This window comes from Acetobacter sp. DmW_043, assembly GCF_002153485.1.
Lineage (GTDB): Bacteria > Pseudomonadota > Alphaproteobacteria > Acetobacterales > Acetobacteraceae > Acetobacter > Acetobacter thailandicus.
Genome location: NZ_JOMN01000004.1, coordinates 1 through 57,671 on the forward strand (window position 1 = coordinate 1; position 57,671 = coordinate 57,671).

Annotated in this window: 44 protein-coding genes (1 of these 44 running past the window's edge); 20 read left to right on the forward strand and 24 right to left on the reverse strand. The window is 52.2% G+C overall.

Annotation, left to right across the window (positions count from 1 at the left end):
• Both HK11_RS01035 and HK11_RS01040 read left to right on the forward strand, forming a co-directional pair.
• On the forward strand, window positions 1-513 hold a 513-nt coding region (locus tag HK11_RS01035), incomplete at its 5' end, for an amidohydrolase family protein (protein ID WP_143216336.1).
• Between the two features lie 12 nt (window positions 514-525).
• Window positions 526-1,845, forward strand: coding sequence for an Hsp70 family protein (locus HK11_RS01040; protein WP_086553495.1), 1,320 nt, complete (start codon window positions 526-528; stop codon window positions 1,843-1,845).
• On the opposite strand, the gene HK11_RS01045 is transcribed toward HK11_RS01040, so the two are convergent.
• From HK11_RS01045 to HK11_RS01055, 3 genes are read right to left on the reverse strand one after another with little or no spacing between them, the layout of a single operon-like run.
• Window positions 1,823-2,287: a hypothetical protein gene (locus HK11_RS01045; RefSeq protein WP_086553496.1), complete on the reverse strand. Its 465-nt coding sequence runs from the start codon at window positions 2,285-2,287 to the stop codon at window positions 1,823-1,825. The genes HK11_RS01040 and HK11_RS01045 overlap by 23 nt on opposite strands.
• A 12-nt stretch (window positions 2,288-2,299) precedes the next feature.
• Entirely contained in the window at window positions 2,300-3,433 is a 1,134-nt protein-coding gene (locus HK11_RS01050) for a DegT/DnrJ/EryC1/StrS aminotransferase family protein (RefSeq protein WP_086553497.1), read from the reverse strand.
• Window positions 3,434-3,435: 2 nt separating this feature from the next.
• The gene (locus HK11_RS01055) at window positions 3,436-5,448 is read right to left on the reverse strand and encodes a nucleoside-diphosphate sugar epimerase/dehydratase (protein WP_086553498.1); all 2,013 of its coding nucleotides are present in this window, start codon (window positions 5,446-5,448) and stop codon (window positions 3,436-3,438) included.
• Between the two features lie 65 nt (window positions 5,449-5,513).
• Between HK11_RS01055 and HK11_RS01060 the strand changes: the two genes are divergently transcribed.
• Complete coding sequence (locus HK11_RS01060) at window positions 5,514-6,539, forward strand: glycosyltransferase family 4 protein (RefSeq protein ID WP_086553499.1); 1,026 nt, start codon at window positions 5,514-5,516, stop codon at window positions 6,537-6,539.
• Between the two features lie 197 nt (window positions 6,540-6,736).
• Here the strand turns inward: HK11_RS01060 and HK11_RS01065 are convergent, their stop codons facing one another.
• Both HK11_RS01065 and HK11_RS01070 read right to left on the reverse strand, forming a co-directional pair.
• Window positions 6,737-7,156, reverse strand: a complete 420-nt coding sequence (locus tag HK11_RS01065) for a MarR family transcriptional regulator (protein ID WP_086553500.1) — start codon at window positions 7,154-7,156, stop codon at window positions 6,737-6,739.
• Between the two features lie 150 nt (window positions 7,157-7,306).
• Window positions 7,307-8,767 carry a M17 family metallopeptidase gene (locus tag HK11_RS01070; protein ID WP_086553501.1) on the reverse strand — a complete coding sequence of 487 codons (1,461 nt, stop codon included), beginning with the start codon at window positions 8,765-8,767 and terminating at the stop codon, window positions 7,307-7,309.
• A 139-nt stretch (window positions 8,768-8,906) separates the two neighbouring features.
• Here HK11_RS01070 and HK11_RS01075 point away from each other — a divergent pair, with 139 nt between their 5' ends.
• Both HK11_RS01075 and fdxA read left to right on the forward strand, forming a co-directional pair.
• Entirely contained in the window at window positions 8,907-11,444 is a 2,538-nt protein-coding gene (locus HK11_RS01075; RefSeq protein ID WP_086553572.1) for a helicase-related protein, read from the forward strand.
• Window positions 11,445-11,617: 173 nt separating this feature from the next.
• Window positions 11,618-11,950, forward strand: a complete 333-nt coding sequence (fdxA, locus tag HK11_RS01080; RefSeq protein WP_086553502.1) for a ferredoxin FdxA — start codon at window positions 11,618-11,620, stop codon at window positions 11,948-11,950.
• Window positions 11,951-12,124: 174 nt separating this feature from the next.
• Here the strand turns inward: fdxA and cyoD are convergent, their stop codons facing one another.
• From cyoD to HK11_RS01110, 5 genes are all read right to left on the reverse strand, one after another.
• Window positions 12,125-12,457 carry a cytochrome o ubiquinol oxidase subunit IV gene (gene cyoD, locus HK11_RS01085; RefSeq protein ID WP_086553503.1) on the reverse strand — a complete coding sequence of 111 codons (333 nt, stop codon included), beginning with the start codon at window positions 12,455-12,457 and terminating at the stop codon, window positions 12,125-12,127.
• Window positions 12,457-13,062, reverse strand: coding sequence for a cytochrome o ubiquinol oxidase subunit III (gene cyoC, locus HK11_RS01090; protein WP_086553504.1), 606 nt, complete (start codon window positions 13,060-13,062; stop codon window positions 12,457-12,459). The genes cyoD and cyoC overlap by 1 nt, the downstream gene beginning before the upstream one ends.
• Window positions 13,062-15,059: a cytochrome o ubiquinol oxidase subunit I gene (gene cyoB, locus HK11_RS01095; RefSeq protein WP_086553505.1), complete on the reverse strand. Its 1,998-nt coding sequence runs from the start codon at window positions 15,057-15,059 to the stop codon at window positions 13,062-13,064. The genes cyoC and cyoB overlap by 1 nt, the downstream gene beginning before the upstream one ends.
• Window positions 15,059-15,988, reverse strand: coding sequence for a ubiquinol oxidase subunit II (gene cyoA, locus HK11_RS01100; protein WP_086553506.1), 930 nt, complete (start codon window positions 15,986-15,988; stop codon window positions 15,059-15,061). Before cyoA ends, cyoB begins: the two co-directional genes overlap by 1 nt.
• A 581-nt stretch (window positions 15,989-16,569) precedes the next feature.
• Window positions 16,570-17,346 carry a Bax inhibitor-1/YccA family protein gene (locus HK11_RS01110; RefSeq protein ID WP_086553508.1) on the reverse strand — a complete coding sequence of 259 codons (777 nt, stop codon included), beginning with the start codon at window positions 17,344-17,346 and terminating at the stop codon, window positions 16,570-16,572.
• A 209-nt stretch (window positions 17,347-17,555) separates the two neighbouring features.
• On the opposite strand from HK11_RS01110, the gene HK11_RS01115 reads away from it, so the two are divergent.
• The 3 genes from HK11_RS01115 to HK11_RS01125 all read left to right on the forward strand — a co-directional run bounded on the left by HK11_RS01115 (window position 17,556) and on the right by HK11_RS01125 (window position 21,990).
• The gene (locus HK11_RS01115) at window positions 17,556-18,101 is read left to right on the forward strand and encodes a 2'-5' RNA ligase family protein (protein ID WP_086553509.1); all 546 of its coding nucleotides are present in this window, start codon (window positions 17,556-17,558) and stop codon (window positions 18,099-18,101) included.
• Window positions 18,102-18,283: 182 nt separating this feature from the next.
• Entirely contained in the window at window positions 18,284-20,512 is a 2,229-nt protein-coding gene (locus tag HK11_RS01120; RefSeq protein ID WP_086553510.1) for a PQQ-dependent dehydrogenase, methanol/ethanol family, read from the forward strand.
• Between the two features lie 56 nt (window positions 20,513-20,568).
• A complete protein-coding gene (locus HK11_RS01125; protein WP_086553511.1) occupies window positions 20,569-21,990 on the forward strand; it encodes a cytochrome c in 1,422 nt (473 codons plus the stop codon).
• A gap of 113 nt (window positions 21,991-22,103) precedes the next feature.
• Here HK11_RS01125 and HK11_RS01130 read toward each other — a convergent pair whose 3' ends face one another.
• The 7 genes from HK11_RS01130 to HK11_RS01160 all read right to left on the reverse strand — a co-directional run bounded on the left by HK11_RS01130 (window position 22,104) and on the right by HK11_RS01160 (window position 30,628).
• A complete protein-coding gene (locus HK11_RS01130; RefSeq protein WP_086553512.1) occupies window positions 22,104-23,405 on the reverse strand; it encodes a glycerate kinase in 1,302 nt (433 codons plus the stop codon).
• A gap of 121 nt (window positions 23,406-23,526) precedes the next feature.
• On the reverse strand, window positions 23,527-24,384 hold the full coding sequence (gene nadC / locus HK11_RS01135) for a carboxylating nicotinate-nucleotide diphosphorylase (RefSeq protein WP_086553513.1): 858 nt from the start codon (window positions 24,382-24,384) through the stop codon (window positions 23,527-23,529).
• Window positions 24,385-24,414: 30 nt separating this feature from the next.
• Window positions 24,415-25,410 (reverse strand): quinolinate synthase NadA, encoded by a 996-nt coding sequence (nadA, locus tag HK11_RS01140; RefSeq protein ID WP_086553514.1) that lies wholly within the window; start codon window positions 25,408-25,410, stop codon window positions 24,415-24,417.
• Between the two features lie 131 nt (window positions 25,411-25,541).
• The gene (locus HK11_RS01145; protein ID WP_086553573.1) at window positions 25,542-26,075 is read right to left on the reverse strand and encodes an adenine phosphoribosyltransferase; all 534 of its coding nucleotides are present in this window, start codon (window positions 26,073-26,075) and stop codon (window positions 25,542-25,544) included.
• A gap of 163 nt (window positions 26,076-26,238) precedes the next feature.
• Window positions 26,239-28,464, reverse strand: a complete 2,226-nt coding sequence (locus HK11_RS01150) for a response regulator (RefSeq protein ID WP_086553515.1) — start codon at window positions 28,462-28,464, stop codon at window positions 26,239-26,241.
• 75 nt (window positions 28,465-28,539) lie between these two features.
• Complete coding sequence (locus tag HK11_RS01155) at window positions 28,540-29,808, reverse strand: multidrug effflux MFS transporter (protein WP_086553516.1); 1,269 nt, start codon at window positions 29,806-29,808, stop codon at window positions 28,540-28,542.
• Window positions 29,809-29,917: 109 nt separating this feature from the next.
• Entirely contained in the window at window positions 29,918-30,628 is a 711-nt protein-coding gene (locus tag HK11_RS01160; RefSeq protein ID WP_143216337.1) for a TVP38/TMEM64 family protein, read from the reverse strand.
• A 118-nt stretch (window positions 30,629-30,746) separates the two neighbouring features.
• Between HK11_RS01160 and HK11_RS01165 the strand changes: the two genes are divergently transcribed.
• From HK11_RS01165 to HK11_RS01220, 12 genes are all read left to right on the forward strand, one after another.
• Window positions 30,747-31,808 (forward strand): COX15/CtaA family protein, encoded by a 1,062-nt coding sequence (locus HK11_RS01165; protein ID WP_086553574.1) that lies wholly within the window; start codon window positions 30,747-30,749, stop codon window positions 31,806-31,808.
• Window positions 31,809-31,937: 129 nt separating this feature from the next.
• Complete coding sequence (locus tag HK11_RS01170; RefSeq protein ID WP_086553517.1) at window positions 31,938-33,443, forward strand: hypothetical protein; 1,506 nt, start codon at window positions 31,938-31,940, stop codon at window positions 33,441-33,443.
• A 291-nt stretch (window positions 33,444-33,734) separates the two neighbouring features.
• On the forward strand, window positions 33,735-35,309 hold the full coding sequence (locus HK11_RS01175; RefSeq protein WP_086553518.1) for a 2-isopropylmalate synthase: 1,575 nt from the start codon (window positions 33,735-33,737) through the stop codon (window positions 35,307-35,309).
• A 213-nt stretch (window positions 35,310-35,522) separates the two neighbouring features.
• Window positions 35,523-36,569 (forward strand): rod shape-determining protein, encoded by a 1,047-nt coding sequence (locus tag HK11_RS01180; RefSeq protein WP_086553519.1) that lies wholly within the window; start codon window positions 35,523-35,525, stop codon window positions 36,567-36,569.
• 164 nt (window positions 36,570-36,733) lie between these two features.
• Window positions 36,734-37,639, forward strand: a complete 906-nt coding sequence (gene mreC, locus HK11_RS01185; protein ID WP_086553520.1) for a rod shape-determining protein MreC — start codon at window positions 36,734-36,736, stop codon at window positions 37,637-37,639.
• Between the two features lie 15 nt (window positions 37,640-37,654).
• Window positions 37,655-38,221: a rod shape-determining protein MreD gene (locus tag HK11_RS01190; protein ID WP_086553521.1), complete on the forward strand. Its 567-nt coding sequence runs from the start codon at window positions 37,655-37,657 to the stop codon at window positions 38,219-38,221.
• A gap of 19 nt (window positions 38,222-38,240) precedes the next feature.
• On the forward strand, window positions 38,241-40,160 hold the full coding sequence (gene mrdA, locus HK11_RS01195; RefSeq protein WP_086553522.1) for a penicillin-binding protein 2: 1,920 nt from the start codon (window positions 38,241-38,243) through the stop codon (window positions 40,158-40,160).
• 3 nt (window positions 40,161-40,163) lie between these two features.
• Window positions 40,164-41,312 carry a rod shape-determining protein RodA gene (gene rodA, locus HK11_RS01200; protein ID WP_086553523.1) on the forward strand — a complete coding sequence of 383 codons (1,149 nt, stop codon included), beginning with the start codon at window positions 40,164-40,166 and terminating at the stop codon, window positions 41,310-41,312.
• A 248-nt stretch (window positions 41,313-41,560) separates the two neighbouring features.
• Window positions 41,561-42,952 carry a sugar porter family MFS transporter gene (locus tag HK11_RS01205; RefSeq protein WP_086553575.1) on the forward strand — a complete coding sequence of 464 codons (1,392 nt, stop codon included), beginning with the start codon at window positions 41,561-41,563 and terminating at the stop codon, window positions 42,950-42,952.
• Between the two features lie 255 nt (window positions 42,953-43,207).
• Complete coding sequence (locus tag HK11_RS01210) at window positions 43,208-44,386, forward strand: efflux RND transporter periplasmic adaptor subunit (RefSeq protein WP_086553524.1); 1,179 nt, start codon at window positions 43,208-43,210, stop codon at window positions 44,384-44,386.
• A 4-nt stretch (window positions 44,387-44,390) separates the two neighbouring features.
• On the forward strand, window positions 44,391-47,597 hold the full coding sequence (locus HK11_RS01215) for an efflux RND transporter permease subunit (protein WP_086553525.1): 3,207 nt from the start codon (window positions 44,391-44,393) through the stop codon (window positions 47,595-47,597).
• Window positions 47,598-47,658: 61 nt separating this feature from the next.
• Window positions 47,659-49,140, forward strand: coding sequence for an efflux transporter outer membrane subunit (locus tag HK11_RS01220; protein WP_086553576.1), 1,482 nt, complete (start codon window positions 47,659-47,661; stop codon window positions 49,138-49,140).
• Window positions 49,141-49,318: 178 nt separating this feature from the next.
• On the opposite strand, the gene HK11_RS01225 is transcribed toward HK11_RS01220, so the two are convergent.
• From HK11_RS01225 to HK11_RS01255, 7 genes are all read right to left on the reverse strand, one after another.
• Window positions 49,319-50,563 (reverse strand): hypothetical protein, encoded by a 1,245-nt coding sequence (locus HK11_RS01225; protein ID WP_086553526.1) that lies wholly within the window; start codon window positions 50,561-50,563, stop codon window positions 49,319-49,321.
• Window positions 50,564-50,566: 3 nt separating this feature from the next.
• A complete protein-coding gene (locus tag HK11_RS01230) occupies window positions 50,567-51,007 on the reverse strand; it encodes a biopolymer transporter ExbD (RefSeq protein WP_086553527.1) in 441 nt (146 codons plus the stop codon).
• A gap of 126 nt (window positions 51,008-51,133) precedes the next feature.
• On the reverse strand, window positions 51,134-51,559 hold the full coding sequence (locus HK11_RS01235; RefSeq protein WP_086553528.1) for a biopolymer transporter ExbD: 426 nt from the start codon (window positions 51,557-51,559) through the stop codon (window positions 51,134-51,136).
• Between the two features lies 1 nt (window position 51,560).
• Entirely contained in the window at window positions 51,561-52,586 is a 1,026-nt protein-coding gene (locus tag HK11_RS01240) for a MotA/TolQ/ExbB proton channel family protein (protein ID WP_086553529.1), read from the reverse strand.
• A gap of 101 nt (window positions 52,587-52,687) precedes the next feature.
• Window positions 52,688-53,395, reverse strand: a complete 708-nt coding sequence (locus HK11_RS01245) for an energy transducer TonB (protein ID WP_233133242.1) — start codon at window positions 53,393-53,395, stop codon at window positions 52,688-52,690.
• A 426-nt stretch (window positions 53,396-53,821) separates the two neighbouring features.
• Window positions 53,822-54,953, reverse strand: a protein-coding gene (prfB, locus tag HK11_RS01250) for a peptide chain release factor 2 (protein WP_143216338.1) whose coding sequence is annotated in 2 segments (ribosomal slippage) — window positions 53,822-54,883 and window positions 54,885-54,953 — 1,131 coding nt in all. Because the reading frame shifts where the segments join, the coding sequence is not laid out codon by codon here.
• A gap of 49 nt (window positions 54,954-55,002) precedes the next feature.
• Window positions 55,003-57,671: the 3' portion of a penicillin-binding protein 1A gene (locus HK11_RS01255; RefSeq protein ID WP_086553532.1), read on the reverse strand. It continues 28 nt past the right edge of the window; the window shows 2,669 of its 2,697 coding nt (coding positions 29-2,697); its start codon lies off the right edge, out of view; it ends in the stop codon at window positions 55,003-55,005.

Genomic DNA, 57,671 nt, shown 5'->3' on the forward strand with positions numbered 1-57,671 from the left:
CCCCAAAAGACCCCGCCGATTCGCTCAGGCGCACATCGCGATGGCCTGTGGCACTGGGTCAGCCAGGGGCTGCCTGACATTATGGGGTCTGACCATGCACCACACTCCATTGAAGCAAAGAGCAAAGAATACCCCGCCACCCCTTCAGGCATGCCTGGTGTGCAGACCTTCCTGCCGCTTATGCTTAACCATGTTGCACAGGGTCGCCTCACACTGCGCCGCCTTGTCGACATGACATCAGCCGGGCCGCAGCGCCTGTTTGGCCTTGTACGCAAAGGACGGATTGCTGTTGGCTATGATGCTGACTTCACTGTTGTTGACCTCAAGGCTACCTGGACAATTGAAGACAAATGGCTTGCCTCAAAATGCGGCTGGTCACCTTTTACCGGCATGAGCATTACCGGCCGGCCAACCGGCACCATCATTCGGGGGCATCAGGTCATGTGGGAAGGCACTCTGGCCGACAAAGCCACTGGTCAGCCCTTTATCTTTGATGCGACTGACCGCAACTAACCCAGCCTGACTATGACTGACATATCAACAATGACTTCTCCTCTCAGCCTTGGGATCGACTTTGGTACAACAAACAGTGTTGTCGTGCTCTCACACCCTGACGGCACGACGGAAACACTCCGTTTTACCTTCCCTGACCGTGATACACCTTCAGACACCTGCCGCACGCTACTCTGTTTCTGGCAGGAGGAAGAAGGTTCACGCATCATTCAGCACGAAGCCATAGGCGAAGCCGCTATTGATGCCTGGCTGGAAGACCCGGCTGAAACCCGTATGATTATGTCAGTCAAGTCATACCTCGCGCAAAAATCATTCCGCGAAACACAGGTTTTCAGCAAGCGCCTGACACTTGAAACCCTGATTGCCCGTTTCCTTGCCAGCCTGATGAGAGCTGTAAAGCTCGACCCGGCTCAGGTGAGTGTAACTGTCGGACGGCCCGTAACCTTTGCCGGTGACATGCCTGATGATGCTCTGGGCGAGAAACGTCTGCGCGACAGTTTTAAAGCTGCCGGCTTTTCGCATGTCTCCCTGGCCTGGGAGCCAGAAGCCGCAGGCTGGCGCTTTGCCCAGCGCCTCACACAACCCGCCACTATTCTGGTTGGCGACTTTGGCGGCGGCACCAGTGACTTCTCAGTGCTGCATTTTGACCCCGACCGCCCGGATCGTACCCGCCCCCTGGGTCATTCAGGCACAGGTATTGCCGGGGATCAGTTTGATAACCGCATTATCAGCAATGTCGTTGCCCCTCTGCTGGGGCGTGACTGTACCTATCGGGTGATGGGAGGGGAACCTCTGCCTGTACCCATCGAGTGGTATAATGCCCTTGGCCACTGGCACCGTCTGGCCCTGATGCGCACCCCTCGCACCATGCGTGACATGGAAGATGTCTGCCGCACTGTGTCAGAGCCAGATAAGCTACAGGCGTTTATTGACCTGGTTGAAGACCAGCAGGGACAATCGCTCTACCGCGCCGTAAGTGCCGTTAAAACAGCCCTGTCGCATGCAGACAGTGCCGAACTGGTGTTCAGGCATGGTAAGCTTAACATCAGGCACACCGTCACACGCTCTGATTTTGAACGCTGGATTACCCCAGACCTGGAACGATTTAATGCCACAATAGAACGTGCACTCAACAATGCCGGGCTCAATGCAGCAGAAATCGACAGGGTCTTTCTGACGGGTGGCACCTCTTTCGTGCCAGCGGTTCGTCAGCTCTTTATTGACCGCTTTGGGGCAGACCGTGTCGATACCGGTGGTGAATTCGTATCTGTGGCTGAGGGACTGGCCCTTATCAACCGACAGAACCGCGTTATGGAAAATCAGTGCGCCTGAACAGGTGCTGATCAACCAGCATGCGCAGCGGAGCAAACTGTTTTTTTGAAAAATGTTCGCTTCGCACGTGCTGACCATCAGGGCTTTCGACAAACACTGTGTCATTCCAGTCTGCGGCGCTAATTCCGGTCCATAATGTCAGGTCCAGAACCTCTTTGCCCTTATCGTCAAAAAGGGTGACGCGTGAATCACCTGATGAGGGAGGCGTCGTGCTTAGCGGCCCCCACCCCCCCTTATGCTGCGTAAACCATGTATTCAGCATGCTTACCTCTGCATCTGTCAGCATACGTTTATGGCGCATCGGGCCAACTTCTATGCTGCCACTGGCCACCTGTGGAAAAACCACAGGTTTCAGATCAGGTAACGCATATGTCCAGATCAGGATGGGGGTTCCGATCACCAGCACAAAAAAGCCAAGCAGAGCGGCAGCTTTTTTTGACATCTCTTCTCTTTCTTATCCACGCACAGCGGCAATAACCCGGGCGACTTCAGCGTCTGTCAGGTCAGGGTGAACAGGCAGGGCGAGAATACGTGTTGCCAGGTCATCTGACACAGGCAGGGCCTCCCCGTCATGATGGTTCTGATAAGCAGGCTGACGATGCAGTGGCAGAGGGTAGTAAATAGCAGACGGTACCCCTTTCGCACTCAGGCGGGCCTGCATGGCCTCACGCTCGGCCTGATTTTTCAGCAACACAGCATAAACAGCCCAGGCGCTTGCACTATCTGCCACGCGCACCGGCACCTGCACATGCTCTTTCAGCCCTGCATCATAAGCTCGTGCAACATGCTCACGACGGGCAAGGTCTTCTTTGAAAAAATCCAGTTTCGCCAGCAGAACTGCCGCCTGAATCGTATCAAGCCGGCCATTCATACCTGTACGCATCACCTGATAACGTGTTTTACCCTCACCATGTGTGCGCAGCGAGCGATAAAGCTCAGCACGCTCAGGGTCATCTGTCAGAATGGCGCCGCCATCCCCATAACCACCGAGTGGTTTAGAAGGGAAGAAAGACAGAGTGGTTGCAACAGCCTCTCGTCCCAGAGGGCGGCCATTAAGTGCGGCACCGAACGCCTGCGCACAGTCGGAAAGAAGAAAGAGACCTTCCTCCTCAGCAATGGAACGTAACTCAGCCCAGGGAGCAGGCTGACCAAACAGGTCAACACCCACAATAGCACGGGGTGTCAGCCTGCCTGCCTGCCGCACAGCTTTGATACGGGCCCGCAAATGCACCGGGTCGATCTGAAAGGTATCGGGGTCAACATCGACAAACACAGGCGTTGCCCCGAGTACCAGAGGAACTTCAGCCGTTGCCGTGTAAGTAAAGGCCGGGAGGAACACCGCATCACCCCGGCCGATATTTTCAGCCATCATCACAATCTGCAACGCATCTGTGCCTGAAGAGACACCGACACACTCAGCCGCACCGCACCATTCTGCCAGGCGCTGTTCGAGCTCTGCCACTTCAGGCCCCATCACGAAGCGACAATGCTCAAAAACAGCGTCCACCCGCTGCTTTAAGACAGGACCAAGCCGCTTCTGCTGTGCTGCCAGATCAAGAAACGCTACTGGTTTTTCTGCTGCGCTCATTCTTATACCACCTGTTCTGTGTGATCAGACTGTGAAGGATACAACTCCGGAATTTTATCATTTTCTGCGCCCTGGGCAGAATGAACCTGACCATCAGGATTATGCCTGAATTCAGGAACCAGCAATGTCAGCACACGCAGGGCTGCCTGTACGTCACCCTGACGTGCCAGAGATGTGATCTGATCGACCGCGCGGGAAACCTCAGCCAGATCAACTACACGCGGGGTTGCCATAAGCAGGCCGGGGTTATCAGTTGGCACCGGAGCCTCGCGCCCGTGAAAAAGTTCTTCATATAATTTTTCGCCTGGACGCAGACCCGTAAATTTTATGGCAATATCATCATCAGGGCGCAGTCCGGCCAGACGAATCATCTGCCGGGCCAGATCAACAATTTTGACCGGCTCACCCATATCAAGCACAAAAATACCACCATCACGCAGCAGAGCATCTGTGTCTGAGCTGCCGCGCTGACTGCGCACGCCTCTGACACTGGCCTGAAGCACCAGTCCTACCGCCTCAGGCACTGTCATAAAATAACGACACATATTGGGGTGCGTTACGGTCAGCGGGCCGCCACGCTCAAGCTGGCGACGAAACAGAGGCACAACAGAACCTGTCGACCCCAGAACATTGCCAAAACGTACGGTGACACATCGCATCATAGAACGGTCGGTCTCAGCCCTGGCCTGAATATCAAGTGCCTGGCAGTACATTTCAGCCGCACGCTTTGCTGCCCCCATCAGGCTGGAAGGGTTAACTGCCTTGTCAGTAGAAATAACCACCATGGCCTGTGCACCGTGGCGGGCGGCACTATCGGCAACAACGCGGGTACCATGCACATTGGTCAGCAAACCCTCAGCCGGGTTAGCCTCAACAATAGGCACATGCTTCAGTGCTGCGGCATGAAACACCAGAGCAGGCTGGTGCTGCGCCATAACGCGCTCCATACGCTCTTCATCACGCACATCGGCAACAACAATGCTGCGCGGCACATGCGGCGCGAGCTCAACAAGCTCAACCTCAATCTGCCAGAGCTCAAACTCACCGTGATCGAGCAAGACCAGGTGCTTCGGCTCAAGGCAGGCAATCTGCCGCACCAGTTCAGACCCAATACTGCCCCCTGCCCCTGTGACCAGAACCGTCTGCCCTGTAATCAGCTGCTCCATCCCTTCACGATCAAGCGGGATCTGCGGGCGGTTAAGCAAATCTTCCAGCGGAATGGGGCGAAGTTCCACCCGCTCAGCCGGTGTAAGGGCAGTCAGAGCCGGAATACGCATCACAGCGATATTATATGCAGCCGCTGTGTTAAGCAGGTGAGATAAACCTGCCCCCCTGAAAGAAGGCTCCGTCACCACCAGGGTCTCTGGCAGGTTACCGACCCGGGCCAGACGCTCAAGAATGGTCTGTACCTCATCCACATGACCGAGAATCGGAATATTATGTAAACGTCTGCCCGCCTGGTTCGTGCCCAGGGCGATCAGACCAGCCACTTTCACCCCTTCTTCAGGGTTACGCTCCATGGCCCGCAAAAAAAGATCGGCTCCGGCATCGACGCCAACCAGCACAACACAGCGCTGTGCAGCCCGAAACTGCCGCAGCCTGTGCGCCAGGCGGTAGGCGACGCGCAGCCCACCCAGAAGAACAAGCAAAACCAGAGCATAAATAATTGGGAAAGTGAAACTGGGCAGAGGGTAATGCATGACATACAGCCCCAGCGAGAATAACGCTGAGCTGGCCACCGATGCCCCGGCAATACCCATCAGGTCTGACACACCGGAAAAACGCCAGTACTGCTGTGGCATACGAAATGGCAGGCCACTGACCACCAGAGTAACAGCCCCGCCAGCCAGAAACCACAAAGGGTGCAGCAGACCATCCTGCGGAGCCGCAAGCCAGCGGGCTATAGGCGCAGCAAGGGCGGCCAGCATTCCATCAAGCAAAATGTTGACCAGAATTCTGTTAAGTGGTCGTAATCGGAGATTACGATGCAAAGGCTCTGAACATTGCGGTACCATCACTCTGATCCTATAGCCTAGCAGCACCCATCCTAGAAGCGGTACAACCCTGCGATTTAAGCCCCATGTTACTATCTGATCCCACTCTGGCTGTTTTCTGTCTTTTTTGCGCTGCTTTTTTTGCAGCTGGTCTTGTACGCGTCATGATTAACCTGGCCGTTCTTGATCATCCAGGCGACCGAAGCTCTCACGAAACCCCTACTCCCAAGGGTGGCGGCGTAGGGGTTATGGCCTCTTTTTTCCTCTTTTTTCCGTTAGTGCAGGATATTACAGGACATAGCGTGCTCCGCACAGATGTCTTTCTGACGGCACTGGCAACTCTTTTCCTGGCCGCTATCTCGTGGTTTGATGATATGTATCAGTGGCCGGCCTCCATTAAGCTGGCAGCACAATGTATCGCTTCCGCTCTGGTCATTGCCGGCGGGACGGCCGTGGCATGGCCTGGTCACATATCAGGCATCATCCTCTCCGTCATATGGCTGCTGTTTATTACCAACGCCGTCAATTTTATGGATGGTCTGAATGGGCTGATTTCAGGCTCGCTGATTGCTGGTAATTTTTTTGTTGCTGCCGTTGCAACTTATTACGGCTTTCCTGATCTGATGTGGTCTGCCCTGATGATGGCAGCATGCCTGCTGGGCTTTTTGCCTTTTAACTACCCTAAAGCCAAAATTTTTCTCGGTGACATTGGCAGCCAGAGCTGTGGCCTGCTGGCGGGCACATCAGCCCTTTATATGACACGTCATACTCCGCTGCCTTCAGGCTGGCTTCTGGGGCCATCATTACTGTTTCCACTTATTTTTGATGTAACTTTTACTCTGATTCGTCGCACACTGGCCAGGCAGTCTTTAATGCAGGCTCATCGCGGTCACCTTTATCAGGTGCTGCACCGTAGCGGTATGAATGCGGCGCTGATTACTGTGTGCGAATGCCTTTTTGTTGTGTGGGGCGGTGTTGTTGCTGTTTATGTCGCACACCAGCCACCAGTCAGCGGTGTATGCATAGCCCTGCCCCTGTTGCTGCTGCCACAAATGGGCTGGCTGGCTCTGGCTGTTATACGCACAAAAAAACACCCTGTAGGAAGGTGGTAAGAAACATTTATACTTTTTTACAGGGCACCAGACAGAGCTGTAAAAAACCTTAACGGAATTCTTACGCGCACTCTCTTTACGTAATGTATCGCCAGGGCAACACCAGCCGCCACTGGCTAAAACCATAAAAAAACAGCGCCTGCCAGATGGCGAAGCGCTGTCTCTTGCTGCGGGTTAACCGCAATACTCTTCAGATATCAGGCTGCTGCAACGCGCAGACGGCGGCGCACAGGCTGCACCTTCCGGCTCACGTCCTGAGCAACGCTTTCAATGCTTTTGCCAGCTGTTACATCCATAATCGCACAAATCTCTTTAAGATATGCTGCACCTTTAGGTGTGCGCTGCACCAGCACAGAACGACGATCAAGCGGATCAACCTTACGACGTGCCAGGTCAAACTCACCCAGACGGTCAAGAGCACGGGTAATCGCAGGTTTTGATACGTTCAGACTTGAAGCCAGACCACGCACCGTATGTCCGCTCTCATCAAGATAACAGGTCAGAAACACACCCAGCTGACGTGCTGACAGATCAGGGCCTTCACCCTTTACCAGCGCAACCACGGTGTCACGCAGCATTTTAACCAGATCCTGAGCCTGATTCTTATTATTAGCCATGGCCGTTTATCCTTCCTGTTTTAATGCCGATGAGAGTTTTGCAGCAGGCCATCGGCTCCCTGTGACCGGTTCCGGTCGTTATGTCACGATCTTATATAGGAATCGAAACGAATTATAAAAGGACATCAATGCATAACAGGTCTGTAATTTTCACATTTTTTTTATGATTCCGTTTTTTTTTGTAATATTCAGAAGGACATCGCACGCGGCAAAAACTGCTCTGATCGCAGGAGAATCGCCACCTTCAGGCCTGCCAGGCCGGGCGCTGTCATTCCAGGCATATGTATCGATATGCACCCATTTCTGGTCTGGTGTCACAAAACGTTCAAGAAACAACGCGGCTGTAACAGCCCCGGCATGCGGTTTATAGGTAATGTTACTCAGGTCAGCGACTGAGCTGTTTATCCAGCCGGCATACCCATGCCACAATGGCAAACGCCACAGCGGGTCAGCCTGCTGCTGCCCGGCCTCAAGCAAAGCCTGCGCTGCTTTATCGCTGTTCGTAAACAGAGCTGGCAGGTCTGGTCCCAGAGCGACACGGGCTGCACCGGTCAGCGTGGCCATATTCAGCAAAAGCTCAGGCTGATGCTCTCCAGCTTCCGTCAGCAGATCAGCCAGTACGAGTCGTCCCTCAGCGTCGGTATTGCCAATTTCCACCGTCAGGCCTGCACGGCTTTTCACCACATCAAGCGGACGCATAGCGCGGCCTGAAACACCGTTTTCAACACACCCCAGACGCACTTCAAGGCGTATGGGCAGATCCTGCGTCATAATAAGGCGGGCGAGCGCAAGTACTGACGCTGCTCCCCCCATATCCTTCTTCATGCGCAACATACCTGAAGAGGGTTTCAGGTCATACCCGCCCGAATCAAAGCAAACCCCTTTGCCCACGAGGGATAGTAAAGGCGATTTTTTAGAGGCACCACTTCCCTGCCAGCGTGCAACAGCAACGCGGGGGCGTCGCTCTGACCCCTCACCCACATGTGCAACGAGCGGATAGTTTTTACGAAGCTCTTTACCTTTAATAACGTCAACCTCTGCCCCCAGTGAGGTCAGAACGTCATACGCTGCCTGAGCCAGCTGCTTTGGCCCTAACAGGTTAGCCGGCATGTTAATAAGGTCACGGGCCAGCCAGACAGAGCGCGCCGTCTCAACAGCCTGCCCTTTACTTTCTTCTTTCGTAACAACAAGCCGGGTTTTCTGTCCGGGTTTATCCTTTGCTTTAAGAGCATAGCGGTAGGCTCCGAGACAGAAGCCAAGAAGAACATCATCGCGCTCAATATCGTCCGGCATTTTTGCCTGCCAGTCACCTGATGGCAGGTCACGTGCCAGCTGGCCGAACTGATAAGGATGCCGCTGCCCCGCAGGCTCAAGCCCTATAAAACAGACAGGCACACCGTTTTTGCCCTGTACATTCAGGAACTGACCAGGCTTGCCGGAAAAATCGCATGCGTGCGCAAAAGCAATACCTTCCTTGCTCAGTACTTCACTGAGAACTGCATCTTCACCGGCGCGTACGCCATAGACAAACCGTTCCTCTGATGCAGAGTCTGCTGTCACGACAAGGCATTCGGCAGCCCGAACATGCAGCTTTTGTTTTTTCTCTGCCATAAAAATGCGCTCCTCTGTGCGTTCTGATACAGAGCCGGATGCAGCAAGCCTTGCTTTTCTTCTCCGGCCGGATGACCATGGAAGCACAATGAATACCCAACGTCACCTGTCTGTTCGCCCCCGCCCCGCCCAGCCAGACATGCAGGCCCCTGTCAGAGCGATTCTTGGCCCCACCAACACGGGCAAAACGCATCTGGCACTAGAGCGTATGCTGGCACACCCCTCTGGCATTATGGGCTTTCCACTTCGTCTGCTCGCGCGTGAAAATTACGAGCGCATGGTTAAGCTTAAAGGTGTGCGCCATGTCGCCCTGATTACAGGGGAGGAGAAGATTATTCCGCCCGGCGCGCGCTGGTTCTCCTGCACGACTGAAGCCATGCCACTCGACAGGCCTGTCAGTTTTATTGCGATTGATGAAATTCAGCTCTGCGCTGACCCTGAGCGTGGGCATATTTTCACTGACAGGTTACTAAACGCCCGCGGACAGGAGGAAACCCTCTTTCTCGGGGCTGAGACCATTGCGCCTCTGCTACGCAGTCTTGTACGCCACATTGAGATTGAAACGCGGCCACGCCTGTCAAACCTGAGCTGCACCGGCTTTACCCGCCTCAGCCGCCTGCCACCACGTACGGCAATTGTCGCCTTCTCGGCGGGAGATGTGTACGCCATAGCCGAGATGATCCGCCGCCGCCGGGGCGGATGTGCCATTGTTATGGGGCAGCTCTCACCCCGTACACGCAATGCACAGGTCGCCCTGTATCAAAATCGCGAAGTTGATTATCTGGTTGCGACAGATGCCATAGGCATGGGCCTGAACATGGATATTCACCATGTCGCCTTTGCAGGGTTATCAAAATTTGACGGCTCAGGCCGCCGCTTTCTGAGTGCACCTGAAATTGCACAGATTGCCGGCCGTGCCGGCCGTGGCACTCTTGATGGCACCTTTGGCACCACAGGCGATTGTCCGCCTTTGTCAGAAAACATAACAGAAGCTGTTGAAACGCATCAGTTTGAGCCGCTGCATCATCTTTACTGGCGCAACAGTTCGCTCGATTACAGCTCTCCTGACGCCCTGCACGCCAGCCTGTGCCGCAAAACACCGGCAGCAGGGTTGTGGAGCGCACCCCCCGCCTCTGACCTGCTCACACTCATCGCCCTGATGCGTGATACGACTATACAAAATTTATGCCAGGCTCCCGGGCACGTACAACTGCTGTGGGATGTTTGCCAGATTCCTGATTTTCGTAAACTGGGCGAAGACAGTCATATTCGCCAGTGTGCACAGATTTTTGTCACACTGCGCCGTAAAGGCCGTCTGCCTTCTGACTGGCTGGAAACACGCCTGGTTAACCTTGAACGCACCGAGGGCGACATTGAAGACCTGATGCACCGCCTGATGGGAATTCGTTTATGGGCCTACGTTGCCAACCATATCGACTGGGTTGAAAAGCCCGAACACTGGCGCGCCCGCACCCGCACTGTTGAAGACGCACTCTCTGACCTGTTGCACGAACGCCTGGCCGCACGCTTTGTCGATAAACGGGCCACGAACCTGGCACGCAGGCTTGAAGAGGCCGACAGTGCCCCTCTGCTTTCAGCTATTACCAGAACAGGCGAAGTCAGCGTTGAAGGCCACCCTCTTGGCAGGATGCACGGCTTCCACTTTGTACCGGATGCTGACGTTTCTGCTCCCGACCAGAAACTGCTGCTGCGTGCCGCACGCCGCGCAGTAAGAAGCGAAATACCTCGCCGGGTCGCACAGTTTCTCCAGACTGAAGATGAAGCCCTGACTCTTGACCTCTCTACCGGTGCCTTATTGTGGCAGGGTGATCATATCGCCTCTCTTCAGGCCGGAGAGACACTGTTCAGACCTAGTATCTGTGTCACTGGCTCTGATTTTTTAGAAACAGCACACCGGGAACGAATTCGCGTACGCCTGAATGAGTTTGTAACAAAGCGCATTATCACAATACTGAACCCGCTCTTTCGGGCTGTTAAAGCTGTTGCTGATGTGCCTGTTCTGCGCGGCATAATGCATGAGCTGCTTGAACAGGGGGGCATTATGCCTCTGCCTGCCGCTGAGTATCTGACACATAAAAATGCCGCCACACTCAAAAAATACGGGATCATATCAGGGAGCAGTACACTCTACAGCACAGCGGCCATGCGCCCTCAGGCCATGCGCCTGCGTGCCCTGCTACTCGCTGTTCAGACAAACCAGCAGCTACCTCCGCTGCCACATGCTGGTGCTGTTTCGTTTAAACATAGCGCACTGCCCTCTGAGACCAGCGCTGCAACGCTCTTATTACTCAGCAAAATCGGGTGGGTCAGAAGCGGACCATTATGGATCCGACTCGATATTGCTGAAGAAACCCGTAAAAGACTGCACACGCTGACCAGAAGCGGTGCCAAACCTATACCGGCTGATATTGCCAGCCGGCTCGGCAGTTCCCGGTCCGCTCTTCCCTCAGTCTTAAAAGGGTTGTCTTTGCGCCTTAAGATGCCTGAAATACTCTCTGAAAATCAGATTGGCCCTCAGGCTCCTGTTCTTTTGTACTCTCAAAAACCAGCAGCCGCGAAGCGCTTCCCCTCGCCGCGCAAACGCAAAAGAGTGCAGAACATACCACCTGCATCAGGCCCGTTTGCAGCCCTTGCCGTACTGCAATCACGCTCATAAGGCTTTCAGCACCTGACAGGAAAAAAAGAATACATTTTGTAAACCGCTTGCCATGAACGACAAACCGCATCATATCATGCGCCATACTTTGTGGTGCGACTGCCTGTAGTCGTGCCTTGTTTGCCCCCCGGCCAGATATCACGTCAGGCCCCCAGATAATTTCGGAGAAAGCAATGACCTACGTGGTCACTGAAAACTGCATCCGCTGCAAATTCATGGACTGTGTAGAAGTCTGCCCTGTTGACTGCTTCTATGCTGGCGAAAACTTCCTGGTTATTAACCCCGACGAGTGCATTGACTGCGGCGTGTGCGAACCGGAATGCCCGGCTGAGGCTATCTTCCCTGACAGTGACGATCGCGCAACTGCATGGGCAGAGCTGAACGCTTCTTACGCAGAAAAATGGCCCAACATTACCCGTAAGGGCACACCACCTGCTGATGCAGAAGAATGGAAAGACAAGCCCGGTAAGACCGATATGCTTTCTCCCGAGCCACATAAAGCCTGAGGGTTACCGCTTTTATCCTGCGGTTCGGAATGCGCTCTTCCTGTTTCAGGCGAGCGCATTTTTTTTAGGCATATGATTACATGAGCCTGAAGCCGGGCATAAAAAAACCCCGGGGCATTACCCCCGGGGTTTTTTATTGTTCAGGCCGGCATCATACCAGCCTGAAACTATGTCTTATCGGGACATCATCTGCACAGCAGCATTATTCATAACGAACAATGTACCGATGATTACGATGCTGACAAAGCCAATCGTAAACACGAAGCAGATATTGTTCCAGCGATGCTCTGAATGACCACCCATATGCAGGAAGTAGTGCAGATGCACCACAACCTGGATGATAGCCAGAAGAGACAGCGTCAGGATTGTCGCTGAAGGAGACAGGCTGTGCGTTACAACGATAGCAAACGACAGGACTGTCAGGATAACGGCGAGAACAAACCCGATAATGTATGAAGATACACTACCGTGGCTCTCACCGGAGGAGGTTGTGTTATGTTCACTCATCAGATCATGCTCGCCAGATATACGTAGGTGAAAACACAGATCCAGACGATGTCCAGAAAGTGCCAGAACAGGCTCAGGCAGGTGAGCTTGCTCATCATACGTTCCGGGATCGTCTTCGTGCCTGCAAGCTGAACCATAAGGGTCAGAATCCAGAGCAGACCAAAGCTCACGTGCAGACCGTGTGTTGATACCAGCGTAAAGAACGCTGACAGGAACGCACTGCGGTCAGGACCTGCGCCTTCGTGAATCAGACCAATAAACTCTTTCACTTCGAGGCCAACAAAGCCCAGCCCCAGCAGGAACGTAATGCCCAGCCAGACAATAACCTTGTTAATCTCATTTTTATGGGCAGCAATCATGCCAAACCCATAAGTGATAGAGGAAATCAGCAGTAATGCTGTCTCGAGGGCAAGGCCCCCGATTTCGAAAAGCTGGTGGCCATTAGGGCCACCGTTAAACTGGTTACGCAGAACTGCAAAGGTCGCAAAAAGCGTACCAAAGATAATGCAGTCCGTCATGAGGTAGACCCAGAACCCGAACACTACCGGAGACTCGTGGTGGTGCTCGTCGTGGCCTGCGGTCTGAATAGTTGTATCGTGTGCCATTATTCAGCTGCCTGTGCCATCAGTTGACGGGAATACTCTTGCTCAGTGCGGGCAACTTCTTCAGCCGGAATGTAGTAGTCGATGTCTTTATCAGCACTACGAATAATAACCGTAGCGATGATGCCAACAAGACCAATAACAGCAAGCCACCAGATATACCAGATCGCAGCAAAACCCAGAACAAAAGCAAATATACCAGCTGACAAACCAGCGGCAGTATTTCTGGGCATGTGAATAGGTGCATACTGCACACCTTCACCAGCACCACGTGTATTAATGCCGTGCTCTTTATCATGCATGTATGCATCAAGCTCATGCACGTGAGGAACGATAGCAAAGTTATATACAGGAGGAGGAGAAGAAGTAGACCACTCCAGAGTGCGACCATTCCACAGATCACCGGTAAGATCACGGTTTTCAGGAAGGTTGCGATCACGGATAGAAACGTAGAGCTGTGTCAGCTGACAGACAATGCCAAGCAGAACCAGAACCGCACCGAACATAGCAACCAGAATCCATGGGTACCAGTTAGGATTGTCATAATGGTTCAGACGACGGGTCATGCCCATGAAGCCAACAACATAGAGTGGTGTGAAAGCAAAGAAGAAACCAAAGAACCAGAACCAGAAGGCAGCAATGCCCCATGATTCATTGAGCTTGAAGCCCATAACTTTGGGGAACCAGAAGTTCATGCCACAGATGTAACCGAAGTAAACACCACCGATAATCACGTTATGGAAGTGAGCAATCAGGAACAGAGAGTTGTGGAGAACAAAGTCAGCGCCAGGAATAGCCAGCATAACGCCGGTCATACCACCAATGGTGAAAACCACCATGAAGCCAACAGCCCAGTACATGCAGGCGTGGAACTGAACGCGCCCTTTGTACATGGTGAACATCCAGTTAAACAGCTTCACACCCGTCGGGATGGAGATAACCATTGTAGCAATACCAAAGAAGGCATTGACATCAGGACCTGCACCCATGGTGAAGAAGTGGTGAACCCAGACGAGGAAAGACAGAATCATGATCGAGCAGGTTGCATAGACCATGGTGGCATAGCCAAACAGAGGCTTGCCTGAAAACGCAGGAACAACTTCTGAGAACACGCCAAAAGCTGGCAGAATCAGAATGTAAACTTCAGGATGCCCCCATGCCCAGATCAGGTTGAGGTAAAGCATCTGATTACCGCCACCGTCATTGGTGAAGAAGTGCATACCCAGATAACGGTCAAGACCCAGAAGTGCCAGAGCAACTGTCAGGACAGGGAACGAAACCATGATCAGAATAGAAGAACAAAAAGCAGTCCAGGTGAAAACAGGCAGTCTCATCCAGCTCATGCCAGGAGCACGCATTTTCACGATGGTCACAAAGAAGTTCACACCGGTCAGCAGCGTACCGACACCAGCTATCTGCAATGCCAGAATATAGTAATCGACACCGACACCAGGACTAAACTGCTTTTCTGACAGAGGCGGATAAGCCAGCCAGCCACACTGTGAGAACTCACCGATAAACAGAGAAACGTTTACCAGAATGAACCCGACAGCTGTCATCCAGAAGCTAAGGTTGTTCAGGAACGGGAATGCAACGTCACGTGCACCAATCTGCAGAGGCACGATGAAGTTAAACAGACCTGTCATGAACGCCATAGCCAGGAAGAAGATCATAATCGTGCCATGAGCACTAAAGATCTGGTCATAATGTTCAGGCGGCAGATAACCAGGGCTGCCGTTAAATGCCAGGGCCTGCTGGCTACGCATCATAATCGCGTCAGCAAAACCACGGAAAAGAGCAACCAGAGCCAGAACGATATACATTACCGCCAGGCGCTTATGATCGACAGAGGTAAACCACTCTTTCCAGAGGTAACCCCATTTACCAAAATATGTAATCAGCCCCAGGACAGCAAGGCCGACAACGGCAACGCCCGCAAATGTACCGACAAGAATCGGTACATGAATGGGGATAGCCGATAGAGATAATTTCCCTAACATTAATCCTGTTCCTTCATATTCATGCCGGACATTGCAGACTCCATACGACCGTCAGGAGCAACTTTTTTATGCATGACCATACCGTTGTTATATTTACCGACAATTGAGTCGAACATGTCAGGCTCAACGTGAGCATAAAATGCATAAGGATTCTTTACGCTCGGCTTCAGAAGCTGTTCGTAAGTCTCTTTATTCAGCTGATCGGAGGAAGCTTTAACTTTCTCTACCCAGTCTCTGTACTCTTCAGCATTCATAGCAAGAGCTACGAACTTCATGTCAGAGAAACCTTCGCCGCTAAAGTTAGCTGAAAGGCCCTGATACTGACCTGGCTCGCTGGCCATCAGATGAAGCTGCGTCTGCATTCCGGCCATGGCATAAATCATTGAGCCAAGACGTGGAATAAAGAAAGAGTTCATAACGGAATCAGAAGTGATAACGAAATGGACTGGTGTATTAACCGGCATAGCAAGCTGGTTAACTGTCGCAATACCCTCTTCCGGATAAATAAACAGCCACTTCCAGTCGAGAGCGACCACCTCAACCTCAACAGGCTTTGTCGTCGCCTGAGCTTCTAACGGCCTGTAAGGGTCGAGAGAATGACAGGTCTTATAGGTAATCGTGGCAAGAAAGATGATGATGAGAACCGGGATACCCCAGATCACAACTTCAATCTTGTTCGAGTGACACCACTTAGGCAGATATTCTGCACTGGTGTTTGACTGGCGATAATGCCAGGCAAACAGCACCGACAACAGGATAGTCGGGACAACCACAATCAGCATTGCAATTGATGAGGTCACAATAAGAGATTTAATTTCCTCACCAACCGGCCCTTTCGGGTCGAAAACACCTGCATCACACCCGGCAAGCAGCAACGCTGACGATAAGCCACCCAATCGTGCCATCCTCGCCAGTAACTTGTTTTTCATCGCACGCCTCTTGGTTCTGACATAAAATTAACCTCAACTTCAAGCACTTCGCGTAGCCATACAGACTACAGCAACACGAAGAGCACGCTCATGCTCTTCTGCCAGACAATGACGTGGCATAACAGAAGAATGAAAACGCTTTGGGCCTTAGTCTATTCCTAAAGCAGAGATTCTCAATGTCTGAAAAAGTCCATCTGCCCTGCATTTTCTCAGGGGCATCAGGCCTTAAAGCCTTCTTTGCGGTAATATTGCACAGATTTCTGACGGTAACAGTTTGTTGTTTTTAAAGAGCTGACATACTTCACTAATTGTTACGAAATATTTCAAATTCATAAAAAGTGATGAATTAACCATTGAAAAACAGTTAATTAAATAAAAAAAATCATCACATGGATTAAAAATTACAAACATACATAAAATATACAACTACCCCTGATTTTACCTCATAAAAGCATACTCTTTTGGTACTGATTACTATTTTCCTGCAATTATTTTTTCATAAAAAAACCCGACATTTCTGCCGGGTTTTTACGTTCGAGATGCATAAAAAATTATTACAATATAAAAACAATATAAAAAACTTAACTATCAGAATTACGCACACCCATAAAATTTAACAAAAACTGAAACAGGTTAATGAAGTTCAGATACAGAGCAAGGGCGTCATAAACGCTGCGTTTCGCTGTAATCTCAGGTGCCTCATACATTGCATACTGAGAGTATGTAACGCGAATCCGCTGCGCATCATAAGCTGTAAAAGCCGTAAATATGAACACACCAATCACGCTATAAATAAAATAGACAGCCGGGCTTTTCAGAAAAATATTTACAAAACCAGCAATAATCAGACCAAACAGCCCCATCATCAGAAAAGAGCCAAATTTCATCATATTTGCTTTTGTTGTGTATCCCCACAAAGAGGTCGCAGCAAACATGCAGGACGTCACCAGGAAAACCCGCATAACAGACGTACCGGTATAAAGAACCAGAATACTCGAAAGGCTGGCACCCATCGTTGCGCAAAGCAGCCAGAACAATGTCTGAGCAGCCTGTAACGACAGCCTGTTAATGCCAAAAGACATAACAAGTACAAATGCCAGAGGCGCCATCATAACTACAATGCCCAGCATAGTCGGGCTTTCCACCAGCCCGCCGGCACGTGGCACAGCATGGAAAAGCAGATGCCGCAAACTGCCAGAGGCAACCACATAAGCCACTATAGCAGTAAGCAGCAAACCTGACGCCATCCAGTTATAAACGCGCAGCATGTAAGCCCGCAGGCCGGCATCAAGGCTCGCTCCCTGTGCACCCCACCCCGAGGTGGTGGCTGATGATCGGAAGTCGTGACCAAACGACATGTTTTACTTCTCCTTAAATGATGAAGAGACCAGCTTTTGTTGTCATCTCGTAGTCATTATGCACTATACGATAAAAAGAAGGATTTGTATTGTATTGTGTGAGACCTCTGCCCTGTTTTCGTGCTGCTCTTGAGCGTGACAGCGTCAGGGACAATCAGCTGCTGGCTTTTTTCCTGCCTGAAACATAAGGTTATAAAGACGAGGATTCAATGTATCTTACCCTCGGAATTACACTCCCTGAAAGTATTCGGGCTCCTCTGGCTGAACTCCAGCACTCTTTCTGGACAGAATACTGGGAACCGGTTTCCTTTTTAATGCTGCCACTCTGCATTATCGGCACATTACCCTCACGCCAGGCAGCGGCCGAACTTGATCACGCGCTCAGCACATTACCCATCACGCCGGATATGCCACTTGATCCTGAACATTTTGATGTTTTTTCACGTAATGAAACTATTTCACTCGAAGTCAGAGTCCGCTCAGCACAACTCAGACATCTGAGTCTGAAAACAGACACTCTTTTAAAGCGAATCGGTATTAAACCTGTCCGTCCGGCAACCCCTCTGACAATCCCGTTCTGCAAAGTTTCGCAGGTTGCCCCTGAAGATATCAGCGCCTGGATGCAGCTTCACCACGCTTTTCGCCTTCCGGCCACAACAGTAAGTACACTCACACTTTTTAGCTCATGGAAGACCGAACAAACTGTGCACTACACAGAAGAAGAAAGCTACCCTACGCAACTGCATGCCTCATAACCATCCGTTATGTCATGATAGTGAGTTGAAAAGATGGTAATTAACCGTAATAAGAACCGCAAATTCCTGCTCGGTTTCCGTCAGGAAAAAGAGTAGACCATATCGGAACAGTAACGGATAAAACCAGCTGATCCGCCAACATTTTGTTTTTTCCTCACCACCAGCCCGAGGACACGAACGGTATGACCCGATACGCCCCCCTTAAGAGATATTCTCTGCAAGGGTTGCTCGCAGCAGGAACAATTTTTGCTGCATCTATGTCTCTGACACCTCTTTCTGCCCAGGCCGCACCTGTAGCCGACACGGGGCAGGCTATCATCCATGCGGATGATCATCCTGAAAACTGGCTAAGTTACGGTCGCACCTACAGCGAGCAGCGCTATAGCCCCCTGGACCAGATTAACCGCTCAAACGCGGATAAACTGAAACTGGCATGGTATTTTGACCTTGATACCAACCGTGGTCAGGAAGGCACCCCGCTGGTTGTCGATGGCGTCATGTATGCCACAACCAACTGGTCTAAGATGAAGGCACTGGATGCAGCAACCGGTAAACTTCTGTGGGAATATGACCCCAAGGTACCAGGAAACATTGCTGACCGCGGCTGCTGCGATACTGTAAACCGTGGCCCTGGATACTGGAACGGCAAAGTATTTTTTGGCACTTTTGACGGCCGTCTGGTCTCTCTCGATGCTAAAACAGGCAAAAAAGTCTGGGAAGTCAACACAATCCCGCAGGATGCCGCTCTGGGCAAACAGCGTTCTTATACTGTTGACGGTGCCGTTCGTATTGCCAAAGGTCTGGTTCTTATCGGCAACGGCGGGGCAGAATTTGGTGCCCGCGGCTTTGTTTCTGCCTTTGATGCAGAAACCGGCAAGCTGAAATGGCGTTTTTATACCGTACCAAACAATAAAAATCAGCCCGACCATGCCGCATCTGACGATGCGCTGATGAACATTGCCTATAAAACATGGAGCCCGACAGGTGCCTGGACACGCCAGGGCGGCGGCGGCACTGTGTGGGACTCGATCGTATATGACCCGGTCACAGATCTGGTGTACCTGGCCATCGGCAACGGCTCTCCATGGAACTACAAATACCGCTCCGACGGTATTGGCGATAACCTCTTCCTGGGCAGCATCGTTGCTATCAGACCTGAGACAGGCGAATATGTCTGGCACTTCCAGGAAACCCCGATGGACCAGTGGGATTATACCTCAGTTCAGCAGGTTATGACCCTGGATATGCCCATCAATGGCGAAATGCGCCATGTGATCGTGCATGCACCTAAAAATGGCTTCTTCTACATTATCGATGCCAAAACCGGTGAATTCATCTCCGGCAAAAACTATGTCTATGAGAACTGGGCTCAGGGTCTTGACCCTAAAACGGGTCGTCCGATCTTCAACCCCGACGCTCTCTGGACCCTGACCGGCAAAGAATGGTACGGCATCCCTGGTGACCTGGGCGGCCATAACTTCGCGGCCATGGCTTACAGCCCGAAGACAAATCTGGTCTACATCCCGGCACAGCAGGTTCCGTTCGTTTATAAAAACCAGGTTGGTGGCTTTAAGCCTCATAAAGATTCCTGGAATCTCGGGCTGGACATGGCCAAAATTGGCCTGCCTGACACACCCGAAGCCCGTACGGCATTCATGAAAGACCTCAAAGGCTGGATTATTGCCTGGGACCCGCAGAAACAGAAACCCGCCTGGACTGTTGACCATAAAGGTCCATGGAACGGTGGTATTCTGGCAACCGGTGGTAACCTCCTCTTCCAGGGTCTCGCTAATGGTGAGTTCCATGCCTATGACGCAACCAATGGCACAGACCTGTTCCATTTTGACGCACAGAGCGGCATCATCGCACCACCAATTACCTATAGCGTAAACGGCAAACAGTACGTTGCGGTAGAAGTGGGCTGGGGCGGTATTTATCCGTTCTTTATGGGCGGCATGGCCCGTACCTCTGGCTGGACAGTTAACCACTCACGTGTTGTCGCTTTCGCACTTGAAGGTAACGCTGCTCTGCCACCACAGAACGACAGGGGCTTCCTGCCGGTTAAACCTCCTGCACAGTATGATACCAAAGTGACAGAGCAGGGTTACTTCCTGTTCCAGACCTACTGTGCTGCCTGCCATGGTGACAACGCTGAAGCCGGTGGTGTGCTGCCTGATCTGCGCTGGTCCGGGTCTATCCGCCACCAGGATGCCTTCTATAATGTTGTAGGGCGTGGTGCACTGACCGCCTACGGTATGGATCGCTTCGATGCGAACATGAAGCCTGACCAGATTGACGATATTCGTCAGTACATTATCAAACGCGCCAATGAGACCTATCAGCGCGAAGTTGATGCCCGTAAAAACCAGCAGAATATCCCTGCTAATCCGACTCTTGGTGTCACGCCATGAGATGCGACACGAGTCATACAGTACTTCCGCCCTCAAGCACCTCGCGGGGAAACGCAATGATTAAAGGACTCAAAGCAGCTCTTGGAACCGTCTTTGTGGGTCTTCTGGCAGGCACATCGCTCGCCCATGCCCAGAGCACAGACGGTGAGCTGATTAAAAAAGGCGAGTATCTTGCTCGCCTTGGTGACTGCGTAGCCTGTCATACAAGCCTGCATGGTAAGGTTTTTGCCGGTGGCCTGGCTATTCAGACCCCTGTTGGCACCATCTACTCCACCAACATCACACCTGATGCGGCAGATGGTATCGGAACGTATACAGAGGAACAGTTTGCTGACGCCGTAAGACGTGGCATTCGTAAGGATGGCAGCACCCTCTACCCTGCTATGCCTTACCCTTCCTTCTCGAACATTCCTGATGACGACATCAAAGCGATGTATGCCTATTTCATGCACGGCGTGAAACCGGTTGCACAGCCTAACAAAGCGGAAGATATTACCTGGCCGCTTTCTATGCGCTGGCCACTGGCCGTATGGCGCATGATGTTCGCCCCGACACCAGCACCCTTTACACCGGCACCAGGTACAAAACCTGATGTTGCCCGTGGCGAATTTATTGTCACAGGCCCCGGACATTGTGGCGCCTGCCATACACCCCGTGGTTTCGCCATGCAGGAAAAAGCAATGAACGCCTCTGGCGGTCCTGTTTACCTGAGCGGCGGTGGCATTATTGATAACTGGATCGCACCAAGCCTGCGCAGTGACCCTGTTCAGGGCATCGGTCGCTGGTCTGAGGACGATATTGTCGAGTTCCTTAAATCAGGCCGTACTGACCATGCAGCTGTGTTCGGTGCCATGGCTGACGTTGTAGGCTGGAGCTCTCAGTATTTCACAGACTCTGACCTGCATGCCATTGCCAGTTACCTGAAATCTCTGCCTGCTGTACCTGCACCTCAGGGTGACTATAAATACGACCCGTCAACAGCACAGGCTCTTGATTCAGGCAACACAGCTATCACAGCCGGCGCAAAAACATATGTTGAACAGTGCGCTATCTGTCACCGTAATGACGGTGGTGGCGTGCCTCGTATGTTCCCGCCACTGGCAGGCAACCCTGCTGTTGTGTCTGACAACCCGACATCTGTCGCGCATATCGTTGTTGATGGTGGCATTCTCCCACCCACCAACTGGGCGCCATCAGCTGTTGCAATGCCAGCTTACAAAACAACGCTGTCTGACCAGCAAATCGCTGATGTTGTGAACTTTATCCGCACCTCATGGGGCAATAAAGCACCAGCTAACGTTACAGCTTCTGACATTCAGAAACTGCGCGTTACGCATACGCCAATCGATGCACCAACACGCACATGGGGCAAAGGTGGTGTTGATACCGCAACATGGGGTCTGTTCTATCCACAGCCTTATGGTGCCGGATGGACGTTTGCACCGCAGACCCACACAGGTGAAGACGACGCTCAGTAAGACCTGAGCTAAGACATAGTGCTTCTGATTTATCAGGAGCACACGTCAAAAAGCCCCGCGACGAGCAATCATCGCGGGGCTTTTTTTATAGCGGTTATCAGACCGTGCTGTGATTATTGTATAAAAATAATCCGTATATCGTTGACATTCACCATAGTCGGGCCGGTTATCACGAGGTCATCCGTCGCGCTGAAATAGCTATAACTATCGTGCCCTTTCAAAAAATCAGATGCACTTAACCCAGCCTGCTGTCCCCGCATTAACGTATCCGGGGTAATGATCGCTCCGGCAGCATCTTCCGTGCCATCAATACCATCGCTGTCACCTGCCAGAGCCCATATACCTGCCTCACCTGCCAGAGCCTGAGCAGCAGCAAGCAAAAACTCTGTGTTGCGCCCTCCCCGGCCTGCAGCTTCCCCCTTACGAATCGTCACTGTTGTCTCACCACCGCTCAGCAACACAACAGGCCCGGCAACAGGTAAACCATGCTGCCTGACCGAACGCGCCACCCCCGCCAGTACAACACCAGCGGCAGCGCTCTCGCCTTCTATCGCATCACCCAGGATAAGTGATGCAACACCCGCTTTTTCAGCCTTTTCTGCAACGGCTTTTAACGCCTGAAGCGGTGTTGCGATCATGTGCACCGCGCCATTAACCTGCCGGGCCTGAGTGCGTTTTTTTTCTGTCTCAGCTTCTTTAAACAACGCGACCCGGGCACTGTCAGGCAGCTCAATGCCATAACGCTCAATAATATGCAGAGCCTCCGCCGCTGTGGCGGAAGAGAATATCGTTGGCCCGCTGGCGATAACCCCCGGGTCATCACCAGGCACATCGCTCATGACAAAAGTTTCAACCCTGGCCGGGTAAGCCGCCTGCGCCAGCTTGCCACCTTTAATGGCTGACAAATGACGACGCACAGCATTCATTTCAGAAATTGTCGCCCCTGAACGCAGGAGCGCTTTATTCACACTCTGCTTTTCCTCCAGGGTTACGCCTTGCACCGGAGACACCAGCAGCGACGACCCGCCACCTGAGATCAGCGCAATAACCATGTCCTCAGGGCCAAGCCCCGATACAGCCTTTAAAATAGCCTGAGCTGCCGATTCGCTACGGGCATCAGGTACAGGATGAGAGGCCTCAAGAATAGTAATATGACGTGTTGGCACCGCATGGCCGTCACGGGTAACGACAACACCTTCAAGGGGCACATCCGGCCAGGCATTTTCAAGGGCAGCAGCCATAGCAGCTGAAGCTTTGCCTGCCCCGACGACAACGCAGCGTCCTTTCGGTTTCTCAGGCAACATGCCAGCCAGAACAAGAAAGGGCTGCACACTGGCAACGGCCTCTTCAAATAACGAGCGCAAAAACTGTCGCACCTGCTGGTCTGACCAGTATACCGGGGACTGAGGTGACATATGTCTTACTCCTGATCAACACGAATGCTGACACTGTTCCATAAAGCAATGTCAGCTGTCTTGTCGCAAGCGCGTTACAGCACCCGGTCAGGAAATTACATGCGCGTGAGGCGTAAAGTGCTCAGAGTGCCTTTTCGAAATCAAGTCCGAAATCAAGCGCTTTGACAGAATGAGTAAGCCAGCCCAGCGAGAGCAGATCAACCCCGGTCTGCGCAATAGCAGGAGCTGTTTGCGGGGTAATACCGCCTGAAGCCTCAGCAAGAAACCGGCCATCAATACGCTGCACTGCGGCCCTCAGATCATCGGGCGACATATTATCAAGCAGCACAGCATCTATATGCTTTTCGTTCAGAATCGCATCGAGCTGGGCGAGCGTATCAACCTCAACCTCAATTTTGACCATATGCCCTGCCGCTGCCCGTGCGCGTGCCACAGCGGCGCCCACACTACCTGCCAGCGCGATATGATTATCTTTGATCAGAATAGCATCATCAAGGCCCATACGGTGACTGACACCGCCGCCTGCCCGCACAGCATATTTCTGAATCGCGCGAAAACCCGGCAGTGTTTTACGGGTGCAGCAAATCTGTGCTTTTGTACCTGCAATACTACGCACAACCTCCGCTGTGGCAGAGGCAATACCGCTAAGGTGAGAGAGGAAGTTAAGCCCCACACGCTCGCCCGTCAGCACAGCGCGGGCAGAACCTTCAACAACTGCCACAATATCCCCGGCAGCAAGGGTATCTCCCTCAGCTTTCAGCCGTTCAAAATGCAACTGCGGGTCTGTCAGGTGAAAAGACAGACGCATCAGGTCCAGTCCTGCCAGAACGCCTGCTTCACGGCTTCTGACCACGACCCGCACACGATCGCTCTCGCCAATCAGGGCCCCGGTTGTAATATCCCCTCCGCGCCCCAGATCTTCAAGCAGACCGGCACGCACCAGAGGTTCAAGCATAATATCGGGCAGAGGGAATAACATCCGGTGATTTCCTGAAAGAAAAAACAGCGATCAGACAGCGAGCATACGCTCAATAGCCAGGCGGGCCGGTTCGGCTACGGCCTCATCTACCGTGACCGGCACAGTCTGCGTTTCGAGCGCATGACGTATTGCTGCAAGTGTAATGCGCTTCATATGCGGGCACAAATTACACGGACGCACAAAGTTAACATCAGGATGCTGTACAGCGAGATTGTCACTCATTGAGCACTCTGTCACCAGCAGTACACGCGATGATTTTTCAGCTGAAGCAACATAATCTGACATACCCGCCGTCGAACCTGAAAAATCAGCCTCAGCCACTACCTCTGGCGGGCATTCAGGATGAGCCAGCACAACAAGACCGGGGTAAGCTTTGCGCCACTCACGAATTTCTTGCGGGGTAAAGCGCTCATGCACTTCACAATGACCTTTCCAGGTGATGACTTTCACCCCTGTTTCTTTCGCAATATTCTGCGCAAGAAACTCATCAGGGATCATAATCACTTCCTCAACGCCAAGGCTTTCAATCACCTTTTTGGCGTTCCCTGAGGTACAGCAGATGTCACTCTGCGCTTTTACATCAGCAGATGTGTTCACATAGGTCACGACCGGCACACCGGGGTAACGCTGGCGCAAAAGCTTTACATCATCAGCCGTAATCGACTCAGCCAGAGAACAACCTGCCTCAGCTGAGGGAATAAGGACTGTCTTTGACGGATTAAGCAGCTTGGCTGTTTCAGCCATGAACTCAACCCCGGCCATAACTATAATATCAGCCTCAACGGTCTGTGCCTCACGAGCCAGAGCCAGCGAGTCACCAACAATGTCGGATACACAATGAAAAATTTCCGGTGTCTGATAATTATGCGCCAGAATGACAGCGTTATGCTCCTCCTTCAGTCTGAGGATCGCTGCGACATCATCCGCAAAAGTGGCCCACTCCATAGCAGGAATAACACCCTTTACCCGCTCATAAAGTGCGCTGGCTTTATCCTGCCAGACAAGATCCTGCGAATGCCGGGTCATTATTTTTTTCAACTCCAGAAATCAAAATATTTCCGGAATGTATCGAAGAGTGATCTTTAGCACCAGCCTTTGCCTCACATGCAAGCTGCACTATCATGTGAGGCAGAAACTACAACGCCGTAATGACTGTATCAGTCTTCGTATGAAAGCAAATTTTTTACTGGTATATCAAGCTTCTGTCGGCCGCCGAGGGCTGTCAGCTCGACCAGAAGAGACGCACCGACAACATTGGCTCCGGCCTTACGCAGCAGAGCGACAGAAGCTGCCAGCGTACCACCAGTTGCCAGCAGATCATCCATCACAACCACCCGCTGACCAGGCTTAATTGCATCAGCCTGAATCTGAAGTGTATCACTGCCATATTCCAGATCATACGTATGAGAAATTGTCTCACCAGGCAGTTTACCTGGCTTACGCATCATAAGCAGGCCACAGCCAAGACGGTCGGCCAGAGGAGCCGCGGTCAGAAACCCGCGTGATTCAACCGCTGCGAGCATATCAGGCTGCCATGGCGCAACCTGCCGTGCCACACGTGCCATAGCAATCTGCCAGGCATCAGCATCACGCAGAAGAGTCGAAATATCGTAAAACAGAATGCCTGGCTTAGGAAAGTCCGGAATATTGCGAATATAACGCTTAAGATCGATCTCTTCGCGGTTTGTCATGACTTCTCTGTCCCTTCCTGGTGTCTTCTGAGCTGCAGACATAAAAACGGGTGCACCTCACATCCGCCCTGTCATCCCGCCATCGCAATTGCGGGCAGGGCAAGCCGGCACAGGCTCTACCCCGCCACATGGTCATCAGGCAAGAGAAACCCCGTCAAAGCTGTTAGTTTTTATTCAGAGCTGTTGCAACGGCCTGCACCAGTTCCTTTCGTCTGAAAGGTTTGGCCAGATAAGAGGCTCCCTCAACACCACCTGGCAGATTTGCGCTCTCAGATGTCAGCTCACCCGACATATACACCACAGCCAGCCCCGGATGCTGCCCGGAGAGAACCTGTGACAGAGCAAGACCATCAAACGGTGCCGGAAGCTGGATATCGGTAATCAGCAGATCGAGCTTTTCCTGCTGTGTTGCAATTTCTATCGCCTGCTTACCATCTTCAGCCTCAAGAACTTCATGGCCTGCCATCTGCATAATTGTGACAACGATATCACGAATGGCGGCATCATCCTCAACAACAAGAACACGGGCCTGGCAGGCTTCAGTTTTTACCGCCGTGTCTGCAACCAAAACTTTTGTCTCTTCAAGCTTACAGGTTGTTGCAGCACAAGGCAGCCAGAGTGATACAACCGTACCATGGCCTGTGCCGGTCTCAACCATCACACGACCGTTTACCTGCTGTGAAAAGGCCAGAACCATTGGCATCCCCAGGCCAGTCCCGGCTCCCTCCCCTTTGGTAGTAAAAAACGGCTCAAACAAACGATGCAGCACGTCGTCTGTCATACCGCTGCCTGTGTCTGTCACATCAAGACGAACCCAGTTACCGGCAGGCAGCGGCGTCGGGTCTGACACCACCCGTCGGTGGCGGCCCTCCTCAAGTGGCAAACTCATCAGATCTGTGTTCATAGCAAACACGACATTACGGGCTTCGATTTTGAGCTTACCGCCCTTTGTCATGGCATCACGCGCATTGATAGCCAGATTCAACACAGCACTTTCAAGCTGGGCAGGATCAGCTCTGACTGGCCAGACACCAGCCACATCACAACATTCAACCATGATATGAGAGCCGATAACACGGGCCAGCAACCCGTTAAGAAAAGAGAACAAATCCGAAAACATAAGAGAATCCGGCTTCGTGGTCTGCCGGCGCATAAAGCTTAATAACTGTCCGGTCAGTGCCTCTGAGCGACGGGCGGCATGGGTAGCTGCAAAAATATACTCCTGACGACGTGCAATATCTTCAGGCCCTTCATAATCTGTAACCAGTTCAAGATTACCCAGAATAACCGTAAGAAGGTTTTTAAAATCATGAGCAATGCCTGCTGTGAGCTGCCCGAGGGCTCGCAGTTTCTGCGCTTCACCCAGTGCACGCTCACTACGCAGACGCAGGCTGATATCTGCAATTGTCAGCACAAAACCATGGCGCGATGCGGCACCATCTGCCGCGAAAAAAAACGTACGACACACCTCAAGGTCAGCACCATCGGGGCCTTTACACTCTGTAAGGACGGGTGGAACATCCTCACCACGGTCGAGAAAGGGCTTAATATGGCCAAAAGGCTCAAGAAAAGACATGTTGCCGGCGACCAGCACAGCATTAAGCTCATCATAATGCAGCCCCAGCTTCAGAAAATCTTTCTTAAGCCCGAGGATCAGAGACAGCTGCTCGTTCCAGTGCCACAGGCGCCCGTCAGCACCAAACACAGCCATGCCTAGGCTCAGGCTGTCGAGCGTTGCACGCAGACGAAGTGCCAGGTCACGTGATGAGGCCTCAGCCCTGGCTGCGACAAGTGAAGAACGGTCAAGAACCCACCCAGCAGCAATAAGACTGAGTACACCTGTCAGAACACCCAGCAGCAACAAACGCCGCTGCCAGCCCGTGTTACGCAGCATATCTGCCACGCGCCCTGCCTGATTAAGGGTACTGACCCGACTAAGAACTGACAGATTTTCATCAAGAGCGGAAAGAAGGCTCTCACCCCCCTGAGGCATTTCTGTAACACCTGAGGGCCAGGCCGCAATAGCCTGCAAATTTTGCCCTACCATATTGAGTGATTCAATACGATTAGCGCCGACACGCTCCTGAACCGACCTGAAAGAGCTATAATCAGATAAAGCGTTTTCGAGCTCACCAATGGCTTTGCTGTAGCAACTGGCATCATCAGGCTTATTCCGGGCAAGCCAGGCATAATAGCAAATACGCGCACGGCTCGTCGCACGGTGCAACGTGCGCAGATAACTGCCCGCCGTTGTACTCTGGCGGTCAATATTCCCCCGGCGGGCCATCTCGTTACCAAGCTCGATACTCATAGTACCAAAGGTAACAATTAACAGGCCTGCACCAATCAGTGCCAGAATATGAGCTCGTCTCGCCGGATGCCGCGCCATAATTTATCGGCTCTTTCTCATTGGTGTCATACCATCATGTGTTAGATAAAATGCATCAGAGATACAGATTTCTGCTTATACCTGATCTTTCTGTGCATCTGGCCGAAAAAAACTAATCACCAGCATAACCACGGTGCCAAACAGCATACAGCAGGCCATTGGCAAAGCCGAAACCGCAGAAAACTGCCCCAGAACAACACCAGCCAGAGCACCCAGCACATACTGCATTGTACCTGCAAGCGCCGTTGCTGCTCCGGCAAGAGCTGCATGGTCAGCCAGTGCTCCCATCATTGCATTAGGATAAATAATGCCGGTTGGTGCCAGGGTCAGCAGCATAGCACCGATAATAAACAGCACAGAATATGGCCGTATCTGAGGGGATGCGTAATACTGGGTCCAGATCACGACAGCAACCAGAAGAGCCGCACCAGCCACCGCAATTTTAATTGCAATGCCTAACAGTTTGCCAGCATCAATGCGCCCGACCAGCATACCATTAACCTGTGAGGCACCAATCATAAACACTGAGAAAAAGCCAAAAAGCATCGAAAACTGCAATGGCGTAAAGCCATACATTTTAATGAACACAAAAGAGGCAGCAGTCAGGTAACTGAACTGCATAAAAGTCGAAAAGCCGGTAATCCATGCATGTGAACTAAACGGACGATTACCCAGCAACATGGCATAACGCCCAAGCAGCGTCTCGACTGACAGCGTATTGCGACGCACTGGCGGAAGTGTTTCAGGCAGCAGAGTAAGAACGAAAAAAACCGAAAAAGCACCGTAAGCGGCCGAAGCCCAGAAAATAACCCGCCAGGAGGTTACCGCCACAACCAGCCCCCCCAGCATGGGAGCCAGAATAGGCACAACCCCCATGACCATAACCAGCCGTGACATCATTTTTGCTCCGGCATTACGATCTGGCACCACATCTCTGACGCAGGCGGTTGGAATAACCAGACTGGCAGAAGCTCCGACAGACGCAACAAAACGCGCAACAGAAAAAGTCACAATATCAGTTGCAAACGCACAGACAGCCGAAGCCAGAGCATAAATAAAGCAACCAATAAGCAGGGGACCTCTGCGGCCAAACCGGTCAGAAAGCGGGCCAACACTGAGCTGCCCAATGGCAAGACCGACAAACCAGATGGAGAGTGTAAGCTGCACGTTGCCTGCACTTGTATGCAACGTCTGCTGCATAGCGGGGAAAGCAGGCAGATAAATGTCTGTTGAAATCGGGCCAACAGCCGTCAGAAACCCCAGCAGCAACACCAGCCAGCCAGGTATTTTTTCACCAAATGGATGACCTGTCGCCGTTTTTTGTGATGTGGAAGCAGAAGCCATACGGCACTCCAGAAATTAACAAAAGTTTGCAATTACAAACAAGGCAACTGAAAGCATTACACTATGCTTTCCTGGTATTTTTTAAGTAAAACAAACCGTCAGCACCTGATTATAACCTCTCATCGCGAGGAAAGACTTCTTTTTCAGGTGAAACCAGCCTGCCCAGACGCGAGCCACGCCACAACCATACACCTAGCACAGCAGACAAAACGAATAACCCGCCTCCGGCGACAGCCTGCCATGCGGCATCAAAACGAACACCAGCACCAAGTAAAACAGCAACCAGATTCTGAGGCAGCCCCCCAAGAGCTGTCGCCCCCAGAAAAGGGAAAAACCTCATACCTGAGACGCCACCAAAAATATTCAGCAACAATGAGGATCCTACAGGCAAAAGGCGCAGAGTAAGCACACTCAGAAAAGGCTCCTGCCTTACAAGCACATCAATGCGGCTAAAATACTGCCCCATTTTTTCCCGCGCCCATCCAGGCGCTGCCAGGCGTGACCAGTAAAAACCAGCGGCACACCCGGCACACGAAGCTATAGTTGTCAGCCAGATACCCTCGGCCGGCCCGTAGGCCAGGCCTGCAGCAAAACCAGCAATATGCCGGGGCAGACCAAACGCACACCACAAGGTTGCACCACATATAAAGAGGCACCGCCCTCTGAATCCGTGCCGCAAAAGCTCTGTGCTGCTAAAGATATGATCAAAACCCGGCAGATGGCGCAGCATCACAGCGCCCGCCGCCAGCAAACCAAGCATAATAACGGGACGCAGAACTTTTGTAACGGACTGCATGAAGGTGGGCGAAACAAACGTCATGCACCGGCGCTAGCATTTTCTTGCAGGAACCCGCAAGCAGGGTTTAAACCCTTCAAACAGATATCATCCTGATGACACAAAGGCTGCCATGTCCTCTTCTCCGCTCCGTTCTGCCGATATGGCCCCCCATCATCGCCGGTTAATTTCTGGCTGGCTCTTTGTTCTGAGCTTTATGATTCTGGGGATGATAGCCATTGGCGGCATAACCCGCCTGACTGGTTCGGGCCTGTCAATTATGGACTGGCAGCCTGTCAGCGGTTTTATTCCACCTCTGTCGCATGCCGAGTGGGAGAGGCTTTTTGCACTCTATCAGACCATTCCCCAATATCATCTTCAGCATGAAGGATTTGGTCTGGCCGGTTTTCAGAAAATTTTCTGGGCTGAGTGGATTCACCGTTTCTGGGGCCGCCTGATGGGCCTGGTACTTATTCTGCCACTCAGCTTGTTTATCTATAAAAAAATGATCACCCGAGCTCTGGGTATCAGGCTTTTTATCTTTTTCATTCTGGGTGGTCTTCAGGGTGGTATTGGCTGGGTTATGGTGGCCTCAGGCTTTCGCCCTGGCAGCACAGCTGTCGAACCTGTTAAGCTGGTGCTGCACCTGAGTGCTGCTCTGATTTTATATGTCGCTATTCTCTGGACAGCATTTTCTGTCCGCTGGCCTGCCCCTGCTGCTGAAACTTCAGCTGAGCCCTCAGCTCCTGCACGGCTGGCAAGTGTAATGCTGAAATTTGGGATGGGACTGATTTGCCTGACCATTATTGCCGGTGGCTTTACAGCAGGTACACATGCAGGCTTTGCCTATAATACCTTCCCACTAATGGAGGGGCACCTTATACCCACAAACTATTCTGCATTAAGCCCGATGTGGATGAACTGGATTGCCAACACCGCAGCTGTGCAGTTTGACCACCGGCTGCTGGCAACTCTGACCGCACTGACAATTTTATCAACCCTGGCCATCGGGCTCAAAGCATTTCGCGTGGGGAGTCGCACCCATAATGGTATGATGCTACTGGGGTGGGCTGTGCTGATACAATATGCCCTTGGCGTGACGACATTGCTGCTGGTGGTGCCTGTATGGGCCGGGGCTGTGCACCAGACCTTTGCCGCAGTTCTGCTCGGGGTTATGCTCTTTGTGCTGCATAGCCTGCGCGACAGACAGGCTCTCTCGGACTAACGTTCAGGGGGGCCTCACCTCGCCAGACCGATACAGCCAGAAGGCACAGGCCAGCACCCTGATATTTACCTGCTACCTGGCCATCGTGTATCGAACAGAGACAGCACATAAAAGCAGGGAGCATTCCTCTTGGATAAGCAGACGTCTGACCTGACCTCTCTCCTTGAAGATGCTCTGACAGTCAGGCAAAATCTTTCTTTTTACAGAACTCGCGTCAGAGAGCTCTCCCGGCATTGCGACCAGCAGGAAGCCTCACATAACAAAAGAATAAACGATCTTCAGGCTGAAATTCAGAGCCTGCACCAGCAGGCGGAGGCCTCACGCCATGCACTGGCGAGCCTGAAGGCCTCATCATCATGGCGGCTGACAGCACCACTCAGAGTAATAGCCCGACTGGCACATAAGGGGCTGACCTTTGCAAAGCTTCTCGCGACAGGCCGCTTTGCTGACATCCGCACTCTGTTAAAAAAGGCGGGGGTAACACGTCCCTCCGTTAAAGATTGCGCATATACTCCAGGCGCTATCCTCATTCTTTCCCGACCGGATGATACATCCGGCATGGCACGCGCACTTAGTGCCGCTCTGACGGCTGCTGGCTTTAAAGCTGAGACTGTCAGCTCCATGCCAGATATCTGCACAGCACAGTTCTGTTTTGTCATTAACCCGCAAAAGTTTGAGGAACTTCCTCCCGCTACCCACCGGATATGTGTGCAGCCAGCATTTACACCAGGTTCGCTGCCTGAGAACTATGTGGCAATGTTAAAAGACTCACGGGCCGTACTGGCAGAATCACAGCAGGAGATAGAAGCTCTTGCACAGCAGGGCATTACCTACCCCTCAGTATTTTATGTGCCAGAACCCGGTAGTGAAGGTGATTTTCACTTCTTTCTCTGTCGCCTGATGATGGCTCTGGGAGCAACAGATTTCTCAGCCCTCTACGATCAATGCGCGCAGCATGAAATAAAAACTCAGCTTATTGCGCTCAGCCTACCCGAAACCTTTGAACGCCATGAGTTATTAAAAAGCAAAACCTCTGCTGCGCTGGTGTTTCCTGGTCTGCGTGCCACACCGGGGTGGGTCGGGGCTGCCTGCAGCTTTAAATACCTTGCCAAAAAACTACTTGAGGCCGGGGTCGAACAGGCTCTTATTTTTGAAGATGATGCTGAGTTTACAGAAGGGATGAACCCCGAAGATATTCTCAGCTTTGCTCTGAAAATTCGCCAGGAGCATTGCAGGTGGGATGTCTTTTCGGCCTTCATCTCTGACCTGCACCCTGACGCCACCATCTCCTCAGTGTTTGAGGCAGACGGACGGCAATGTGTTCTGCTTAACCGCATGGTCGGCATGGTGTGCAATGTCTATTCACGCAATGCACTGACACTGATCGCAGAGTGGGATGAAACAAACCCTGATGTCGGACACAACACGATTGACCGTTACCTTGAAGCACATGATGACCTGAAAATCGTCACGACCTGCCCCTTTCTTGTCGGACATAATGAGGAAATGACCTCATCTTTATGGCACGTAAAAAACAGCACTATGAACCATGCCTTCACGACAAGCTCGAACCTGTTATTCGAGAAAATCTGGCAGTTCAGAACAGAGAAAGCTCTTAAACAGGGTAAAGAATAACTCTCACTTCAATATAATCACGCTGCTTTTACATCATTTCGCGCCAGAAACTGAGTTGCCTTCGGCTCATCATGCCTATATGGTCACCCGCATGAATTCCGTCCCTTTCGCCGCTGACCTGATGTGGTGTGCCATAATGGCGCAGGCGAAACGCGCGACTCTGACCTCGGACCTCCTCCTACGACTTATCTGCCCCTGAGCGGTCACAGCGGCCTCGTGCCGTCACGCTTAGGGGATAGTGAACTGTAGCCTGCTTTCCGAACTCAGAATCCGTTTACAAGGACATTTCTCATGTCATTCGATCACCCCTCTTTCGGCAAAATAGACGCAAGCCGCGTCATCATCTTCGACACCACCCTGCGTGATGGCGAGCAGTCTCCCGGGTTCTCAATGAACCTGGCTGAAAAACTGCGTATGGCTGAAGCTCTGGCCACACTGGGTGTGGATGTTATTGAGGCAGGCTTTCCGGTCGCCTCAAAAGGGGACTTTGAATCCGTTAATCAGATCGCCCGACACACGAAAGGGTCTGTCATCTGTGCCCTGGCCCGCACAGGTGGAGCAAAAGATATTGCCGCCGCAGGTGAGGCACTGGCTCAGGCTGAACGCAAACGTATCCACAACTTTATCTCCACCTCTCCGCTGCATATGAAATATAAACTGCGGATGGAGCCGGAGACTGTTCTGGAACTGATTACCACCGGCAATACAGCAGCCCGCAACCTGACAGACGACGTTGAATGGTCAGCCGAAGACGGCTCCCGCACAGACCCTGACTTTCTGTGTCGCTGTGTTGAAGCTGCTATTAAAGCCGGTGCCACAACTATCAACATCCCCGACACCGTAGGCTATGCCACGCCGGAAGACATGCTGCGTATTTTTTCTATGCTGCGTGAGCGCGTACCCGGTGCTGATCAGGTAATTTTCTCAGCTCATAACCATAATGACCTTGGCCTGGCCGTTGCTAACACACTGGCCAGTGTCGAAGGTGGCGCACGCCAGATCGAATGCACTATTAATGGCATTGGTGAACGTGCCGGCAATGCCGCTCTTGAAGAAATCGTTATGGCATTGCGCACCCGCAACGACCAGTACCCGTTCACAACGGGCATCAACACCCCTGACCTGCTGAAGGTGTCACGTATGCTGGCAACCATTACCAGCTTTGACGTGCAGCCGAATAAAGCCATTGTTGGCCGTAATGCCTTTGCTCATGAGAGCGGCATCCATCAGGATGGCGTGCTGAAAAATGCCGCAACCTATGAAATCATGACCCCTGAAAGCGTTGGCTGGACCCGCTCATCACTGGTCATGGGCAAGCACTCAGGGCGTGCAGCCTTCCGTGATAAGCTGAAAAGCCTGGGTTACGATGGCCTGGATGATGCCAAGCTGAACGATGCTTTCTCACGCTTTAAAGACCTCGCAGACCGAAAAAAAGCAGTCTACGATGAAGACATCATCGCTCTGGTAGACGACGAAGTACGTGACCATGCACATATTCGTTTTGAACATCTGAAGCTTGCCTCTGTCTCTGGCCAGCCTTCTGACGCAGAGCTGACGCTTAATGTTGAAGGCAAGGTCATCACAAGTCAGGCAATTGGCAACGGTCCGGTTGATGCAGCATTTAATGCACTTCAGGCTGCATTTCCACATGATGCCAGGCTGGCGCTGTTCTCAGTCGCTGCTGTAACTGAAGGAACAGATGCTCAGGCCCGTACGTCAGTCAGGCTTGAAGAAGACGGAAAAATGGTTGATGGCCAGGGCGCTGATGCAGACACGGTTGTCTCTGCCGTGCGGGCCTACGTTCATGCACTGAACAAATTACTGATCAAACGTGACCGTACGGAGCCTGAAGCACTTACAGTCTGAGCTGATTATACCGGGGGTAAAGCCCTCTCCCCCGGTATAGAAAACAATTGTTAATGTTTTTTCGTAATGTTTCTTGCCGAAAAGGTCTTGTGCCTCAGGTGCTGCATAGGTAATTCCTCCTTCATATGAATTAATCTGATCCATGCAGAGAAAAAGGCCTCACTACTCTGCTGTTACGATCACATAGTGCGGCCCTTAAACCAGGAGTCCTGGATGTTATCTCGTCTGCTAGGTCTCATGTCCGCTGACATGGCAATTGACCTGGGTACTGCTAACACTCTTGTCTATGTTAAAGGGCGCGGCATCGTTCTTAATGAACCGTCAGTCGTTGCGATTACCGAAATTAAAGGCAAAAAGCAGGTCCTGGCGGTCGGGGAAGAAGCAAAGCTGATGGTTGGCCGTACACCGGGCAATATTACTGCTATTCGCCCGATGCGCGACGGTGTTATCGCCGATTTTGATGTTGCTGAAGAAATGATCAAACATTTCATTCGCAAAGTGCATAATCGCCGGGCCTTTACCAGCCCGCAGATTATCGTTTGCGTACCCTCAGGAGCAACAGCCGTTGAGCGCCGCGCCATTCAGGAGAGTGCCGAAAGTGCCGGTGCACGCCGTGTATTCCTGATCGAAGAGCCTATGGCTGCAGCTATCGGGGCCGGCCTGCCTGTGACAGAGCCCTCAGGCAGCATGATTGTCGATATTGGCGGCGGCACAACCGAGGTTGCTGTTATCTCGCTGGGTGGCATCGTTTATGCCCGCTCTGTACGCGTTGGTGGCGACAAAATGGATGACGCCATTATCTCCTACATCCGGCGTACACATAATCTGCTTATTGGTGAGAGTTCTGCCGAGCGCATTAAAATAAAACTGGGGTCAGCCATGATGCCCGACGACCCGGATGACCAGGGCCCCTGGCTTGATGTCAAAGGGCGTGACCTGATTAACGGCGTCCCCCGCGAGGTACAGGTCTCTCAGGCACAGATTGCTGAAAGCCTGATGGAGCCGATCAGCCAGATCATTGATGCTGTGAATACAGCACTTGAAAACACCCCTCCTGAACTGGCAGCGGATATTGTCGACAAAGGTATTGTGCTGACCGGTGGCGGTGCTCTGCTTTACCGTCTGAGCGATGTGCTGCGTCTGTCAACCGGTCTGCCTGTCACAGTTGGCGAAGACCCTCTCTCATGTGTCGCTCTGGGCACCGGGCGCGCACTGGAAGAAATGAAACGCCTCCAGAATGTGCTGACATCGATGTACTAATTACTATAGTATCGTCGGGGAGTTCTGTTAAAACAAGATTCTCTGACGATTAATACTATTCTCTTCGGCCTGCGTGACAGAAAGGATGTATCGTAAACCATGAGACAGAGGAGACTTCCCCTCCTGCGTGTCTGCACTTTACGATACAGTGGGGCTGTATAACCGTGATTCCTGTCTCCATTCAGCTCCGCCAGGCCCTGAACAGGCTTACGCTCCCCGCACTCATTCTTCTTTCTGCCGGTATTATAATTGCCGGTCAGGCTGATCGTAAAAGAAGCGAGAAGGTACGTATGTGTGTGGCCGATGCTCTGGCCCCAGTGTGGTCGGTTGTGACCGCAGCGGAAGAGCGCGCCATTGCTGTCACATCGGCCTTACATGAAGCCAGCCATCTCGCCTCGGAAAATACCCGCCTCAGAACAGAGAATGAGAATTTACGCCGGTGGTATGATGTCGCAGTCTCTCTGACCAGAGAAAACGATTCACTCAAAACGGCCCTGCACTGGATTCCCGAAGACGCTCCAACCTTTGTCACGGGACGAGTCGTTGCAGATAGCGGCAGTATTTATGCGCGTGCTGTCCTGCTGATTGCGGGAGCAGACAGTGGTGTAAAAGCAGGCAATATTGCTCTCGCAGCTAACGGGCTGGCAGGGCGTGTAACAGAAACCGGCGCTCATTCAGCCCGTGTATTGCTGATTACCGATATTTCAAGCCGCCTGCCGGTACTGCTTGAATCAAGCCATGCCCCTGCCATAATGGCAGGCGATAACTCCCCTATGCCCAAACTCATGTATTATGCGCAGGACATACACCCGCTGGAAGGAGAGCGTGTCGTCACAGGCGACCAGGCTGGTGCTTTTCCCGCAGGCCTGCCTGTTGGTACAGTACATTATATTATGCCGGGACGACCTGTCGTTATACCCTACGCAAAGCTTGATCATCTTGTTTTGCTACGCATTTTTAATTTTGGTCAGGCTCAGGTTGAAGCTCCCGATGCACCAGGTCACGTACCACTGGCACCGCCACATAAAACGCAGGAGCCTCCGTTTACTAAGCTTTTTAACCAGGGATAAGGGCATAATACACTCATGAAGCCCGATTCCTCCCGGAACTCCTGGGAAGCAGAAATTCAGCCTCATCAGACCATCTGGAGCAGGCTGGACCACGGTGCACGGCGATTGCTGCCAGGTATTCTCTGCTTTTTCATCATTATTATCTGCGCGGCACCTCTGCCTGTGCCTGGCATTACTGAAATTCTGCCTGCGTTTATGATCACAACTGTTTTTTTCTGGTCAGCGTGGCACCCCTCTTCTATGACGAGCCCGGTGGTTTTTTTACTTGGCCTTTCTATGGACTTTGTCAATTTCACCCCGCTGGGGGTTAGTGCGCTGCTCCTTTTACTTGTTCATAGTGTCGCTTTTTATTCACGTTTTGGCATTACACGCCTGCCTTTTCTGCTATCATGGCTTATATTCGCTTTTATTGCCCTCGGTGTCTGCCTGCTACAATGGAGCTTTGCCTGCCTGTTCAGACTACACATCCTGACACTGTCCCCGGCTTTATTCGAAGCGACATTGTGCGTTGGTTTCTACCCTGCTCTCTCGGTTCTGTTCTCCTGGGTTATCCAGAAGTTCAACGACCGGGAAGATATCTGATGCAGAAAGATGGTGCATCATGAGGTTCAAACGCCGTAAGCGCGATATAAAGCGCCTTATGCCTGCCAAAACTCAGAAAGACCCCTCACGCGGTATTTTTACGCGCAGGGCCTTGCTGATTATGGCCCTGCAAACTGGCGCTCTGGGGCTTCTGGCCCGAAAACTTTATGGCCTGCAGGTTGAAAATGGCGATAAATATGCACGCATGGCTGCAAGCAACCGGGTTAGCAAACGCTACCTGGCACCACCGCGAGGCCATATTGTCGATCGCTATAACGTAGCACTTGCCAGTAATAAGGAAAACTGGCGCGCCCTTCTGCTGCCCGAAGAAACGACAGATGTGAACGGCACGATTGAGCGGTTTTCAACTATCATTCCACTTGATGAGCATGACCGTGCCCGCATTTTGCGCGAAATGCGCCATAAACGCCGTTTTGTCCCGGTTATGCTGCGAGACTTTCTCTCATGGGATGAGATGGCCCGCATTGAGCTTAATGCGCCCTCGCTCCCTGGTGTTCTGATCGATGTCGGCACACGGCGCGTCTACCCTGAAGGTGAGTCTCTGGCCCATATTATCGGCTATGTTGCGCCCCCCAACGAGCGCGATGTCGCACGGTCAGCCCTGCTGGCTCTCCCTGGTATGCGTGTCGGGCGTGCTGGTATTGAACAAAGCCAGGACACAACACTCTGCGGCACAGCAGGCTCTGTCGAAATGGAGGTTAACTCAGTTGGCAGGGTTATCTCTGAGCTGAACCGGGCTGAAGGTACATCAGGGACGAAAATTGGCCTGACAATCGACAGCGTGCTGCAGCATGCAGTTCTTGGTCGCATTGGTGATCAGACTGCCTCTGCCGTTGTCATGAATTGCCGCAATGGTGAGGTGCTGGCAATGGCCAGCACACCTTCTTTCGACCCCTCACTCTTCGATAGTGGTGTCAGTCACACACAATGGCTTGAATGGATCAACAACGAACGAACCCCTCTGATCAATAAAGCAGTTGCCGGTGTGTACCCTCCGGGCTCAACTTTTAAGCCTGCGGTTGCCATGGCAGGCCTGAAGGCTGGTCTCATTTCTCCTTCCGACCGGGTCTTCTGCCCTGGTCATCTGGACGTAGGCGGCACGCGCTTTCACTGCTGGTCACGATGGGGGCATGGGTCACTTGACCTGCACCAGGCCCTTAAATTTTCCTGCGACGTGTATTTTTATGAGATGGCACGCCGCATCGGCATGGACCATATTGCAGAAACCGCCCACAGCTTCGGCTTAGGCACTCCGCTTGATATTGAGCTGCCACATACCCGCACCGGCCTCATCCCAACCCCGACCTGGCGACAGGCACACCACCACCACTGGAATGGCGGCGATACCATTGTCAGTGGGATTGGCCAGGGATTTGTGCAGGTGACCCCCCTGCAACTGGCAACCTATACCTCGCGCCTGGCAACCGGGCGGGCTGTGCAACCCCACCTTGTACGCTCTCTGAATGACGAAACCGGCCCACAGGCAACGGCCGAACACTGGCCGGAACTTGATATGCCCGCTGCCGGGCTGGCTGCCCTGCGTAGTGGCATGTTTGCCGTGGTAAATGAACCCCATGGCACAGCCCCCAAAGCAAAACTGACTATTCCGGGTGTTATGATGGCCGGCAAAACCGGCTCGGCTCAGGTCAGGCGCGTATCGCGGGCGCTGCGTGAAAGCGGACACTTCAACTCGGCCAATCTGCCGTGGGAATACAGGCCACATGCCCTGTTTATCTGCTTTGCACCCTACGATAATCCACAATATGCAGTCTCGGTCGTTATTGAGCACGGTAACGCAGGTGCAGAAGCCGCGGCCCCGCTGGCACGCGATATCATGACTGACACACTTCTGCGCGACCCGGCAAACCACATCACACCACCACCTGAGCGTGTTGCTGACGCATCAGACACACAATAGACAATGAAATTTCACAAACGTCTGCTACGCGCCGAACCGAGCTTTCGGCTTTTATCCAAACTCTGGCGTATCAGCTGGCTTTACGTTCTGCTGATCTGCACACTTGCTGCCGCAGGATATATCACACTTTACTCTGCTGCCGGCGGAGCTCCTTACCCGTTTGCAGCACCTCAGGCCGCACGTTTTGCTGTGGGACTGGTGATGATGATCACCATTGCCATGCTGCCACCCAAAGTGCTGATACGCGCCGCGTGGCCTCTTTATATTTTTTCTGTTGCTCTGCTGGCAGCTGTTTTGCACATGGGGCATGTTGGCAAGGGGGCTGAACGCTGGCTTATTATTGGCGGCGTACAGGTTCAGCCCTCTGAATATGCAAAAATAGCTCTGGTGCTTGTTCTGGCTGCATGGTTCCATCGTCTGAACCACAGGCAGATGGGCAACCCGCTCTGGCTGCTGCCCCCGGCCTTTATTGTTCTGCTGCCCGTTGTGCTGGTACTTAAAGAGCCAAACCTCGGCACAGCAACAATTATTGGTGGTATCGGGGCAGCTCTTTTCTTCGCTGCGGGCATGAGGCTATGGCAGATTGTGTTGCTTGTACTCCCCGTCCCTTATCTGATTAAAGTTGCCTACAGTCACCTGCATGACTATCAGCGCGCCCGGATTACCACCTTTCTTAACCCCGAAAGCGACCCCCTTGGGGCAGGTTATAATATTATCCAGTCAAAAATTGCGCTGGGATCAGGCGGCATGTGGGGACAGGGTTACCTCAAAGGCTCTCAGGGGCAGCTTAACTTTCTGCCTGAAAAACAGACTGACTTCATCTTCACCATGATCGCGGAAGAATGGGGTTATGCCGGTGCATTAACAGTTATCAGCCTGCTGCTTATCATTATCCTTGGCGGTATGCTCATGGCCATACGCAGTCGCAACCGCTTTGGCCGCCTTGTCGCACTGGGAATCAGCGTCAACTTCTTTCTCTATTGCCTGGTCAATCTCTCAATGGTCATGGGAGCGATCCCTGTTGGTGGTGTTCCCCTGCCTCTTGTGTCTTACGGTGGTTCAGCAATGCTCAACGTTATGATGGGTTTTGGCCTGCTGCTCTCAACATGGGTGCATCGTGATTCCCGCTTTGGGGAAAGCGAGCCTGACTAAAAACCAGGCCGGTCCCCTGCCACACAAGAAGACCTGTATATCTGTAAACAGATTACTCACTGAGAGTAAGCAATCTTTAACGGCTGCTAAAACCAGAGAAAAATATATCCCTTTTATCACACCGATGTGATAAAAACCCCCGACTGTCGTGGTAAGAAATAAGATAACACCCCACCTTAAGGGCCAGCGATCTACCTCACGGCATAGTCTGATAAAGAATAATAATGCTGCACGGAAAATCTTGTAATATGCCAGAAACGTCCCCTGATTCTTCAGAGTCCTCTTTTACCGTAAAAAGTGCTGTCATTGGCATACTGGCGGCAACAGCCGGGCTTATGTCCGGGCTGGATATCGGTGTGATATCAGGTGCGCTTGATTTCGTCTCACGCGAATTTCATGCCTCGACCATGCAGCAGGAATGGATTGTCAGTGGCATGATGGCCGGTGCGGCTATCGGGGCTATTCTGGCAGGGTGGCTGGCCCGTATTACAGGCCGCAAATGGTCTCTTGTTATCGCCGGTATTATCTTCATATTCGGCTCTCTTGGATGCGCGGTGTCATGGTCAGTCATGAGCATGATTGTAAACCGTGGACTCATGGGGCTTGCCATCGGCATTGCAGCTTTTACCTCTCCTCTCTATCTCTCAGAAATTGCCAGTAAAGAAACACGCGGCGCCATGATCGCCACGTACCAGCTGATGATCACGGTTGGTATTCTGGTCGCTTTTATCAGTGATACATTATTCGCTTATCATGCGCAGTGGCGGTGGATGTTTGGTGTTATTGTTATACCGGGCGTTTTATTTGTCATCGGCGTTCTTTTTCTTCCCTACAGCCCTCGCTGGCTGATGATGAAGGGGCGTAAAAAAGAAGCACACAGCGTGTTAGAAGACCTTCGCCCTGATTCACATGATACAGCCGCAGAAATCCGCTCAATTGAAGCACAGCTGACGTCAAGAAAAGGTGGTTTTTCTCTGCTGAAAAGCAACTCTAACTTTCGTCGCTCAGTTGCTCTGGGTGTGTTGCTTCAGGCCATGCAGCAGTTCGCCGGCATTAACGTCATTATGTACTATGCGCCCAAAATTTTTGCTCTGGCAGGCTTTGTCGGCGAATCTCAGATGTGGTGCACGGCTGTTGTCGGATTTGTTAATGTGCTTGCAACGCTGGCAGCCATTGGTCTTGTAGACCGCTGGGGCCGTAAGCCTATTCTGTACTGTGGCTTTGCCACCATGGTTTTCTCTCTGGCCGGCCTGTCATGGCTGAATATAACAGGCATGGAAACCCAGACCGCCAGCATAATGTGCGTATTCTTTGTGATGATCTTTATCAGCGCACACGCTATGTCCGCCGGGCCGCTCATGTGGGTGCTGTGCTCTGAAATTCAGCCCATGAAGGGGCGTGACCTCGGCATTACCATTTCAACACTCAGCAACTGGATCTCCAACATGATCGTCGGGCTGTCTTTCCTCAGCATTCTTAACGGGCTGGGCGGCGGCTGTACTTTTGCTCTGATGGCCGGACTCAACGGTCTTTTTCTGCTCCTGACCTGGCTTTATGTCCCTGAAACGAATGATGTCTCTCTGGAGCAGATTGAGAAAAACCTGATGATGGGTAAAAAATTAAGAAACATAGGCCAGTAACCCATTTTACGCCGGGGGAAACCCCGGTAAAAAATTTAAAACATATATAAATATCAATATGTTATAATAACATTTTACAACCATACCCTTGACACATTCTGAACAAATTCTATATCGTCGCTAACGTGAAACGGTAGAATATTCATTTTATTCCTTATTAACGTTTCCCCAGCTGCAAAGCACCCCATCCCCCGACCCCGTTCAACGGGGTTCCTGCGCACATATTGTTTTTTAAAGACAGGATTCGCCAGAGTGATGACTCCCTATACTCCCCTGCGCCCATTTCTGGCCTCTGCTGTTGCTTTGCTTGCTCTGGCAGGATGTGAACGTAAAAGCACTCAGTCAGGGGCAATGCCGCCACAAAGCGTTGATTACGTAACCATGCATACACAGTCGGTGGTCATGACCACCAGCCTGCCTGGTCGTACTGATGCTTTTGAAATTGCACAGGTACGCCCTCAGGTAACCGGCATTATACAAAAACGCCTGTTTATTGAGGGGGCTGACGTTGTTGCTGGCCAGCAGCTTTATCAGATCGACCCCTCACGCTACCAGGCAGCCTACACCACGGCAAAAGGTCTCCTGGAAGAGGCAGAGGCAGCTGAAATCACAGCCCGCGCCAAGCTTGACCGTTACCGCAACCTGGTAAAAGACCACGCTGTCAGCCGGCAGGAATATGACGATGCTCTCGCCACTGAAAAAGAAGCTATGGGGCGTATTCTCAATGCAAAAGGTCAGGTTGAGAGCGCACAGGTCAACCTGAACTACACAAAAATGAATGCGCCCATTACAGGGCGTATCGGCCGTACCCTGATTACTGTTGGTGCGCTGGTTACTGCCAATCAGACCAACGACACAGCAACCATTACGCGCCTTGACCCGATTTATGTTGACGTGAATATGCCGGCCATCACACTGCTGCGCCTGAAGCGCGAGCTGGCTGAAGGCCGCCTGAAACGTCAGCCCGATGGCCGGGTGCCTGTCTCTCTTACCCTTGAGGATAATTCGGCTTACGAATTTAAAGGGCGCATGGCGCTGTCTGAGGTTAACGTCAATACCTCGACCTCCTCTGTTGTCATCCGTGCTATTATGCCTAACCCACAGAAGCTGCTTCTGCCGGGCATGTATGTTCATGCCCAGCTTGAAGAAGGTACAGACCCCAACAGCATTCTGGTCCCGCAAAAAGCTGTCAGCCACAACTCACATGGTGACCCTGAAGTCTGGGTTATCAAACAGGACGATACGGTTGAGCGTCGCAAAATTCAGACCAGTCAGGCACTTGGTGACAACTGGCTTGTAACAGCCGGTCTGCAGGACGGAGACCGCGTTGTGGTAACAGGCCTGCAAAAAATCAAACCTGGCGGCCACGTTAAGCCGACTGAGGTTGCCTCAGCACAGCCAGAAACCACAGAAAACCTGAACAGAGGACACTGACCTCATGTCCCTGGCTCGTTTTTTTATTGACCGACCCGTCTTTGCATGGGTCATCAGCCTTATCATCATGTTGCTTGGTGGCCTGTCGCTTTTCCGACTGCCTATTGCGCAGTATCCCAGCATTGCGCCGCCACAGATAGCCATTTCGGTCACTTACCCCGGTGCCTCTGCTGACACGGTAAACAACACAGTTGTACGCCCCATTCTTCAGCAGATGTTCGGCCTTGACCATCTGGAATATATTTCTGCACAGTCATATGCTTCCGGACAGATGGAAATTGACCTGTCTTTTGAGCAGGGCACAAGCCCTGATATTGCCCAGGTGCAGGTGCAAAACAAACTTCAGCTGGCGCAGCCAAAACTGCCGTCAGAAGTTACCGCTCAGGGGCTGAGCATCACCAAAGCTGTTAAAAACTTCATGATGGTGGTCAGCTTCATCTCGACTGACAACAGCATGAATGGCGGCGATATTGCCGACTACGTGGCCTCTAACATCTCAGATCCCCTCAGCCGTATCACAGGTGTGGGTGACCATACGCTGTTCGGCTCAGAATACGCTATGCGTATCTGGATGGACCCTGACAAGCTGTTCAATTACGGCCTGACTGTCACAGACGTACAAACTGCCATTCAGAACCAGAACCTTCAGGTCTCATCAGGTGAGCTGGGTGGCCTGCCGGCACGCAAAGGTATTCAGCTCGATGCCACCATTATCGGCCCGACCCGTCTGACAGACCCTGAGCAGTTTAAAAAGATTCTTCTGAAAGTGCAGCCTGATGGTTCACAGGTGCGCATCAAAGACATCGCCACTGTTGAGCTGGGCCCTCAGACCTACAACACTGACTCTTTCTACAATAACCATCCTGCCTCTGGTATGGCTCTTAAGCTGGCACCTGGTTCAAACCAGCTCTCCACCGAAGCTGCGGTTAAAGAGAAGATCAGTGAACTGGAAAAATTCTTCCCGCCAGGCCTGAAGACTGTTTATCCGCTCGATACGGCGCCCTTCATTGTTCTTTCGATCCAGGAAGTCGTCATTACCCTGCTTGAAGCTATTGGCCTGGTCTTTCTGGTCATGCTGATCTTCCTGCAAAATTTCCGGGCGACACTGATACCAACAATCGCTGTGCCGGTTGTTCTTCTGGGCACTTTTGGCCTGCTGAACATACTGGGCTACTCGATCAACACTCTGACCATGCTGGCCATGGTGCTGGCCGTTGGTCTGCTGGTCGATGACGCGATTGTTGTGGTTGAAAACGTTGAACGTGTGATGACAGAGAGCAAACTATCACCTGTTGAGGCCTCAAAAGTTTCAATGGATGAAATCTCAGGCGCTCTTGTTGGTATCGTTCTGGTCCTGACAGCAGTCTTTCTGCCCATGGCAGCCTTCTCTGGCTCTGTCGGTGTCATTTACCGGCAGTTCTCAATCACCATTGTTTCTGCCATGTGGCTTTCAGTACTGGTCGCTATGGTGTTAACGCCGGCCTTGTGCGCAACTATGCTCAAAGCTGGCTCTCATGAAAAAACGACCGGTCTTGCCGGATGGTTTAACCGTAATTTTGAAAAGATGACCCGTGGGTACCTTCATGGTGTCAATTTTCTGGTCCGGCATCTGGCCCTGTCATTTCTCGGGCTCTTCCTCGTCACGGGCTGCGTTATCTTTCTCTTTTCAAAGTTGCCTGGCGGCTTCCTTCCTGATGAAGATCAGGGGCTGGTGTTCGGGCAGATTACAATGCCTGTTAACACCCCTATGGAAGAAACCACCCGTATCAACCATGAAGTCACAGATTATATTCTTAAAACCGAGGGAAACCTGGTTGAATCAGTCTATGCTGTGAATGGCTTTAACTTTGCAGGTCAGGGGCAAAGTGCCGGGGCATTCTTTATCCGTCTGAAAGACTGGGATTTGCGTACAAAACCCCAGGAAACCTCAACGGCTATTGCAAACCGCATCATGAATCATTTCTGGACCAACCCTAAGGCCCAGATCTTCGCTGTTAACCCTCCTGCTGTACTGGAACTGGGTAACGCTACCGGTTTTGACCTTGAGCTTGAAGACCGCGGCCACCTTGGACATGAGAAACTGCTTGCTGCACGTAACATGGTTCTGGGCATGGCCGCACAGGACAAGCGTCTGGCAGCTGTTCGCCCGAACGGTATGGAAGATGCATCTCAGTACAACCTCAATATTGACCGCGAAAAAGCTAATGCCCTTGGCATTACAATCGCCAGTATCAACAACACCATTCAGGGGGCACTGGGCTCGATCTATGTAAACCAGTTTCTGCGCAATGACCGCGTAAAGCAGGTTTATATTCAGGGTATTCCTGATGCCCGTATGCTGCCATATGATCTGAACAAATGGTATGTTCATAACGGCAACAGCACCTCAACTGGCAGCAATAACGCCAGCAGTGTGGTCGTCAATGTCAACGACACAATGACACCGCTGAATGCCTTTATCTCAGCTAACTGGATTGTCGGCCCGCAAAAAGTTGAAAACTATAACGGTTTCAACTCATACGAAATACTTGGCCAGCCTGCACCAGGCTACAGCTCAGGTGATTCAATCGCTGCGATGCTCGACATCATGAAAAAGCTGCCTAAAGGAATCGGCTATGAGTGGACCGGCCTTTCATTTGAGCAGCTGGCCTCCGGCTCTTCAACCGGGCCGCTATATGCGCTGGCAGGCATTATCATTCTGCTCTGCCTTGCAGCATTGTATGAAAGCTGGGCTATTCCGTTTGCTGTTATTCTGGTTGTGCCTCTGGGTGTTCTGGGGGCTATTGCCGCAACCCTGTTCCGCGGCATGGATAACGACGTTTACTTCCAGGTCGGGCTTCTGACCACAGTCGGGCTGGCTGTTAAAAATGCCATTCTGATTGTCGAATTTGCTAAGGCTGCCTTTGAAAAAGGTGAAACCCTGGAAGAAGCCGTAAACACCGCGGCACGTGAGCGTCTGCGTCCTATCCTGATGACTTCTATCGCCTTTGTTGTCGGTGTTTTCCCGCTGGCCATTGCAACCGGTGCTGGTTCGGCCTCTCGTCTGGCCATTGGCACAGCCGTGGTGGGTGGGATGTCAACAGCGACATTACTGGCTGTCTATTTTGTTCCTGTTTTCTTCGTGGCTGTTCTGCGTCTTTTCCGGGTAAAACGCCTGAGTGAAAAGCAGGAGCATACCCAGGATTCACAGCCTTCTCATGGGGGGCACTAAACATATGCCGACTTTACTCTCCTCGTTCACCCCCCTGCGCCTGCAGGCACTCTCCCTTGCTATGGCAGGGGGGATGCTTTCGGGGTGCACCATGATCCCTAAATATAAGCGCCCTGCTCCGCCGCTGGCGACCTCGTGGCCTGCTTACCAGAACACGGGTAACCCACGCCTGCAGCAGGCTGCTACCGACATAGGCTGGAAAGACTTTTTTGTTGACCCGCGCCTGCAGGCCCTGATTACCATTGCCCTGCGCGAAAACCGCGACCTGCGTGAAGCGGCTGCAAATATCAGCGAAGCTCAGGGGCTTTATGATACGCAGCATGCTGGCCTTTTTCCGACAATTTCTGCTACCGGCGGGCCAATGTATCAGGCCCCTTCCGATGCCGCTGGTCTGACCTTTGCACCAGGGCTGGATGCCGGAAAAAGCAATAACGCAGCCTTTGGTGATGGCCGGGTTTTTAAATACTACCAGGGTGGCATTGGCTTTTCGTCTTACGAAATTGACTTTTTCGGACGTATTCGCAGCCTGTCACGCCAGGCCGCTGAAAATGCACTGGCTAAACAGTCCTCTCTGCAGGGCATGCTCATAAGCGTTGTCTCACAGGTTGCTATCGCCTACATCACCTGGCTTGGAGATAAAGAAACCCTTGATCTGGCTAATAGCACTCTTGCCAGCCAGCAGGATACCCTGCGACTCACACAGGCTAAATACCGCAATGGTGAGGCAGATTTACTGACCGTACGGCAGGCTGAAACACAGGTCAGCCAGAGCGCCGCCCTTAAGGCTGATACCCAGCGTAAGCTCGCTCAGGATGAAAACCTGATTGCTCTGCTGATTGGCGCCCCATTACCCGCTGACCTGCCCGCTCCCCGCCCGCTGGGTCAGCAGACATTGCTGGCTGACCTGCCTGCCGGGTTGCCATCAGACCTGCTTGAGCGCAGACCTGATATCGTCGCTGCCGAGCACAACCTTCTGGCAGCTCAGGCAAATATCGGGGCAGCAAGGGCTGCATTCTTTCCCCGCATCACACTGACAGCTAATGATGGTATTTCGAGCCTTCAGTTCAATAAACTCTTTACCTCAGCTGCCACAACCTGGGGCCTTAACCCCCAGATTCAGATCCCTCTGTGGACGTGGGGCATTAACAGCGGCAACCTGAAAACATCGAAAGCCCGACGCAACACGCAGATAGCCACATACGAAAAAACTGTGCAGACAGCGTTCAGAGAGGTCGCAGATGCACTGGCTGCCCGTGAAGCATATCTTGACGAGCAAAAGCAAATGAATGCCCTGGTCAGTGCCTCGGCTGATGCATTTTCTCTTGCACAGAAACGCTTCAATGCAGGGACAGATTCTTACCTGACAACGCTTGTTTCACAACGCTCGTATCTGCAGGCGCGTCAGTCACAGATCACCGTGAATGTTGCTAATTATCAAAACCTGGTCACGGTTTACCGCACACTCGGCGGTGGCTGGAAAGAACACACAACAGAACCCGCCACAAATCAAAACACCCGTGAGAAAGGTCAGGCTCCGGCCTGATCTCCTCTCTGAGGTCTGTCGATAAACGGCAAAAGTTTAAGACGTTGTGCATACGGCAACGCATTACGCTGCAAAATATTTTGCATCGCTACAGCAAATAATAAATTTTCAGGGGTCAAACCAGGTCACCCTGCCTGCGTCTCAGTAATAAACGGACACAGGCAGGGGATAATAAGCTTTATTTTTTGCCAGCCTGGTGAATAGCAGCAGATTTTAACTTCAGGATCCACAACTGAGCGATGTCATGCGTGCCATCGTCACCTTCAACTGTGTTAAGAGTCTCGATAGCCTGATCTTTCTGACCAGCCTGTAGCTGTGCAAGACCTAACTGCAGGCGAGCAAGATTAACATTGCTCACACCCTTAGCAATTGCCTGCTGCATCAGGTCAAGGCCCTTGCTGGCATCACCAAAGGACACATAATTATAACCTACTGTCAGCAAAGCATCGCCTGTTTTTGCTTTGAGAGCCGTAGCCTCGTCAGCTGCGATTGATGCTTTTTTTGCAGCGATATCTTTTTCAACCAGAGCTTTCAGGCGCGCCTGACGGCTGGCTTCAGCACCCTGGCCCAGAATACCTGCGCTGTAGCCCTGATTCATCAGATCAAGAGCCAGCTGAGGCATACCTTTCTGCACAGCGATCTCTGTCATTTCCATAAAATCGCGGGCCTGGGTAATGTTACCGGCAGCGAGGCGAATTCTGTAAACGTCAAGCTGGAGAGCCTGCGGAATTTTTGGGTTTACAATCAGACCATGCAGCAGAAGGTCCCAGTATTCCTTTTTAGGGTAGTAGGTAGCCAGCAGAACATAAGCATGTGTGCTGATAGTATCCTGCTTCAGAGCTGTCGCACTGGCGGCCAGCATTTGCAGCTGGGCTTCAGCTGGTACTTTTTTACTCTTAATCTCAGCAGCGATCCGGGGAGTCAGCAGGTTAACTGTACCCTGATAATCTTTTTGCAGATAATATGACTGAGCGAGCAGTGTATCGAGAACTGGCGAATTGCCATAATCATGCTGATAACGCTGAATAGCCTGAATAGTTGCAGGATAGTTACCTGCTTTATAGGCCATTGTCGCTTCAGACATCAGCATCTGCTCTTTAGCAGCTTTTGTCGTACGGGGTGACGCAATCAGCTTGTCATAGGCTGCGGTTGCCGCGGCCAGATTACCTGTCTGCGATGCAACTGCTGCCCGCATCTGAGCAATGACGTAAGTGTCGTACTCTGAATTTCCCTTTATGGCATCAGCTTTATTAACCGCACTCATCGCCTGGTCATATTTATGACCGGCAAGAGCCGTTTGTGCCTGCTGCAAAGCTGTGGCCACCCCGGCAGAAAGAGTCGTTTCCGCCGCATGGGCAACCGGCTGTGCAACTGAAAAAGCCACACAGGCAGCCAGCGTGATGCGTAAAAGATGAGACGACATAGATTACTGTCCTTCTGTGAATTGCTCGAGGCCTACGATACCAATTTTCCTGACCCCGAGGCGCTGAGCATCAGCCATGATATGGATGACCGTTTTGTAGTCTGCGAGACGGTTAGCCTGCAGATGTGTTTCGGCCTGGTCATCCTCCGGCACAGCCGCGACCTCACGCAGATGCGCCTGCAGGTCATCTTCACTGGTAATGGGCGCACCATTCCATGTGATGCTGTTGTCAAAATCAACCGCAATTGTCGCGACAGGAACCTCATGCGTCGGAGGCGGCGGATTCCCCTGAGGCAGGTCAATCGACACAGCCTGTGTCTGCAACGGAATTGTAATAATAAGCATAATCAGCAAAACGAGCATCACGTCAATCAACGGGGTGGTGTTGATATCAACAATGCCTTCGTCTTCAGTCGTGCTGTCTGATCCGAGATTCATGCCCATAAGCTGTTACTTTCTCACCAATGCTCTGTTTTTTCAGTCTGACAACGCGTCATAATCAGACTGAAAAAGCAGAAAGAAGACGGTTTTGCTCCTGCCATAATGGCAAAAGCAAAACCTGACTTCAGTTTAGCCGTCTTTTGGTTTTTCTGTAATGAAGTCGATATGCGAGATACCGGCCTCCTGACAGGATTCAACCAGCTTGCCCACGGCCTCATAACGGGCCTTTACATCACCTCTGATCTGTATCTGAGGCTGGGGCTGCATGCGGGCAACTTTATCCAGATGAGCCATCAGGTCAGCACGCCCCTTGAGGAGCGTCTGGTCCCAGTATGCCTGTCCGTTTTCAGTCACTGCAAGCACAACGTTACCATTTTTGGTCTGCGTCGGCTGGTTCATATCCTTCGGCAGGTTAAGTTTCACCGTGTGTGTTGCAACCGGAATTGTGATCAGAAAGATGATCAGCAACACCAGCATGACGTCAACGAGTGGAGTGGTGTTGATGGCCGAAACGACCTCATCCTCTCCCCCGCCGTCTCCGACAGACATACCCATATCAGCCTACCCGTTCTGAAGTCGTAATTGTGGTCTGTGAATCGTCAGCGCGCACTACGATTTTAGGTGCATTACCATGACGAACACCACCAATCAGAATGGACTGCAGATCAGCAGCAAAATCACGAACTTTATCCATTGCACCTTTGTTACGACGTACCAGCAGGTTGTAACCCAGAACAGCAGGAACAGCTGTAGCCAGACCAATTGCCGTCATAATAAGGGATTCACCAACAGGGCCGGCAACTTTATCGATAGAAGCCTGACCAGCAATACCGATAGCTGTCAGCGCATGGTAAATACCCCAAACAGTACCAAACAGACCAATGAACGGTGAGGTTGAACCCACTGTACCAAGGAAGGCGAGGCCTTTCTGCAGGTTGTTCTGAATGTTGTTGACTGAGCGCTGAAGAGAAACAGAAGTCCAGCTATTCAGGTCAATAGTCTCCTGCATGGTGCCTTCATGGTGCTCAGCAGCTGAGATACCGGTTTCTGCAATATAGCGGAACGGAGACTTAGGCTGAAGCGCGCTGGCTCCTTCCTGGATAGACGTTTTGGTCCAGAAGTTCTCTGTTGCCTGTTTTGCAGCGCTGAACAGACGTGCCTGCTCAATGAACTTCACGATCATGATGTACCATGTACCCAGTGACATCACCAGCATGATCAGCAGCACACCACGTGCAATCACGTCACCGTTTGACCACAAAGCACCCAGACCATAGGGGTTAGCTTCTTCTTTGGTTTCAGGAGCAGGTGCAGGGGCCGCGGCGTCAGGAGCCACACTCGGAGAAACCTGTGCATCGCCTGCAGCCGGAGCAGCGGCAGAAGCATCAGGGGCAGTGGCAGGAGCAGGTGCCGTACCATCAGCAGGTGCCGGAGCAGGTGCTGATGCAGGATCAGAAACAGCCGGGGCTGCAGGGGCAGGTGCTGATGCATCCTGCGCCAGAACCGGAGCAGTCGTTGCCAGCATGACAGCCAGAGCCGGAACCACAAGACCTGACACCGGAAAACGAGACAGTCTGATCATGAAAACTAAAATCCTTCTTCGTGTTACAAACTGATACCCAGGCTTCTGATGCGTGGGTATCAGGTAGTTATTTTCCCGAAAGCAATGACAGCGACCGGACTTTAATCGTCCAGTCTGAATTTGATAACGTAGACCTTACGGAGCTCTTTGACAGGCACACCGTTCTTCGTTGCCGGGCGATAACGCGCCTTATGAACGTAATCGAGTGCAGCCTGAGAAAAAGCATCGCCTCCCTGGACCGATTTAACCGAACAGTTGCTGGTCATGCCGGTTGTTTCCACATCACAGACAACAGTCACACGCCCTTCAATGTTTTCCTCTTCCATCTCAGGCGGGTAAACAGGCCGCGCATTATTGAGCGGTGATGTCCCTGCCGTTGTATCCGGAGAGTCAGAAGGTGGTGTATTCGATGCAGCCTCGGTGACCGGTGGCACAGGTGTCGTAACAGTCTGTGGCGGAGACGGCTCCTTTGGCGGCGTACGCGAGACATGCCGGATCGGTGGCTTAGGTGGCGGTGGCACCTCAATCTTCGGCGGCGGTATGAACGGCGGCGGCGGCACAGTCATAACCGGCGGCGGTGGCGGTGGCGGTGGCGGTGGTGGCGGTGGTGGCGGTGGTTCCACAATCCTGATTTTCACAGGAGGCTTTGGCACAGGCACACTTGTTGTTGCCCCCATTCCCCAGATCAGCCCTGTCACTGCAAAAATATGCAGTAAGACGGTAATAATCAGGGCTATAACACCGACAACAGCTCCTGCTCCGATGGCACGCGACACCGGTTTATGTTGCTGTTGTGCGAGGTCTTGCATGTTTCTGTATCCTCCTTCTTCCACGCCAGCCATCAGATACTGGTCGCATCCTTACTCTCTGACGAAATCTCTTCCGTCGGGTCATAACCCGTTACGCAGCACATCAGCACCAGGACGATCAGACAGCATTATGAGCTACCCGCTCCCTGCCTCCAATTGGCCTATCTGCGGGGCATTATGTCAAGAATGATCTTGTCTAAAAAAAACCCTCATAAGCAAAAAAAATACACATCATCAATTTTTTTCTGAAAAAATAATAAATTTTCTCAATTCACCCTCAGAACAATTCTTCATAAATTTTATTCACTATCGTAATGATACGAAACAAAATCGTATTTTCGTCCTCAAAACACCACATTTTCAGGTAAAAATAAAGCAGGCTGTGCGACGCCAGCCTGCTTTGTCATAAAAACTTCTTATCTGATATTAACGTGCGACAGCGCTTGCCTCTGAACGCGTTGCGCCAACTCTTGCAGCAAGAGCCGCCGCCATAAAACTATCAAGATCCCCGTCGAGGACAGCTCCGGGATTGCTGCTTTCAACGTTCGTTCGCAGATCTTTAACCATCTGATATGGTGCAAGAACATAAGAACGAATCTGGTGCCCCCAGCCAATATCAGTTTTGGCAGCCTCAGTCGCGGCGGCGGCGGCCTCGCGCTTTTGCAGTTCAGCCTCATACAAACGCGCACGCAACATCTGCATGGCGGTTGCACGGTTGCGGTGCTGAGAACGGTCAGTCTGACATGCAACTACAATGCCTGTCGGAATATGCGTGATTCGGATAGCAGAATCAGTTTTGTTAACGTGCTGCCCACCAGCTCCTGATGCGCGGAAAGTATCCACTCTCAGTTCCGAATCATTCACTTCGATCTCAATCGAATCATCAATTACGGGATAGACCCATACTGAAGCAAACGAGGTCTGCCTGCGTGCAGCTGAATCGAAAGGCGAGATACGCACCAGACGATGTACCCCGGCTTCGGTTTTCAGCCATCCATACGCATTAGGACCAGATACCAGAATAGTAACAGACTTCAGCCCGGCCTGCTCGCCCTCCGAACTTTCCATCATGGTCACTTTATAACCGTGAGCCTCAGCCCAGCGGGTATACATACGCAGCAGCATTTCGGCCCAGTCCTGCGCCTCTGTGCCACCTGCCCCGGCATTAACCTCAAGATAGCAGTCATTACTGTCAGCTTCACCCGAGAGCAGACTTTCAGTCTCGCGCCGGCTGACTTCTTCAGCATATTCCCTGAGCGTTGCAACAGCTTCCTGCACCACGTCGGCATCGCCTTCCGCTTCAGCAAGCTCAACAAGCTCACAGACATCCTGCACACCCTGTTCAAGGGCCAGAACCCCTTCAATCTGTCCGGCCAGCAGCGTACGCTCACGCATAAGCTCCTGTGCTTTTTCAGGGTTATTCCATAATTCAGGGTCTTCTGCCTGGTTGTTCAGTTCTGCCAGTCTGGCTTCAGCGACATCCCAGTTAAAGATGCCTCCTCAGCAGTGCCACTGACTGCTTTATCTGGTCGTTAAGGGCATCTGTCTCGCTCGACATCGAACCTGTTCTCCTGGTTACTCAAAAAAAATCAGATCTTGTTCAGACCTCAATAAAGGCCACCCATACCAATGTCACCCCCCGAAGGCTGTGACGGCTCAGTTCTTGCTGGCCCACCCGGTGCAGCACCGGTGCCTGAAATATCGCCCGTGCCGGGACCGGCACCCATGTCACTTTCAGATGCAGGCATGTTCTCAGCACCGGTATCAGCGGCTGTCAGCTCCTGAGAGGCACCATTATCTGAAAGGCTGACACTGACGCCTGGAATCTGTCCGGCTTTAAAGCCGTCTATCCCGACGCTGCGCCCGGCATTGTACTGAACAAGGGTGATACCCTCCGGCACACGAAAATCGAGTTTGGGATATCCCTCAAAGACTTTCGTCATAATTTTGTTCCACATTGGCGCAGCAAGCACACCGCCGGTCTCATTACGCCCAAGAGAACGCGGAGTATCAAAGCCAACCCATACCACCGTAACGATATCAGGGGAGTAACCAGCAAACCAGGCATCATGAAAATCCTGACTTGTGCCCGTCTTACCTGCAACGGGGTAATCTATACCCTTACCTGCATAATACCCGGTACCATGGCGTATCACGTCCTCCAGCATAGCCGTGACCTGAAACGCGCTCTGGTCTGTCGCGACATGAACGCGGTTGTCCTGCAAAACAGGCATATCATCAACACCAGGCTTTGCTTCATCCGCTGCGGCAAGCGGTGTCACAACATCCTGCGGACCCATACCTGTTGGGAAAATAGCATCAGGCTGACCGGCAGATGCAGCCGGTGTGGCGGGGGCGTCCCCCTCTTTAGCAAGGTGCGCATCACGGGCCGGGGCAGTTACAAGAGACAGCTGCTCAGGGTGCCAGAGCACTTTTCCATCCCGGTCCTGCACGTCATCTATTAATGTCGGGGTTACCCTGGCGCCACCGGCAGCAAGCGTTGCGTATGCAGCCGCCTCCCTCAGCACGGTTGTTTCTACCGCACCCAGAGCCGCCGGCAAAACATGAGGCATAGACTGTACCAGGCCAATATCCTCAGCCATAGCAGCTACGTTTTTAATGCCGATATGCGCAGCCAGGCGGATAGTCACAAGATTACGGGATTCTCTGAGCGCATCATGCAGCGAGGTAGGCCCCCAGAAATCCTTCTCATAGTTGCTTGGGTGCCAGGCTCCATATGTCACAGGCGCATCATCAAACACCTGCGAAGGAGAGATATTCTGCTGCATTGCGACAAGATAAACAAAGGGCTTAAAGGAAGAGCCTGGCTGACGCAGCGCCTGTGTGGCACGGTTAAACTGCGACATACGAAACGACCAGCCCCCTACCAGTGACATCACGCGGCCGGTGCGTGAGTTCATGGTGACAATCGCACCCTCAACCTGGGGAATCTGCATCAGAGCAACGCTCTTCCCTCCGGCCTGAGGCTCAACCATCACGATATCGCCTACCCGAAGAGGATGAGAGCGCCTGGCCCAGATCAGATCACGTGCCGGGAGGATACCAGTCTGAGAAACACGCACGCCCTCTTCTGCATTACGACGCACAACTGAGCCCTCAAGCCAGCCAATACGCCCTTTAAGCGGGTCAAGCACAATGCCAGAGCGCCACTGCTCCAGCATCCCCGGAGGAGCAGCCACGCTACCAAGGGCTTTTACCCACTCTGCCTCCTGCGTGTCCGCACCAATATCAGCAATATGCATAACCGGACCGCGCCAGCCGCCGTGCGATCTGTCATAAGCCATCAGCCCCTGCCTGAGCACGTTCTGCTCATAAAGCTGCAAGGCCGGATCAAGGCTGGTATGTACTTCCAGCCCGCCCTGCATGGTCGTCTCCTGGCCATAGCGCCCGATCAGCTCGCGCCTGACCTCTTCAGCAAACCATTCAGACCCCGGAGCCGGACCAGGACGCACAAACGTATGAGGAATAAGAGGCTCAGCCTGAGCAGCTTTGGCAGCCTCAGCTGTAATGGCTCCGGTTTCAACCATACGTGACAAAACCCAGTTACGCCGTCCAAGAGCAGCCTCAGGGTAGCGGACCGGGTTGTAGTTTGTTGGTGATTTTGGCAATGCTGCAAGAAAAGCGGCTTCAGCATCATCAAGCTGATCAAGCGGCTTATTAAAATAAGTCTGTGCCGCAGCAGCAATACCGTAAGCCCCGCTGCCCAGATAAATTTCATTAAGATAAATTTCGAGAATTTTCTCTTTCGACAGCACCCCTTCAACACGCAGGGCCAGAAATGCCTCTTTCGCCTTACGCTTCATAGAAAGAGACTGTGTACCCAGCAGCATAATACGTGCCACCTGCTGCGTAATCGTAGAAGCCCCGATCGGTCTGCGCCCTTTATCGCGCGTAAGATCGGTCAGACCAGCACGGATAATCGCCAGGGGGTCAACGCCTTTATGGGTCCAGAATTTCTGATCCTCAGCAGCCAGAAACGCATTGCTGACACGCTCAGGAATAGCACTGAAAGGCACAAAAATACGGCGTTCACTGGCCAGCTCAGCGATCATACGATCATCTGAGGCATAGATGCGGCTCATCACGTCAGGCTGATAATTTTTCAGCCCTTCAACTGTTGGCAGTGAGGAGACCAGCTCCTCATACTGATGCCAGACGACAAGGCCACCGCCAGCCATGCCCACAAGCACAATTGCAGCGCCTGCGCCAAGGGCCCGGCGCCAGATACGAAAACGGGGACTGCGCACAGTCAGCT

Bases quoted from the DNA above. Each gene is read 5' to 3' on its own strand.
- nadA (WP_086553514.1), bottom strand. From the start codon at position 25,410: ATGACCCGGCATTCGCAGGATCTTGTCTGGCAGGATAAAGCCAGCGCA.
- cyoC (WP_086553504.1), bottom strand. From the start codon at position 13,062: ATGGCACACGATACAACTATTCAGACCGCAGGCCACGACGAGCACCAC.
- mrdA (WP_086553522.1), top strand. From the start codon at position 38,241: ATGAGGTTCAAACGCCGTAAGCGCGATATAAAGCGCCTTATGCCTGCC.
- HK11_RS01075 (WP_086553572.1), top strand. From the start codon at position 8,907: ATGCAGGCCCCTGTCAGAGCGATTCTTGGCCCCACCAACACGGGCAAA.
- cyoA (WP_086553506.1), bottom strand. From the start codon at position 15,988: ATGAAAAACAAGTTACTGGCGAGGATGGCACGATTGGGTGGCTTATCG.
- HK11_RS01040 (WP_086553495.1), top strand. From the start codon at position 526: ATGACTGACATATCAACAATGACTTCTCCTCTCAGCCTTGGGATCGAC.
- HK11_RS01175 (WP_086553518.1), top strand. From the start codon at position 33,735: ATGTCATTCGATCACCCCTCTTTCGGCAAAATAGACGCAAGCCGCGTC.
- nadC (WP_086553513.1), bottom strand. From the start codon at position 24,384: ATGTTATTCCCTCTGCCCGATATTATGCTTGAACCTCTGGTGCGTGCC.
- HK11_RS01235 (WP_086553528.1), bottom strand. From the start codon at position 51,559: ATGGGTATGTCTGTCGGAGACGGCGGGGGAGAGGATGAGGTCGTTTCG.
- HK11_RS01150 (WP_086553515.1), bottom strand. From the start codon at position 28,464: ATGGCGCGGCATCCGGCGAGACGAGCTCATATTCTGGCACTGATTGGT.
- fdxA (WP_086553502.1), top strand. From the start codon at position 11,618: ATGACCTACGTGGTCACTGAAAACTGCATCCGCTGCAAATTCATGGAC.
- HK11_RS01050 (WP_086553497.1), bottom strand. From the start codon at position 3,433: ATGAGCGCAGCAGAAAAACCAGTAGCGTTTCTTGATCTGGCAGCACAG.
- cyoD (WP_086553503.1), bottom strand. From the start codon at position 12,457: ATGAGTGAACATAACACAACCTCCTCCGGTGAGAGCCACGGTAGTGTA.
- HK11_RS01205 (WP_086553575.1), top strand. From the start codon at position 41,561: ATGCCAGAAACGTCCCCTGATTCTTCAGAGTCCTCTTTTACCGTAAAA.
- HK11_RS01120 (WP_086553510.1), top strand. From the start codon at position 18,284: ATGACCCGATACGCCCCCCTTAAGAGATATTCTCTGCAAGGGTTGCTC.
- HK11_RS01130 (WP_086553512.1), bottom strand. From the start codon at position 23,405: ATGTCACCTCAGTCCCCGGTATACTGGTCAGACCAGCAGGTGCGACAG.
- HK11_RS01145 (WP_086553573.1), bottom strand. From the start codon at position 26,075: ATGACAAACCGCGAAGAGATCGATCTTAAGCGTTATATTCGCAATATT.
- HK11_RS01070 (WP_086553501.1), bottom strand. From the start codon at position 8,767: ATGGCAGAGAAAAAACAAAAGCTGCATGTTCGGGCTGCCGAATGCCTT.
- HK11_RS01060 (WP_086553499.1), top strand. From the start codon at position 5,514: ATGTTACTATCTGATCCCACTCTGGCTGTTTTCTGTCTTTTTTGCGCT.
- HK11_RS01180 (WP_086553519.1), top strand. From the start codon at position 35,523: ATGTTATCTCGTCTGCTAGGTCTCATGTCCGCTGACATGGCAATTGAC.
- HK11_RS01240 (WP_086553529.1), bottom strand. From the start codon at position 52,586: ATGATCAGACTGTCTCGTTTTCCGGTGTCAGGTCTTGTGGTTCCGGCT.
- HK11_RS01155 (WP_086553516.1), bottom strand. From the start codon at position 29,808: ATGGCTTCTGCTTCCACATCACAAAAAACGGCGACAGGTCATCCATTT.
- cyoB (WP_086553505.1), bottom strand. From the start codon at position 15,059: ATGTTAGGGAAATTATCTCTATCGGCTATCCCCATTCATGTACCGATT.
- HK11_RS01210 (WP_086553524.1), top strand. From the start codon at position 43,208: ATGACTCCCTATACTCCCCTGCGCCCATTTCTGGCCTCTGCTGTTGCT.
- HK11_RS01220 (WP_086553576.1), top strand. From the start codon at position 47,659: ATGGCAGGGGGGATGCTTTCGGGGTGCACCATGATCCCTAAATATAAG.
- HK11_RS01160 (WP_143216337.1), bottom strand. From the start codon at position 30,628: ATGACGTTTGTTTCGCCCACCTTCATGCAGTCCGTTACAAAAGTTCTG.
- HK11_RS01045 (WP_086553496.1), bottom strand. From the start codon at position 2,287: ATGTCAAAAAAAGCTGCCGCTCTGCTTGGCTTTTTTGTGCTGGTGATC.
- HK11_RS01125 (WP_086553511.1), top strand. From the start codon at position 20,569: ATGATTAAAGGACTCAAAGCAGCTCTTGGAACCGTCTTTGTGGGTCTT.
- HK11_RS01065 (WP_086553500.1), bottom strand. From the start codon at position 7,156: ATGGCTAATAATAAGAATCAGGCTCAGGATCTGGTTAAAATGCTGCGT.
- HK11_RS01110 (WP_086553508.1), bottom strand. From the start codon at position 17,346: ATGTCGTTTGGTCACGACTTCCGATCATCAGCCACCACCTCGGGGTGG.
- HK11_RS01115 (WP_086553509.1), top strand. From the start codon at position 17,556: ATGTATCTTACCCTCGGAATTACACTCCCTGAAAGTATTCGGGCTCCT.
- HK11_RS01230 (WP_086553527.1), bottom strand. From the start codon at position 51,007: ATGGGCATGAATCTCGGATCAGACAGCACGACTGAAGACGAAGGCATT.
- HK11_RS01055 (WP_086553498.1), bottom strand. From the start codon at position 5,448: ATGGTACCGCAATGTTCAGAGCCTTTGCATCGTAATCTCCGATTACGA.
- HK11_RS01165 (WP_086553574.1), top strand. From the start codon at position 30,747: ATGGCCCCCCATCATCGCCGGTTAATTTCTGGCTGGCTCTTTGTTCTG.
- HK11_RS01225 (WP_086553526.1), bottom strand. From the start codon at position 50,563: ATGTCGTCTCATCTTTTACGCATCACGCTGGCTGCCTGTGTGGCTTTT.
- rodA (WP_086553523.1), top strand. From the start codon at position 40,164: ATGAAATTTCACAAACGTCTGCTACGCGCCGAACCGAGCTTTCGGCTT.
- HK11_RS01190 (WP_086553521.1), top strand. From the start codon at position 37,655: ATGAAGCCCGATTCCTCCCGGAACTCCTGGGAAGCAGAAATTCAGCCT.
- HK11_RS01245 (WP_233133242.1), bottom strand. From the start codon at position 53,395: ATGCAAGACCTCGCACAACAGCAACATAAACCGGTGTCGCGTGCCATC.
- HK11_RS01215 (WP_086553525.1), top strand. From the start codon at position 44,391: ATGTCCCTGGCTCGTTTTTTTATTGACCGACCCGTCTTTGCATGGGTC.